The organism is Cellulomonas xiejunii (genome assembly GCF_024508315.1).
GTDB lineage: Bacteria > Actinomycetota > Actinomycetes > Actinomycetales > Cellulomonadaceae > Cellulomonas > Cellulomonas xiejunii.
This window is the reverse complement of the sequence record NZ_CP101987.1, coordinates 2,464,330-2,522,000: the sequence shown is the minus strand read 5'-3', so window position 1 is coordinate 2,522,000 and position 57,671 is coordinate 2,464,330. Positions and strand designations below refer to the sequence as shown.

Below are 57,671 nucleotides of genomic sequence, written 5' to 3'. Positions count from 1 at the left end.
GGGTCCCAAGATCGACATCCTCAAGTACAAGAACAAGACCGGCTACCGCAAGCGCCAGGGTCACCGCCAGAAGCTGACCCGCCTGAAGGTCACCGGCATCAAGTGAGCCCGCGCCGCTCACGCGGCCGTATCCCTTTTCGCAGCACCCGGAGAGCAGGTCTGTCATGGCACACAAGAAGGGCGCGAGCTCCTCGCGCAACGGTCGCGACTCGAACGCCCAGCGCCTCGGCGTGAAGCGCTTCGGCGGTCAGGTCGTCAAGGCCGGCGAGATCATCGTCCGCCAGCGCGGCACCCACTTCCACCCCGGCGACAACGTCGGCCGTGGCGGGGACGACACCCTGTTCGCGCTGACCGCCGGTTCGGTGGCGTTCGGCACGCGTCGTGGCCGCAAGGTCATCGACGTCGTCGCGTCCCTCTGAGGTCGCGACACACCCCAGCTTCACGGTCGGAGGGGCGCACCGGTCCGGTGCGCCCCTTCGGCGTATGAACGATCGAGATCTGCATCCGCAGACGAAGGAGGTCCAGCCGTGGCGACGTTCGTCGACCGTGTCGTGCTGCACGCGACCGGCGGTGACGGTGGGCACGGCTGTGCATCCATCCACCGCGAGAAGTTCAAGCCGCTCGCCGGCCCCGACGGCGGCAACGGCGGCAACGGCGGGTCGGTGATCGTCGAGGTCGATCCGCAGGTGACCACGCTGCTGCCGTTCCACCACCAGCCGCACCGGCGCGCCGCGTCGGGCACCCAGGGGATGGGCGACCACCGCAGCGGGTCGACGGCCGAGGACCTCGTGCTGCCGGTCCCGGACGGCACGGTCGTCAAGTCGCCCGACGGCACGGTCCTCGCGGACCTCGTCGGAGCGGGTTCGCGGTACGTCGTCGCGGCCGGTGGTCGCGGGGGCCTCGGCAACGCGGCGCTCGCGTCGCCGCGACGCAAGGCGCCCGGGTTCGCCCTCCTCGGTGAGCCGGGCGACGAGGCCCAGGTCGTGCTCGAGCTCAAGACCATCGCCGACGTCGCGCTGGTCGGCTTCCCCTCGGCGGGCAAGTCGAGCCTCGTCGCGGCCATCTCCGCGGCGCGGCCGAAGATCGCCGACTACCCGTTCACGACCCTCGTGCCGAACCTCGGCGTCGTCCAGGCCGGTGACTTCCGCTACACGGTGGCCGACGTGCCGGGGCTCATCCCCGGGGCGTCGCAGGGCAAGGGCCTCGGTCTGGAGTTCCTGCGGCACATCGAGCGGTGCGCGGTCGTCGTCCACGTGCTCGACTGCGCGACGCTCGAGTCGGGGCGCGACCCCGTCTCCGACCTCGACGTGATCGAGGCGGAGCTCGCCGCGTACTCCGAGGACCTCGAGGTCGCTGCGGGCGGGGTGCCGCTCGTCGAGCGTCCCCGCGTCGTCGTCCTCAACAAGATCGACGTGCCCGAGGCGCGCGAGCTGGCCGACCTGGTCCGCGCCGAGCTCGAAGCCCGCGGCCTTCCGGTCTTCGAGATCTCCGCGGCCTCCCACGAAGGGCTCCGGGCCCTGACGTTCGCCCTGGCCGAGCGTGTCGGGGCGGCGCGCCGTGCCGCCCCCGTCGCCGAGGCGACGCGCGTCGTGCTGCGCCCGCGTGCCGTCGACGACTCGGGCTTCACGGTCAAGCGCCGCGAGGGCGGCGGTCAGGTGTGGTTCTCCATCCGCGGCGAGAAGCCCGAGCGGTGGGTGCGCCAGACCGATTTCTCGAACGACGAGGCCGTCGGCTACCTCGCCGACCGGCTGGCCCGCGCGGGGGTCGAGGACGCGCTCTACAAGGCCGGCGCCGTCGCGGGCGACGAGGTGCGCATCGGACCGGACGAGAACTCGGTCGTGTTCGACTGGGAGCCCACGCTGCTGACCGGTTCGGAGCTGCTCGGTGGGCCCCGCGGCAGCGACCTGCGCCTCGAGGACCGGTCGCGGCCCACCCGCGGCCAGAAGCGTCGCGAGTACACCGAGCGCATGGACGCCAAGGCGGCCGCGCGCGCGGAGATGTGGACGGAGCGCGAGCAGGGCGTCTGGACGGACCCGGACGCCTGACGACGGCCTCCCGGGCGTGCTCACAGCACGTCCGGGAGCCGGTCGCTGCACGAAGCGGCCCACGCGGCGAGGCATCATGGGTGCCGTGAGTGCCGCCGCCCTGTCGGGACGTGACCAGCTGCCCGGCGCGAGCCGCATCGTCGTCAAGGTCGGTTCGTCGTCCCTGACGACGACCGACGGGCACCTCGACCCGCAGCGGCTGGCAGCCGTGGTCGACCTGCTCGCGGCACGTCGTGCCGCCGGCACGCAGGTGGTGCTGGTGTCCTCCGGCGCCATCGCGGCGGGCATCGGCCCGCTCGGTCTGGCCGCACGGCCGCGTGACCTCGCCACGCAGCAGGCGGCCGCGTCGGTGGGGCAGGGGCTGCTCGTCGCGCACTACACCCGGGCCTTCGCGGCGCACGGCACGACGGTCGCCCAGGTGCTGCTCACGGCGGAGGACACGTGGCGCCGCGGCCAGTACCGCAACGCGCACCGCGCGCTGACCCGGCTGCTGGACCTGGGTGTCGTGCCCATCATCAACGAGAACGACGCCGTGGCGACCGACGAGATCCGCTTCGGTGACAACGACCGGCTTGCGGCGCTCGTGTCCCACCTGGTCCACGCGGACGCGCTCGTACTGCTCACGGACGTCGACGCGCTGTACACGGGGCCGCCCTCACGCTCGGGGTCGGAACGCATCGGTGAGGTGCGCACGCTGAGCGAGATCCAGGGGATCGACGTCACGGCGCGCGGCAGCGCGGTGGGCACGGGCGGCATGGTCACCAAGCTCGAGTCGGTGGCCATCGCGACGCAGTCGGGCATCCCCGTGCTCCTCACGTCGGTCGCGCACGCCGCGGCGGGCCTGGCCGGTGCCGACGTGGGCACCTGGTTCGCGGCGACGGGACGCCGCCGCTCGATCCGCCTCCTGTGGCTGGCGCACGCCGCGCGGACGCGAGGCCGTCTCGTGCTCGACGAGGGCGCTGTGCGTGCGGTCGTCGAGCGGCGCACGTCGCTGCTGCCGGCCGGGGTCACGGCCGTCGAGGGCGTGTTCGAGGCCGGGGACCCGGTCGAGCTGGTCGACCCGGGAGGCGAGGTCGTCGCCCGTGGCCTCGTCGCGTACGGCGCCGAGGAGGTGCCGCAGCTGCTGGGGCGCAGCACGAGGGACCTGCGCGCAGCGCTGGGGCCGGGGTACGACCGTGAGCTCGTGCACCGCGACGACCTCGTCCTCGTGCGTCGACGCCGCTGAGCGCACCACCGGGTGCCACCCGCCCGAGGTGCGGACGGTCGCCGTCCCGGGGGCGTGCGCGGCTAACCTGGACGCCATGACCACGTCGCTGGAGCAGTCGACGCCCGCCGTCCTGGACGACCCCGAGGTCGCCGTCCTCGCCGTCGCACGTCGGGCGCGGGAGGCCTCGCGTGCGCTCGCGACCGCGACCCGTGCCACGAAGGACGCCGCCCTGCGCGCGCTGGCCGACGCGCTCGTCGGCGCGACCGACCGCGTCCTGGCCGCGAACGCCCAGGACCTGGAGCGCGGACGCGCCAACGGCATGTCGCCCGGGTTGCTCGACCGCCTCGCGCTGACCCCCGAGCGCGTCGCCGCGATCGCCGACGCCCTGCGTGAGCTCGCGGCGCTGCCCGACCCCGTGGGCGAGGTCGTGCGCGGTTCCACCCTGCCCAACGGGCTCCGGCTGCAGCAGCTGCGGGTGCCGATGGGCGTCGTCGGGATGATCTACGAGGCACGCCCCAACGTCACGGTGGACGCCGCCGGACTCGCGCTGAAGAGCGGCAACGCGGTGATCCTGCGCGGTGGCTCGGCGGCCGCGAGCAGCAACGAGGTCGTCGTCGAGGTCCTCGCGGACGCCCTTGTCGCCCAGGGGCTGCCGGGGGACCTGGTGCAGTCGGTGGACGCGTGGGGCAGGCCCGGCGCGGTGGCCCTGATGCACGCGCGCGGCCTGGTCGATGTGCTCGTGCCCCGCGGTGGCGCCGACCTCATCGCGACCGTCGTGCGGGAGGCAACGGTCCCGGTCATCGAGACCGGGGTCGGCAACTGCCACCTGTACGTGGACGCGAGCGCGGACCAGGCCGACGCCCTGGCCATCCTGCTCAACTCCAAGACGCAGCGCGTCGGGGTGTGCAACGCGGTGGAGACGTTGCTGGTGCACCGCCAGGTCGCCGACACGTTCCTGCCGTCCGCGCTCGCGGCGCTCACGCAGGCGGGGGTGACGGTGCATGGGGACGACGCGACGCTGCTCCGGGCACCGCAGGGGTCGAGCACCGCCCCGGCGACGGACGCGGACTGGGGGACCGAGTACCTGTCCCTCGACCTCGCGGTGCGTGTGGTCGACGGCCTGCACGCGGCGATCGAGCACGTGCGGCAGTGGTCGACAGGTCACACGGAGGCGATCGTCACGCAGGACCTGCGCGCCGCCGAGCGGTTCGTCGCCGAGGTCGACGCCGCCGCGGTGATCGTCAACGCGTCGACGCGGTTCACCGACGGCGGCCAGTTCGGCCTGGGTGCGGAGATCGGTATCTCCACGCAGAAGCTCCACGCGCGTGGTCCGATGGGCCTGGCCGAGCTCACGACGACCAAGTGGGTCGTGCACGGCGACGGCCACGTCCGCCCCTGACAGGGTGTCGTGGCGTGGTCCGGGCTCCCAGCGCTGCGTGCGACACTGTGTCGTTGCGGCACCGGAGGACCGAAGCGCGCCGCGACGACCACGCAAGAGACCTTTGAGGACCAGCCGGAGGACGATGTGCACGCCACCCTGATCGCCGCAGCCGAGACGGCCGCCGAGCACTCCGATGCGCTGCCCTTCGCGCCCGCCGTCTTCGGCGTCGGCGCCTTCGCCGGGCTCTTGGCGATGCTGCTGGTCACGTACGCCTTCCGGTCCGTCGGGACGCGCCACTGACGGTGCCGGCCACCGTCGAGGTCCCCAGCCGCCCACGCCTCGGTGTGATGGGCGGCACGTTCGACCCCGTGCACCACGGGCACCTGGTGGCGGCGAGCGAGGTCGCCGCCCGGTTCGAGCTCGACGAGGTCGTGTTCGTCCCGACGGGCAACCCCACGTTCAAGCAGCACGTCGACGTGTCGCCCGCCGAGCACCGCTACCTCATGACCGTGATCGCGACCGCGTCGAACCCCCGGTTCACCGTGAGCCGCGTCGACATCGACCGCGCGGGCCTGACCTACACGGTCGACACCCTCCGTGACCTCAAGGACGAGCGTCCGGACGCCGACCTCTTCTTCATCACCGGTGCCGACGCCATCGCGCAGATCCTGACGTGGAAGGATGCTGCCGAGCTGTTCGACATGGCGCGGTTCGTGGCGGTGACCCGTCCGGGCCACGCGCTGTCGGTGGAAGGCCTGCCCGCCGGGCGGGTCGACGTGCTGGAGGTCCCCGCCCTGGCGATCTCCTCCTCCGACGTCCGTGCGCGTGCGCGTGCAGGGGCGCCGGTGTGGTACCTCGTCCCGGACGGGGTTGTCCAGTACATCGCCAAGCACAGGTTGTATCGAGGTCGTCATGAGTGAACCCGGAGAGCGTCGTCGCCGTCGTGAGATGGAGCGTGCGGCCCAGGACGGTGGCCAGGTCCCCGATGGCCCGTCCTCCCCGCCCGCGGGGGACGACGCGGCCGCACCGAGCTCGCGTCGTGCCATGCGCAGCAGGCTGGTGACGCCACCAGTCGGCACCTCGTCGGCGGGGCCGACGGGGACACCGGCGTGGTCGTCCGGACCTGGACAGCAGCCAGCGCGACCCGGACCGGTATCCGCCGGCCCCGCGACGCCCCGGCCCGTCTCGCCGAGCCCGTCGACGCCGGCGCCCGCTGCCGGTGACGGCTCCCGCTCGCGGCGGTCGTACCGCGACTCGGCGCTGGACCCGACGTCCGCGCCGCGCGCGGCGACGCCCCGCCCGGCCCCGGCCCCGTCGGCGCAGCAGCGGGCTGCCTCAGCACCCGCGCCGCGGCCCGCACCGGCCCCGGCGCCGGCACCCACGCAGGGTGCACCCGCGTGGGGTGCGCGGGGACCCTCGTCGTCCGACGCCCGCACGACGCCACGGCCGCCGGCTGCTGCGCCCGCGCCCGCACCGGCCTGGGGCCAGCCGTCCGCGGCACCCGCGACGTCGGCCCGGCCCGTGGAGGGATCCGGTTGGGGTCGTGAGAGCGCCGCTGCGCCCGCGTCCGGCGCGCCCAGCTGGGTGGGCGGTGCGACGGCCGCTCCGGCCACACCGCCGCGCACGTCCGCCTGGGGTGCAGGGACGTCGGCACCGCCGGCGCCCACGCCCTCCGCCTGGACCCCGTCGACCCCCGCGGCAGCGCCGGCGCAGCCGCCTGCGGCGCCGTCGGTGACGTCCTTCCGGGCGGAGCCGGTCGCGGCCCCGGCGCCGGTGAGCGCGGCGCCGTCACTCTGGACGCCGGGTGGGCCGCCGGCCGCCGCGACGGCCCAGCCGGACGCGGCAGGTTCGTCGGCTCCCGCGGCGGAGCAGCCGGCCGAGGTCTGGCCGCGCCCGCCCGGCGCGACGCCGCCCGCCGACGAGAAGCCCGCTCCGCCGTGGGCCGCGGCGCGTTCCGCCGGCGCGACGCACGACGACGACCTGGACGACGAGGACGACGACGACGAGCCGTCGCGCCGCCTGCACCCCTACACCTGGTTGCACGTGCTCGTCCTGGCCGTCGTGGCGTTCGTGCTCGGCTTCCTCATCATGCTGCTCGTCATCCAGACGCGCCCCGACGGCGGGGGAGCCGAGGCGCAGTCTGCGCCCGCGATCGCCACCGTCGTCGCGGCCGTACCCGCCTGACGTCTCCGCACGCCCGCGGCGTCGCGCCATCCGGTCGACGCCGTCCCCCCGAACACGAGGAGCCCACGTGCCCGCGAGCACCCGCGCGATCGAGCTGGCCCATGCGGCCGCGCGCGCCGCATCCAACCTCAAGGCGCAGGAGATCATCGCGCTCGACGTGAGCGAGCAGCTCGTCCTGACCGACGTCTTCCTCATCGCCTCCGGCACCAACGAGCGGCAGGTCGGCGGCATCGTCGACGCCGTCGAGGAGGCGCTGCACCACCTGGGTGCCAAGCCGGTGCGCCGCGAGGGCAAGGCGCAGGGGCGCTGGGTGCTCATCGACTTCGGCGAGATCGTCGTGCACGTGCAGCACGCCGAGGACCGCGTCTACTACGCCCTCGAACGGCTCTGGAAGGACTGCCCGCTCATCGAGCTCCCCGCCGAGGAGCGGGGCGAGCAGGCGGACGCGTGACCCAGCGTCTGCTGCTCTGGCGGCACGCCCGCACCGCGTACAACTCCCAGGCGCGGCTGCAGGGCCAGATCGACATCCCGCTGGACGAGGTGGGCCACTGGCAGGCCCGGACGTCGGCGGCCCGGCTGGCGGTCCGGCACCGGCCGGCGCGCATCGTCGCGTCCGACCTGACGCGTACCGTGGAGACGGCGACGTACCTGAGCCGCGCGCTCGACGTCCCGGTCGAGCTCGACCCCCGGCTGCGTGAGCGGGCCTTCGGCGCCTGGGAGGGCCTGACCGGTCAGGAGATCGAGGTCGGCTGGCCGGGGGAGTTCACGGCGTGGCGGGCGGGCGGCGACCCGGCGGGGGTGGGTGCCGAGTCGCGCGCCGACGTGGCCGCGCGCGTGTCGGCGGCTGTGCGGGACCATGTGGCTCGCACCCCCGGGCGCGGTGACGTGGTGATCGTGTCGCACGGTGCCGCACTGGGCTCGCTCGTGGCGGAGCTGCTCGGCCAGGCCCCCGCATGGCGTGGCCTGGTCGGCATGCACAACGCCCACTGGGCGGAGATGACGACGTCGGGCCCCGACGTGGAGCCCGCCTGGCGGTTGCTCGGCTACAACATCGGACCGACCGACGCGTCGTCCGACTGGAATGCCGGGCCCGACCCGGAGCCGGCCGAGCGGGACGCGGACGACGCGACCCGAGACCCGGACTGACGACGCGTCGCACGTCACACCGCGGTCGCCGGGACGCGATTGGCGCTTCGCCGCTCGTTCGTCCTAGACTCTCGGGGCGCCCCCAGGGGCGTCGAGGTCCGCTCGCGGGCCACGGGGCTGTGGCGCAGCTGGTAGCGCACCTGCATGGCATGCAGGGGGTCAGGGGTTCGAGTCCCCTCAGCTCCACCGAAGCACGAAGGCCTCCCTCCGCACGGAGGGAGGCCTTCGTGCTTCATGTGCCGTCCGGCTGTCGTTCGCGGAGCCACCCGGCGTGGCGTCGGAGCTGCGCCTTCTCGTCACGGGCCCGCGGGGTCGCTGCCGCCAGGTCGGTGCTCACGTCGACGGCGATCCCGCCGTCCTCGAACGCGACGTGGAGATGGCTGCCGTCGATCAGCATGGCGAGGACCTTGCGGCGTGCCAGCGGGTAGGTGGCGACGCGCCGAGCGGAAGCCTGGTCGACCACCCAGACGCCGACGTGACGGCTGCCCGCGGTCGCGAGCAGGCGCTGCCCTTCCGGGCCCGAACCGAAGGCCACGCGCGTGATGCCAGGTTCTGGGACAGAGGCGATCACCTCGCCTGACGCACCCTCGACAAGCATGAGCTCGGCCATGGTCAGGAGTGCAGCCACGTCGGTGCCCGACCACGTCCCTGAGACGATGTCGGCGATGTGGCTCCCTGTCGGGCGGGACCAGACCAGCTGTGGTTGGTGGGTCAGTCCGTCCTCGTCGGTGACCCGCCAGGCTTCGGCAGCGCACCTCATCTCACGGGGGAAGTCGCACTCGCCCCTCTGCAGGTGCAGCACGCCCGTCCCGGAGAGTTCGAGGAGGGCAGCAGGGTTCCGCTTCCTCGGAGCCATCAGCGTCCTTCTCCGCGTGCCCAACGCGCACACTTCGGTGCGTGGGCCGACAGACGTGACGAGGACTGCATCGCCGGGTGCTTCAGCGACGTCGGTGATGTGGGCGAGACGCTCGGACGGGTCGGTCGCCAGCTCAGGGTCGATCGCGAGCTCACCCATGAGCTCGCCGGTGTCGGCGTCCCAGACGGCTCGCCCTTGGGCGACGACTGAACGACCTGACCGGAGCCGCCGGGCGACGACCGGATGGGGGAGGAAGCGATTGTGGCCGAGCAGTCGTCGAGCGGTGGCGGACACGAGCACGAGGCGCTCGTCCCTCAACGTCTCTGCGAGTTGCGGGCCGTGCCCTGTCACCAGGTAGGCGGCGTCCTGCGCGAGGGCCGAGCGTTCGCGTCTGGTGTCCAGCCCAGACGCGTGGTCCCAGAGCTTGAGCTTCGAGCTGTCCGCCGTCACCGCGAGAGTTCGCTCGACCGAGTGGCCCAGCGCGATCGGGCTGGCGATCGAGGACGCAGCGGGCACGATGCGAGGAACGGAGGAGCCGAACGGATCGACGAACCAGACGCGGTCGTCGACGCTGACGACCAGTTCTCCGCCCGCTCCCCATCGAAGCTCGCGGATGAATGCGCCCGTCCGAGCTACCGTCCATGCGCTCTGGATGCCGGATGGGTCCGCCACGACGACTGCGCCTGCGAGCGTGCCTACTGCGACCCAGGGTCGGCCGTTGACGACACCGGCCTCGACCTCGCCCGCGCTGACGTCCGGGACGAGCCGCCTGCGCCGGCCGCCCGCGACGTCGACGAGATCCACACCGAAGCGACCGGAGACGACGATCACGTCCCGGCCGTCGACGCTCGTGAGGTCGGCCTGCCTCACCTCACCGGTGTCGAACGACGCCACCACCTCTTGGCTCAGGAGGACGCGGAGCCGGACTCCCGTGGTGCGCGGGACGAGGGAGTCGGCGCGCTCGTCGGCGGCGTCGAGGGACAGGATCGCCAGCCGGCCGTCGACCATCGTCCGGAGTCGCGTGAACTCGCCAAGATCCGCCGCCAGCACGTCGCCCGTGGTGGCGTCGAAGAGCGTCGGTGCGCCCTTGCTCCGGGTGACGGCAGGCCGGCCACCGGGGAGTGTGACCCACCACAAGCGGTCCGAGGGCTCGACGGACGTTGTCCTCGTCGGGAAGATCACGGGTCCCCATGGCGCCCCGGTCAGCGGGTCCCAGAACCGGATCGTGGCCCAAGGATTCCTCGTCACGGCGGCCACCACCGCGCGGCCGTCCTCGAGGCGGCCGGACGCCAGGCTGGTGACCCGGCCGGCGGCCTCGATCGCGACATGCACCGTCGACGCCTGCAGGTCTGCGTGCACGACGCGCGGGTCGTGCATGCCCTCGCCCTCGACTCCGAGCTGGTGCGCGCAGATCGTCCGGAGGAAGGCCCGCCCGGGTCCGTCGAGGGCTGCGAGCGCGTCCGCCTCCATCATCGTCACCGCGACCAGTGGCGGCGGTGCCTGCCGACCGAGAAGCATCCGCAGCCCTTCCCCGCGCACCGTCAGCGGGTCGAGCGCCGCGAGGAGGCCGGGGTGCTCGACGGCGAAGCGATCCCAGTCGTCTGCCGCGCTCACGTGCTCGGCGAGATGGCTGCGCACGTACGGCGTGGGGTGAGCACCATCCGGCTCGAGCGAGCAGAGTCCCGCGACGATGCGGGCCTCGTCGGATGCGGGAGACGTCGGTGGGCGCTGGGCCGACCGACCGTCATCACCGGAGTCCACCACGCGGAAGAAGTCCACGAAGGTGCGGTGAGCGAGCCTGTAGACGGCCTCGCGCCCCTCGCTGCTCTCCATGACGTAGGGAGCGGCGTCGCGCAGCGCTGCCGCGACGTGCACGTCGGTCACGTCCTCGCCCGACAGCGCGCTGGTGACCGTCGCCCACACGTTGCCGGAGCGCGGGAACCCTCCGCCGCGCGCGTAGGCGAGGCACCTCACCAGTGCGGCGGTGCGCTCGTCATGGTGCTGCAGGCGCTCGAACGCGTGCGCGAAGAGTCCGCGGTGCCCCCGGCTGAGCACGTCGGCGAGGGCGTCGTCGTCGTGACCGAGCCCAGGCTCGGCGATGATCTCGTGCACGGCCAGCCGGGCGAACAGGAACGGTTGCTGATGTGCCGCGACCTGTCGTGCCACGGCCTCGACGCGCTCGCGGGGAAGGCTGCTGCCCGCCAGGAGGAGCCGGTCGGTCACGTACTGCTCGACGGCTCCGGGCTCGCGTTCCAGGTGCAGCCGGGTCATCGGGCCGAGCGCGTCCGCCAGGGCCTGGTCCACCGGTGCGGGGTCGTCCGGGTCCTCGTGCAGGGACTGCCGCGTCCCGACCAGCACCCGCACCCTCGGCAACGCGGCGATCTTCGCCAGGAGCGACGCGACGGTGAACGGGTCGCGGCACTCGTCGAGTGCGTCCGCGACGACGGTCAGAGGTCCGCGTCGGGCCAGTGCGCCGACCAGCCCGTCCGGCGAGTGCGCACCGGTAGCGCCCAGCAGGTGGGCGAGCTCTGCCGTGACCTCGCCGATCGTCAGACCGGACAGGTGGATCGCGGCGTCGACGGGGACGTCGGTGGGTCGCAGGTCGTCGGCAAGCGGCGCGTGCCCGGCGGCGTCCAGGGCGGCGAGCACGCTCTCGTCGGTGCTGGCCAGCACCATGCCGATCAGGGCGGACTTGCCGGCGCCCGGCTCGCCGGTCACCGCGTACATCCCCCGGCGCGCTTCGCGCAGCCACGCCGTGATCCTGCGACGTTCCGTCACCCTGCCCGTGAAGTGCCATGCCGGCGTGCCGATCTCGCTGCCCTGGGCGCGGGCGTAGAAGTGGTTGCGCAGCGCGGCCGGTGCGTCCGCCAGCACCTGGCGCAGCTCGGCGTAGACGTCGAGCGGGGCCGTGAAGGTCGGGCCCTCGGACCGGCTCGGGAAGCTCGCCGTCGGCGAGAACTGGGCGTGCACCCGCGGTGGCCACCCGAGCCGGGCGCTCAGCCGCTCGACCAGGACGTTGAGACGGACGCCGGCCGTCTCGTTGGGCCCGAAGCTGTCCAGCACGGTCTCGAGCTCCTCGGTGAACCGGCCGGCGAACGCCGCGCCGTCCCCGGTGCCGACGATGCCGAAGTTGGCCGGGGCGTCCTGGAACCCGCGGAACACGTCCCACGCACCGCGCTGAGATGCGCAGGTGTCGAGCACGACCAGCACCCACCGGTCGGAGTCGGCGGCGGCAAGGCGCCGCACGCGCTCCTGGAGCGCCTTGCGCAGCATGTCGGAGTCCATGCCGGTGAACGAGTTCAGCCGCGCGTCGCTGTCGGCGAGAGCGGCGACGTAGCTCTCGCCGTACGTCCCGTGCCCGATCCAGTAGATGACGTGCGAGACGTCGTCGCTCGCCCGCAGGAACTCCTTCCACAGGCTGCCGATCTGTTCGGTGGTGGCGCGCGGGGTCCAGTCCTCGACGTCGAACCCGTGCCGGGTGAAGCTCTTGACCACCTGCCGTCTGCACGGCTCGGCCTCGTCGACCCGCCACGCGGACACCTTCGGGTACGACGACAGGCCGACCGTGATCAGCCGGAGGCTGCTCATGCGCCGACGAGGAGGACGTCGGACACCGGCGACCACCCACCGGAACGGACCTCGACGCGGTGCAGCCCGGGGGGCAGGCCTTCGTGGCGGAAGACGACACGGCCGTCACCGAGGACGTGCCCGGCCCAGCGCGCAGGCCCGCCGGACTCGAGGTAGGTGCTCGTCACGGCGACGTCGCCGAAGCCCTCCGCTCCCGTCACCACGACTTCGAGCACCTCGCCGGGCGCCGCGACGTCGGGGATGTCCGCACCGACCGCGCCGGTGCCCAGGGGCGGCGCCGAGGACCGGCCGAGCAGCTTGTCCACGACGAACGTCCTCGCCTCCGAGGTCTTCGCCAGCGGGCCGTGGTGCTGTGGCAGGGCGAAGGCGGCCGAGCCGAGGGGCGCCGCCGCCCCGCGGTACACGGTCGCGTCGCCGCGGTGGTCGACCCCGAGCAGCGACGGCAGGAAGGTGGCGTCGCCGGATGCGAGGCGGACGCTCTGCGCGGTCGGCTGCTCGGCGCCGACGAGCGCGTGCAGCTCGTAGGGCAACGGCTGCTCGGAGCGCAGACCCAGCCGGTCCCACCGGCTCTGCGACTCCGTGGCGAGCTCGCCGTCGGCGTCGAGCGCCACCAGGTCGGCGGTGTCGAGGCTCCGCAACGTGCCGCCGTCGTCGACGCACCGGTACCGGGGAAGGAGGTCGTACAGGCCCGGGCAGGTCCGGGCGAGCGCCCGGGCGGCGGCGGGAGGGATCAGCAGCGGCGCGCCGCGACCGGCCACCAGGGTCTGCACGGCCTTGACGGCGCCGAAGTACGGCGTGCCCAGCGTGACGACCTGACGCAGGACCTCGGCCAGCCCGTGGTGCCTGGCGGCCTGCAGCGTCACGAGACCTCCCATCGAGTGCGCCACGATCGTCAAACGGACGTCGTCCGGGTCGCCGAGCCTCTCGTCCCGGACCTGCGTACGCCACCGCTCGAGGTGCGCGAAGCCCGCGGATGCGAGGCGCGGTGCCGAGACGTCGATGCCGAGGCGCCAGTCGTAGGGGAACTCGGCGACCGCTGCGGGTGCTGCCGCGCGCCCGCACAGCTGCCTCAGCAGGTCCGTGTAGGGCTCCACCCCGCGCAGGACCGGCATGAAGGCCGGCGCGCGCAGCAGGCGTGTCGGGCGCAGCCGGGTCGAGCCGGCCCGCTCCTCCTCGGTCACGTGCAGCTCCGTGGTGCGGCCGCCGAGCCAGCGCTGGGCCGCGAGCGACGGGGCGAGGCCCCAGACGACCCTGTCCTCGGCGTCGCGCAGCTCGCTGCCCATCGTGCCCGGCACCACGAGGACGGCGTCGAGGATCGTCGGCCGACTGCTCCGCGTCGCCATCGTCGCCTCCTGTGCGCCGTCCGCCGTCGTCCCGGGACGCTCAGCATGGCGCTCGACGTCGATGCCGGCCAGGGCGCGACGAGCATGTCGTGGTGCGACGAGGTGGGGGGGAACGGCTCGTCACCCGCCGTGAGGCGCCCGGTCGTCAGCGGTCGTGGCCATGAGGGCGGCGCTGATGCCCTTTCGCGCACGCTCTCCGTCATGGCGTCGCGCGATGCGCCGCCACGTGCTCGGCTGGACGTATCCACGCGCCTGCGAGCGACTCTCCTTCAGTATGCCTGCAGTGCGAGCCGAGCGCGACGAGCGGGGTGAGCGATGACGGACCGCATCTGCTCCGCGTGCGGGGCGTCGAACGCGTCGAGCGTGACCTTCTGCGCCACGTGCGGCGCCTACGTGGCCTGGGGCGGCGCGGCGACGACGCCCGCGGTGCCGACCGTGCCCGATGGAGCGAGCTCCACCTCGGCGGCAGGTGCGCCGACGCCCCCCGCACCGAAGTCCCCCGCTCCGACCACGGAGCCCGAGATCTCGGACCTCGAGCTGCTTCTCGCTCGGGAGGACCCCCCGGCCCCCCGCGCCGACCCCCACGTGAAGGCTCCTGTGGCGAGGGTCGAGACGGCCGACGTCGTCGTGGCCCCGGACGAGCCCGGCACCACGACCGTCCTGCTGAGGAACGTCTCGGAGCTCGTGGACGGCCTCGTGATCCACCCCGTCGACCCGCTGCCGTGGCTCGTCGTGACCCATGAGGAGGCGCACCTCCTGCCGGGGGAGTCCCGCACGGTCGTCGTGACGTTCGCGACCCGGCCGGGGATCCTCGCCGTCGCGCAACGGCTCGTCCTGGACCTCGTCGTGCGCTCCTGCGTCGATGCCACCAAGGCCACGCCCGTGCAGGTCGCGCTGACGGTGCCTCGCGCGGGGCCGCCGCCGACGCTGACGGCGCGACCGGCGCTCCTGCAGCTGGCGGACGCGGACGAGGGCGTAGTCACGCTGTCGTTCGACAACCGCTCGGCCAACTTCCCGCGTCACTACCGGCTGGCCGTGCACGACCCGCAGGACGTCGTCCGCGCTCGGTTCGTGCCGCCCCAGGTGGACGTCCCGCCCGGCGAGAGCGTCGACGTGAGCGTGCGGGTCACGGCGCCGGCGGCGACGCCAGGATCCGAGGTGACCCGGCAGTTCACGCTCACGGGGGTGGCCGAGGAGGGCCAGGTCAGCACGTCCGTCACGCTGGTCCAGCGCACCGCTGCACCGGCACCCCATGTGCCGGTCGTCCTGCGGATGGAGCCCGGCCGGCTGCGGTCCGAGAACGGGAAGGCCGTGCGGTTCGAGCTCGTCGTGGACAACCGCGCCGGGCACGAGGCTGCCGCGGTGACGCTCGAGGGCCGGGACCCGGCCCACCAGGTCACGCTCTCGTTCGTGGAAAGCCGGCTCGTCGTGCCCGCGGGCAGGGCCGCCCGGGTCCCCGGGCGCGCACGGACGCCGGCCCCACCGCCCGGGACCACCCGGTCCCACCCGTTCGTCGTGGTCGCGAATGACGGGACGACCGACGTGGAGGTGCCCGGCGTGCTGGAGGCGGTCGCGCGGCCTGCGCCGATCGGCACGGCACGGCTGTGGGTCGAGCCGCAGACGCTCGTGACGCAGCGGCGGCACGGCGCGTACCTGGTCCACGTCGACAACCGCCGAGGCCGCGACCCGCTCCAGGTCCAGCTGTCGGGGGCGGACGAGCTCGGCACCGCGCGCCTCGCCTTCACACCCGCGGTGATCGTGGTGCCGGGCGGGCAGGTGGGCACGGTGCGGGTCGCGGTCGACTCCGCGACCCCGCCCGCCGGGACGTCGTCCTCGCGGCGGCTGCGGATCTCGGCGTCCGACGGTCGGGAGGCGGTCGAGACGGAGGCGGTGCTCAGCCAGTCGACGCCGGACCGTCGGCCGGTCGCCAAGCGGTGGCTCGTCGTGCTCGGGGCGGTGCTCGCGGGCCTGGGGGCGCTGCTGCCGTGGCTCGGCCGGATGGTCGACCCCCAGGCGATCGTCTGGGTGGCGTCGAGCGCGTTCGAGGGTGACCGCGAGGCGATCGCGTTCACCGCCACGGTCGGCTCGACCGTCCTCGTGCTGGTGCTGGCGCTGCTCATGCTGATCGGCCTGAACGGCTCGAACGGCCGGGGGATCCGGTTCGCGGCGCTGCTCATGGTGCTCGTCGCGCTCACCGCCGGGATCCTCGGGACACCGGGGGGTGGTCTGGCCCTCGTGCTGCTCGGCGCCGTCCTCGGGTTCGTCGGTGGCGTGCTCGCCCGCTCCCGACCGTCGGGTGGACGGTGACACCGGGGTGGGCCACGCGTGGCAAACGATGCGTTTCGTGAGTGCTAGCACCCATTGACTCCTGTGTCATGACCTTGCACACTCGCCGGGCGGCTGCGGCCCGTCGGCGGGAGCCGTCGGCCCCGGCCGCCCGGAAGGCGCGGGCTGCCGGTCCCGATGTGGGGGCACGGCGGACTTCCGAGGACGTTCGACCTTTCGCACGAAGGAGTGCTTCATGTCCTCTGTCCCCACGCGCACCGCGGTCCGGACGCGCCGTCCGGTCCGCTCGCTGATCGGCGCTGTCGCCGCCAGCGCGCTCCTGGCAGGCGGTGTCGCCGTCGCGGCGCCCGCCATGGCCGCCACGATCAACAGCAACCAGACCGGCACGAGCGGCGGCTACTGGTTCTCGTTCTGGACCGACAGCCCGGGCACCGTCTCGGCCGGCATGAACGACGGCGGCAACTACACGACGAACTGGCAGAACACCGGCAACTTCGTCATCGGCAAGGGCTGGTCCAAGGGTGACAGCTCGAAGGTCGTGAACTACTCCGGTCAGTTCAACCCCTCGGGCAACGCCTACCTGACGCTGTACGGGTGGACCAACGGCCCGCTGATCGAGTACTACATCGTCGACTCGTGGGGCACCTACCGCCCCACCGGCACCCACAAGGGCACCGTCACCACCGACGGCGGCACGTACGACATCTACGAGACGACCCGCGTCAACGCCCCGTCGATCGAGGGCAACTCCTCGACGTTCAAGCAGTTCTGGTCGGTCCGGCAGTCCAAGCGCGTGGGCGGCACCATCACCGCCGGCAACCACTTCTCCGCGTGGGCGTCCAAGGGCATGCAGCTGGGCAACCACAACTACATGATCATGGCCACCGAGGGCTACCAGTCCTCCGGCAGCTCGAACATCACGATGTCGACCGGGTCGGGCGGCGGCGGCAACACGGGCGGCGGCAACACCGGTGGCGGCAACACCGGCGGTGGGAACACCGGTGGCGGCAACACCGGCTCGTGCACCGCGACGGCGACCAAGGCCGAGAGCTGGGGCGACCGGTTCAACGTCACCTACACGGTCTCCGGCAAGTCCAACTGGTCGGTGACGGTCTACCCGAGCAACGGGCAGTCGATCCAGAGCTCGTGGGGCGCCAACCGCAACGGCAACACCTTCACGCCGAACGGCTCGAACAGCTTCGGGGTGACGTACTACAAGGGCAGCAACAACGTCGACTGGACGCCCACCGGCGTCTGCTCGTAGTCCTGCCGTGCGGGGGCGTCGGGGCCACGGCCCCGGCGCCCCCGCCGTGCGCCCGCGGTCAGGTGTCCTCGCTGCTCTCGCGCCCGGCGAGGAAGGCGGTCAGCGCGGGGCCGTCCGCCTCGACCCGGTCGACGACCTCGTCGCCCGTGCACGTCCACAGGCCGACCGTGACCCGAGTGCCGTCCCGGCCGAGCACGCGCCACACCGCACCGGAGTCCTCCCACCGGCGCAGGGCGTCGGCGGCGTCCGCGGCGGTGTGCGTGGTCACGCAGACCCCACCTCGTCGAGCGGCGGCGTGAGGCGTCCGTCGGGGTCGAGGCGCTGGAGCATCGTGCGGGCGAGGTCCTCGAGGCGAGCGACCTGCTCGGGGGTCAGGGCGTCGAGGACGAGCTCGCGTGCGGTGGCGACGTGCCCCGGCGCGGTGCGCACCACGAGGTCCCAGCCCGCGTCGGTGAGGTGCGCGTTCGTGGCCCGCCGGTCGTCGGCACAGGGTGCCCGCTCGACCAGCCCGCGTCCCTCCAGGCGCCGCACGACGTGCGAGAGGCGGGGGAGCGTGGCGTTGGTGCGCCGTGCGAGGTCCGACATGCGCAGCTTCCGGTCCGCAGCCTCGGACAGCATTGCGAGGACCTGGTACTCGAAGTGCGTGAGCCCTGCGTCGTGCTGCAGCTGGGAGTCGAGCTGGGCGGGCAGGAGCTCGGCGACGGCGACGAGGCCGAGCCAGGCGCGCAGCTCGGCGGGGGTCAGCCAGCGGGTCTCGGGGGGCACGGTGCCAGCCTATCTCCACGGTTGACGCGACAACCGGAACTGGTGCGGGACGGTTCTACCGGGTTCCCCGACCGCCCACCCGTCGGGCACCCCGGCGGACAACGCCGGAAAGTCAACTACCTTTCTCCCGTGACTGAAGCGGAGATCGGGTCGGACGTCCCTCGCGGCGTCGTCAGCCATGAGGTACCGGAGCTCCTGCGCAACGACGTCCGGCTGCTCGGAGAGCTGCTCGGCCGCGTGCTGCGCGACGCCGGCGGCGAGGACCTGCTCGCCGACGTCGAACGGCTGCGTGAGCTGGCGATCGCCTCCCACAGCGAGCCGAACGGCCGCGCGCTGGCCGAGGCCGAGGCGCTCGTCGCCGGCTTCAGCCACGAGCGCGCCGAACAGGTGGCGCGCGCCTTCACGTGCTACTTCCACCTCGCCAACCTGGCCGAGGAGTACCACCGGGTGCGCGTGCTGCGCGACCGCGAGTCGCAGCTCTCGCCGCACGAGCTGGCACCGGACGACTCGTTGCCCGCCGCGTACCAGCAGCTCGTCGCCGAGGTGGGCGAGGAGACGGCCCGGGCACGCCTGCGCGACCTGGAGTTCCGTCCGGTCTTCACCGCTCACCCGACCGAGGCGCGCCGGCGCGCGGTCTCCCGGTCGATCCGGCGCGTGGCGGAGCTCGTCGCGGAGCGCGACACGCTGCACATCGGCGGCACGACCCTGGCGGAGAACGAGCGGCGGCTGCTGGCCGAGATCGACACCCTGTGGCGCACGTCGCCACTGCGGGCCGAGAAGCCGACCGTCCTCGACGAGGTCGCCACGGTGCTGTCGGTCTTCGACGCGACGCTCGCCGACGTCCTGCCGACGGTCTACCGCCGGCTCGACGACTGGCTCCTCGAGGACCAGGCGGGGACCACGGCGCCCGTCGTCGCCCCGTTCGCGCGGCTCGGCTCGTGGATCGGCGGCGACCGGGACGGCAACCCGAACGTCACCGCCGAGGTGACGCGCGCGGCCGCCGCGATGGCCTCCGAGCACGCGCTCGACGCGCTGCTGGTCTCAGCGAGCCGGACGGCCGACGGCCTCACGCTCGACGCCGTGGGCACGCCCGCCTCACCCGAGCTCAGCGCGCTGTGGCAGCGCCAGCGCTCCCTGTCCGACGCGATCACCTCCCGCATCGCCGGCTCCGCGCCCAACGAGCCCCACCGCCGTGCCCTGCTGGGGATCATCGAGCGGGTCGCCGCGACCCGGCGACGGGACGCCGACCTGGCGTACGCGAACGCCGACGAGCTCCTGACCGACCTGCGCATCGTGCAGCGCTCGCTCGAGACCGCCGGAGCGCGGCGGGCCGCCTTCGGGGACCTGCAGCGGCTCATCTGGCAGGTGCAGACGTTCGGCTTCCACCTCGCCGAGCTCGAGATCCGCCAGCACTCCCAGGTGCACGCCGCCGCGCTCGCGGACATCGAGGCGAACGGCGTCGACGGCGACCTGCAGCCCATGACCGTCGAGGTGCTCGACACCTTCCGGGCGCTCGGCACCGTCCAGCGTCGTCTCGGCGTGGCAGCCGCGCGGCGCTACATCGTGTCGTTCACGCAGTCGCCCGAGCACCTGCCGGCCGTGTACCGCCTGGCCGACCTGGCTTTCGGTGGTCCCGAGCACGCACCGGTGATCGACGCGATCCCGCTGTTCGAGACGTTCGCCGACCTGCAGAACAGCGTCGAGATCCTCGACGCCGCGCTCGAGCACCCGCGGGTGCAGGAGCGGCTGGCCGCCAACGGCCGGCGTGTCGAGGTCATGCTGGGGTACTCCGACTCCTCGAAGGACGTCGGCCCGCTGTCCGCGACGCTCGCCCTCGACGACGCCCAGCGACGCATCGCCGAGTGGGCGCGTCGCAACGACATCGTCCTCACCCTCTTCCACGGTCGCGGCGGTGCGCTGGGGCGCGGGGGCGGCCCCGCGAACCGTGCCGTCATGGCGCAGCCGCCGGGCTCCGTCGACGGTCGCTTCAAGCTCACCGAGCAGGGCGAGGTCATCTTCGCGCGCTACGGGGACGCGGACATCGCGGCACGGCACATCGAGCAGGTGACGGCGGCGACGCTGCTCGCCGACGCACCGAGCGTCGTGCGCCGCAACGACGAGGCGGCGGGCCGGTTCGCCGACCTGGCGTCCCGCCTGGACGTCGCCTCCCGCGAGCACTTCCACGAGCTCGTGCGCGCCGACGGGTTCCCGTCCTGGTTCGCCCAGGTGACGCCGCTCGAGGAGATCGGCCTGCTGCCGATCGGCTCGCGCCCGGCACGGCGCGGCCTGTCGGTGTCGTCGCTGGATGACCTGCGCGCGATCCCGTGGGTGTTCTCCTGGTCGCAGGCGCGCATCAACCTGGCCGGCTGGTACGGGTTGGGCACCGCGCTCGCGCAGGTCGGCGACGTCGAGGAGCTGCGCGCCGCGTACGCCGAGTGGCCGTTGTTCGCGACGATCATCGACAACGTCGAGATGTCGCTCGCCAAGACGGACGAGCGCATCGCCGCGCGCTACCTGGCCCTGGGTGACCGGGACGACCTCGCGAAGCTCGTCCTCGACGAGATGCGGCGCACACGCGAGTGGGTGCTCGCGACGACCGGGAGCACGGGCGTCCTGTCGCGCCGCCGCATCCTCGGCCGCGCCGTGCAGCTGCGCAGCCCGTACGTCGACGCGCTGTCCCTGCTGCAGCTGCGGGCGCTGCGCGGGCTGCGGACCGGAGGGGAGCAGGCGTCGACCGACGACCTGCAGAGGCTGCTGCTGCTCACCGTCAACGGCGTCGCCGCGGGCCTGCAGAACACCGGCTGAGGTCGGCGCCGCACGACGCCCCCGCCCCGGTACCAGAGCCCGGGGCGGGGGCGTCGCGCGTGCAGGCCGTGCCGCGGTCCCGAGCTCCGGCGCGTCAGCGCGCCGGGACCGTCCGCGTGGCTGCCCAGGCACGCAAGGCTGCGACCCGCTCCGCCATGACCACGGCGAGCGGACGCGTCGCACGCAGCTCGCGGAGCACCGTCGGCGCGTCCAGCTCCGCGCCGTGCGCGTGCGCCGCGTACGTCCCCGCCACCACCGCCTGCTCGATCTCGGCACCGGAGAACCCGTCCGACGCGGCCACGAGGGGCGCAGTCTGCGCGTCCTCCAGCGTCAGCCCGCGACGTGCGGCGTGCAGCCGCAGCAGGCCGGACCGCGCGTCCGCGTCGGGCAGGTCGACGAAGAAGAGCTCGTCGAACCGGCCCTTGCGCACGAGCTCGGGGGGCAGGGCGGAGATGTCGTTGGCGGTCGCGGCGACGAAGACGCGGGAGCCACGGTCGGCGAGCCACGTCAGCAGCGTCCCGAGCACGCGGCGCGCAGACCCGCCGTCGGACTCGCTGCTCGCGATCGCCTTCTCGATCTCGTCGACCCACAGCACGCACGGTGCCAGGGCGTCGGCCGTGGCCAGCGCGTCCCGCAGCCGGCGCTCGGACTCGCCCACGTACTTGTCGTGCACGCCGGCCAGGTCGAGGCGCAGGAGCGGCACACCGAGGATCGCTGCCGCCGCACGGGCCGCGAGCGACTTGCCGCAGCCCTGCACCCCGAGCAGCAGCACGCCGCGTGGTGCATCGAGATGGGGTGCCGAGCCGTCCATGGCAGGGCGTCGCAGCAGCAGCCACTGCACGACCCGGTCGAGGCCGACGACGTCACCGGGAGCGACGGTGGCGTACTCGTACGACAGCACACCGTCTGCCGCGAGCGCGTCGAAGCGGGCACGCTCGACGGCCGGCACGTCGCGGACGGTCAGCGCGCCGTCGTCGACGATCGCCCCGTGAGCCAGACGGGCGACGTCGGACCGTGACAGTCCCGCCAGCCGCGCCACGAGGAGCTCACGGGCGTGCGGATCGACGTGCGGCATCAGGCCCGTGACGTCGGCCCACGCGGCGACCGTGCGGTCGACGATGACGGCGCGCTCGCCGGGGGTCGGGAACGTCACCGGCACGCGCACCGCGAGGTGCTCGAGCTCGCGCGGCAGGGTCAGCGCGTGCGACACGAGCACGAGCGTGCTGCGCAGGCCCATGGGGCGCAGCGCGACGTCCTTGAGCAGGCGCACGACGACCGGGTCGTCGAACCACGGGTGCAGGTCCAGGAGCACGTAGACGGCGGGCGCCACACCGTCGACGATCGACCGCAGCAGGGCCGGCGCATCGGTGTTGTGCAGCTGCGCACCGCCCAGGTCGACGTCCATGCGCCGCAGCCCGTCCGTCACGCTCCAACGGAAGACCGGCCGCCCGGCGCGGCCCCCCGGTGGCCGTGACGCGGCGCGCAGCACCAGCTCGACGGCGTCCGCCTCGTCCTCGGTCTCCAGCACGACGATCGGGGTGCGGGCGGCGACGAGCGCCGCGACGTCGTCGCGGGTGGGATCGGGGTGCACGCGGCCACGCTAGCGGTGCGTGCGGTCCACCCGGGGTGGCGTGGGGGCCCGACGCGCGAGTTCCACCCGCTCGCCTCAGCGGGGCAGCGACATGACCGCGGGCACGGGTGCGCCGGCGGCGAGCAGGTCCAGCACGACGCGCTCGTGGGGGACCACGGGGTCGGGCAGGTCGTGCAGCGGGAACCAGCCCATCGCGGAGGCGCGGTCGGCCTCCCGGAGCGTGGGCTCGCCGCCCCACTGCGTCACCTCGAAGAAGACGTCGACGCGCTGCTCGACCTGCGGTCCGCCCCGTTCGAACCGGTGGATCGCGGTCAGGGGACGCAGCGCGTCCGTGGGCACGACGACCCCCGCCTCCTCCGCCGCCTCGCGCACGGCGGCCTCGTGCACGGACTCGCCCGGGTCGACGTGGCCGGCGAGCACGGACCAGGAGCCGTCCATGTAGCCGGTGCCCGCGCGGCGCTGCAGGAGGACCTCGTCGTCGCCCTCGCCGACCCGGCGCAGGACGACGTACGCGGCGGCGACGAGCAGCGTGCGCTCGCCGAGGTGGTCGTCCGGCGCGTAGCCGTCGGGGTGCGGGGGCATGCGCGCGAGTCTGGCACGCGGGTGCGACGGCGGTGGCTCAGCCGCCGCCGGCGTGGTCCGTGTGCAGGAGCTCCCAGACGTGGCCGTCCGGGTCGGAGACGGCGCGCGCGTACATCGTCCCGTCGTCCTGGGGCGGCCGGAACTCGGAGCCGCCACGGGCGAGCGCAGCCGTGACGAGCGCGTCGACCTCGGCGTGCGACGACGTGGTCAGGCAGAGCAGGACCTGCGTGCTCGTGCGGGCGTCGGCGACCGGCAGGGGCGTGAAGTCGGCGAACCGGTCCCGGTCCATGAGCATGACGCAGACCGTGTCCGACACGACGACGCAGACGATCTGCTCGTCGCTGAACATCTCGTTCACCGCCAGCCCCAGCCCGGTGTAGAACGAGCGCGACGCCGCGAGGTCGTGGACCGGGAGGGTGAGGAAGATGATGCGGTCCACGGGCGCTCCTGCCGGGTGCGGGGTGCGGTGACACCGGTGACGACCCGCGCCGACGTCACGGGTCATCGGGGGGTGTGCCGTGTCGGTGGTCGCGGCTAACGTCGTGGTGTGACGACGACCACACCCGCACCCGCGTCCGGGGCCGCGCCGGGCGACGCACCCGGTGACCTGACCGCCGACGAGTTCGCCGAGCGGCTCGCCCCCATGCGGCGCGAGATCCTCGCGCACTGCTACCGCATGACGGGCTCGGTGCACGACGCCGAGGACATGCTCCAGGAGACGTTCCTGCGGGCCTGGCGTGCGATGCGCGGCTTCGAGAACCGCTCGTCGCTGCGCACCTGGGTGTTCCGCATCGCGACCAACACGTGCCTGACGCACCTCGAGGGCCGGCGCCGGCGGCCGCTGCCGACGGGGCTCGGCGCACCGGCCGCCGACCCGCGGGACCAGCCGCGCGAGGACCTCGGCACGCCGTGGCTGGAGCCCCTGCCGGACGCGCTGGTGTGGGCGCAGCCGCCCGCGGACCCCGCCGAGACGACCGTGCACCGCGACTCGGTGCGTCTCGCGTTCGTCGCGGCGCTGCAGCACCTGACGGCCCAGCAGCGGGCGGTCCTGCTGCTGCGCGACGTCCTCGCGTGGTCGGCGGCGGAGGTCGCGGACGCGCTCGACCTGTCGGTCGCCGCCGTGAACTCCACGCTGCAACGAGCACGCGCGCACATGGCCAACGTGCACCACCTGACGCCGATGGAGCCGACGGACCCGCGCCACCGGGCGCTGGTCGAGCGGTACGTCGAGGCGTTCGAGGCGTACGACGTCGCCGCCATCGTGGACCTGCTCGCCGCCGACGTGGTCTGGGAGATGCCGCCGTTCCCCGGCTGGTACACGGGCCCGCAGGCGGTGGGCGAGCTCATCGGCACGTGGTGCCCGGCCCAGCGGCCGGGGGACATGCGCATGGTGCCGACGGCGGCGAACGGGCTGCCGGCGTTTGCGATGTACATGCGCGACGCGCAGGGACGCCACGCGGCGTTCCAGGTGCAGCAGGTCACCGTGACGCAGGACGGGGTCAGGCACGTGACCGTGTGGTTCGGTGCCCGGCTGTTCGCGCGGTTCGGGCTGCCGGCCCACCTGGACTGACCGGGCGCGGCCCGCGACCAGGGGCCGGGAAGCAGCGAGCCCGGAGCTCGACGGTCCCGATGCGTCAGGGACCGCCGAGCTCCGGGCTCGACGCGTGCGGGCGGACGTCAGGCGGCGGAGCTGCCAGCGCCGGACCGGCTGCGGCCGCGGCCACCGCGCCGACGGCGGGGCGCGCCCGCGGTGTCGGACGGCGCCGATCCTGCGTCGCGCCCGGCCGACGGACCGGTGCCGCGCTGGGGCGTGGTGGTCGCGCGCGGGTCGTGGCCGCGCACGGCGTCGGGCCCGCCCGAGGTCCAGACGACGGCGGGACCTGCGGGCCGCGACGCGGCGCGCGTGCCCGGGCGGCGCCGTGCGGCACCGTCGGGCTGGGATGCGGCACGGGGGCTGCCGGCCTCCTGCGGGGAGCGGCCGCGGCCGGGTGCCGCCTGGCCACGCGCGGACGAGGAGCGGCCGCGCGTCGCCGACTGCCCACGGCCCGCGCCCTGCTGGCCACCGCCGGACCGCCCGCGGCCCGCGGAGGTGGAGCGGTCGTCCGACGTCGCGGGCGCAGCCACGTACGTCGTCGGGGCGGGCGTGCCGCCGTTGTCGGCGCCGACCGTCCCGGGTGCGTCGGCGAACTGACGCACGAGCGCGTCACCGGGGCGCACCGAGACGGGCGTCACGCTGATGCCCGCGGCACGCGTCATGGCGCGCACGTCGGCGCGCTGCTCGGGCAGCTGGAGCGTCAGGACCGTGCCGGACGCGCCGGCACGGGCCGTGCGGCCCGAGCGGTGCAGGTACGCCTTGTGCTCGGCCGGCGGGTCGACGTGCACGACGAGCTCGACCTCGTCGACGTGGATGCCGCGCGCCGCGATGTCGGTGGCGACGAGCACCCGGGCCTCACCGGAGGAGAAGGCGGCGAGGTTGCGCTCGCGCGCGCCCTGGCCGAGGTTGCCGTGCAGGTCGACGGCCGGGATGCCCGCCAGCGTGAGCTGACGCGCGAGCTTCTTGGCGTGGTGCTTGGTGCGCATGAACAGCACGCGGCGGCCGGAGCCGGCCGCGAGCATCTCGACGACGGCCTTCTTGGCCGTCGCGTCGGCGACCTCGAGCACGTGGTGCGTGCTGGCGACCACGGTCTGGGCGGCCGGGTCGACGGCGTGCTCGACCGGCGTCGTCAGGTAGCGCTCGACGAGCGTGCCGACGCCGTTGTCCAGCGTCGCCGAGAACAGCAGGCGCTGGCCGCGCTTCGGCGTGCGGTCCATGAGGCGGCGGACCACCGGCAGGAAGCCGAGGTCGGCCATGTGGTCGGCCTCGTCGAGCACGGTGATCTCGATGCCGTCGAGCGTCACCAGGTTCTGGCGCAGCAGGTCCTCGAGCCGGCCGGGGCACGCGACGAGCACGTCGACGCCGCGGTCGAGGGCCGTGACCTGGCGCGACTGCGCGACGCCACCGAAGATCACGGCGGTGCGCAGGCCTGCGGTCTTGGCCAGCGGGGCGAACACGGCCTCGATCTGGGTCGCGAGCTCACGCGTGGGGCACAGCACCAGGGCGCGGGGGCGGCGAGCACGGCGAGGAGTGCCGGACGCGGCGAGGCGCGTCACGACGGGCAGGGCGAAAGCGAGGGTCTTGCCCGAGCCGGTGCGGCCGCGGCCGAGCACGTCGGCGCCGCGCAGCGTGTCCGGCAGCGTTGCGGTCTGGATCGGGAACGGGGTGGTGATCTGCTGGTCCGCGAGCGCGCGGACCAGCGCCTCGGGCACGCCGAGGTCGGTGAAGGTCGTCACAGGATGGTGCCTCTCGGGCTGTTGAAGTCGGTGTCCGCCGCACGATTCCCGGGGGGACTCCACGACGCGGGCGCGCGGTCGATCGCGCTGCCTCTCGGGACCACTGTCTCACACCCGGGGCCCGGCGCTCGGTGAGGCGCGCGTCGTCGCAGGTCAGCGGCCTGTGATCGCACTGTCCGGCGGTTCGTCCACCAGGGTGAGCCGCGTGGTCGTGGCCGCAGGCGTCCACCCCACGGCAGGTCCCGACCCCGGAGCCGGTCGCGGCGCAGACGCTCGCCGTCGCGCCGTGGTACCGCGGGCTGCGCGAGAGGGTCGGTACGGTGTGCGCAGGCGGCCGCCGGGGTCGTCGGGGCACGGACGGGTGGCCATGAGCGACACGGGTAACGGCGACTTCGAGTTCGAGCGGCGGTTCCTCGCGCGTGACGTCCCGGCCGAGCTGCTCGACGCGGAGCCGGCGCTGATCGTCCAGAGCTACTACCTGGCCGACGAGGGGTACGCGCTGCGGGTGCGTGCGCAGGCGTCCGCGGTCGCGGGCGTCGACGTCGGGCTCGACGAGGTCTCCCTCCTCGAGAGGTACGCCGACCGGGTCGACTTCTGCGCCGTCACCGTCAAGGGGCCGATGAACGGCGGGACGCGGTACGAGGCGGAGCGGGAGATCGACCCCCAGGTGGGCGTGCAGATGGTGCGTCGTGGCGGCGCCCGGGTCGCGAAGGTCCGGTACTCCGTGTGGCTCGGGGAGGACGGGTGGGTCGTCGACGTCTTCGCCGGTGCGAACGCGCCGCTGGTCGTCGCCGAGGTGGAGCGCGGCGGGCCCGTCACGGACCTCGCCATCCCGGACTTCTGCGTCACCGAGGTGACCGCGGACCCGCGGTTCGCCAACGACGGGCTCGCGCACGCGCCGTTCGCCACCTGGGCCGACGCCTGGCGTGCCGAGCTCGCCCAGCGGGGGCCGACGTTCCTGCCCGGCTTCGGGCACGACCACCGGATGACGGGGTTCTAGCCGCGGGACGCCCCGCCCCGCCCGGACGGCTCCGCCGTCACTCTGCGCCGTGCCCCTGGGGGACGCGCTCGTCGGCGCGCACGGGCCCCGGAGGCGTGCCGTCCCCGAACGGCCGCCCGCCCAGCGCCTGCCTGCCGTGCGGCGTCAACCACGCCCCGACCCGAGGGCCGCGCGGGACGATGCCCGACGGGTTGATGTCGCGGTGGACCTCGTAGTAGTGGCGCTTGATGTCGACGAAGTCGACCGTGTCACCGAAACCGGGGGTCTGGAAGAGGTCGCGCGCGTAGGCCCACAGCGCGGGCAGGTCGGTGAGCCGGTCGCGGTTGCACTTGAAGTGCCCGTGGTAGACGACGTCGAACCGCACGAGCGTGGTGAACAGGCGCACGTCGGCCTCGGTGATCGTGTCACCGACGAGGTAGCGCCGACTCGTCAGCCGCTCCTCGAGGCGGTCGAGTGCGGTGAAGAGCCGCGTGAACGCGCGGTCGTAGCTCTCCTGCGACCCCGCGAACCCGCACCGGTAGACCCCGTTGTTGACGTCGCGGTAGATCTCGTCGGCGACCTCGTCGATCTCGTCGCGCAGCGCGTCCGGGTACAGGTCGGGGGCGCCGGGCCGGTGGTACGCGGTCCACTGCGTCGACAGGTCGAGCGTCATCTGCGCGAAGTCGTTGGTGACGACGGCGCCCGACGCCACGTCGACGATCGCGGGCACCGTGATCCCGCGGGCGTACTGCGGGTCCCGTCGCAGGTACGCGTCGCGCAGGCGCTCGATCCCCAGCACCGGGTCGACCGCGCCGGGATCGAGGTCGAACGTCCACGAGCGCTCGTCGTGCGTGGGCCCGCAGACACCCATCGACAGCGCGTCCTCCAGCCCGAGGAGGCGCCGCACGACGATCGCGCGGCTGGCCCACGGGCACGCGCGCGACACGACCAGCCGGTAGCGGCCGGGCTCGACCGGCCAGCCGTCACGGCCGTCCGCCGTGATGCGCGTCGTCAGGTAGCGGGTGTCACGCTCGAAGCCCGCGCCCGGCGTGCTGTAGACACCCGGTCGCTCGTGCGCGCTCGTGCCGTCGGGGATCGGGTCTCCGGGGGAGGACTGGGCCATCGTCGGATGATGCCCTCTGGTGGGCGTCCGTGCAGGCCCCGGCACACGAATGCCCGCCCACGGCGACCGTTCGGTCCGGGAATGCACCGCTTCGCGGTACGCGCCCGTCAGCAACTTGCCTACAGTGGCGAGCCGACGGGTGCACCCGTCCGACGGCCGGGGAGGTCTGGTTTGCACGTGGTGGAGCACATCGGTGGCGCGCGGCTGCGCGTGACGTCCGTGAGCGTGGCGCTCGTGGTCGCACTCCTGGCGGGGTGCAGCTGGGGCGCGGCGACGCCCGCGCCGACCGGTTCGAGCGCGGCGACGGCGACACCGTCACCCACCCCGGTGAGCGCCACCCCGGCCAGCGGTACGCCCACGTCCCTGGTCGCCGGGGACGACGCGCACGCGGCCCTGGCGACGTCGGCCGCGCTGCTCGAGGCGGCCCCCGTCGTGGTCGTCGCCCCGGCCGGCGACGCCGGCGCCGTGCTCACGGCCGCGTCGGCGGCGGTGGCGACCGGCGCGCCCGTGCTCCTCGTGGCCGACGGCGTCGACCTCGCGCCCGAGCTCGCGCGGCTCGGTGCGCGTCACGCGCTCGTCGTGGGTGACGTGGCCACCGGAGACCTGCCGGACGACGTCGGGACGGTCGCGCTGCCCGCCGGTGCCCGTGCCGACGCCCTCGCGGCGGCCACCGGCCACCGCTTCGGCGACCTCGTCCCGGTGTCGGCCGGGGACGAGAGCGCCGCGATCCGGGCGCTCGTGGGGCCGCGTCCGGCGGTCCTGGTGACCGCGGACGAGGCAGCCGCGGACGACGCGGCAGCGCCGTCGCCCAGCGCCACGCCGACCGGAACGTCCACTTCCACGGACGCGGGACCGGGCGCTCTGCCGCCCACCGCACCGGTCGTCGCGACGGGGGTGCTCGCGCTCGCGGACGGCGCCGTACCGCCCGCGGCCGCCGCCACGGTCCGCGCGCTGGGCGTCCAGGTCCTCGACGTGCCGGGCGGTGACCCCCGCGCGTCGTCGGCCACCGTGCAGGGGATCGCGACCGCCGCGCCGTCGGCCGTCGTCGCGTTCGGGGAGACGTTCGGCACGCCCGAGATGCTGGCGGCCCGTACGGCCACCGCTCGCGCCGGCGCCGAGCTGCCCGGCGGCGGGCAGCTCGTGTTCCCGACCGTGCCCGGCCAGCCCGGCAAGAAGTACGTCGCCCTGTACGGGACACCCGGCTCGGGTGCGCTCGGGGTCCTCGGGGAGCAGGACGTGCCTGCGACCCTCGCGCGCGCCGAGCAGCACGCCGCGCCGTACCGAGGGCTGACCGGTGACACCGTCGTGCCCGCGGTCGAGATCATCGCGTCGATCGCGTCCGCCGGCGCGGAGCCCGACGGCACCTACTCCCGGAAGCGGTCGGTCGAGGACCTGCGGCCGCTGGTCGAGGCCGCGGGGGCGGCCGGGCAGTACGTCGTGCTCGACCTGCAGCCGGGCCGCCAGGACTTCGTCACGCAGGCCCAGGGGTACGAGGAGCTGCTCGCGCTGCCGCACGTCGGCCTGGCGCTCGACCCCGAGTGGCGGCTGGCGCCCGACCAGGTGCACCTGCGCCAGATCGGGAGCGTCGGCATCGACGAGGTCAACGCGACCGCCGCCTGGCTCGCGCAGCTGACGCGTGAGCGGGCCCTGCCGCAGAAGATGTTCGTCCTGCACCAGTTCTCGCTGCGGATGATCTCCGAGCGTGAGCGTCTCGCCACGTCGCACGACGAGCTGGCGCTGCTCATCCACGTCGACGGCCAGGGCTCCCAGCCCGCGAAGGCCGGCACCTGGGCTGCGCTGCGCCACGGCGCCCCCGCCGTGTCCTGGGGCTGGAAGAACTTCTACGACGAGGACGTGCCCATGCTCGACCCCGTCCAGACGTACCAGGTCCAGCCCGTGCCGGACCTCGTCACCTACCAGTGACGCAGCCCGCGACGCCGGGGGGGCCGCGCGTTAGCGTGGGCGCGTGACCCAGACCCCCGCGGCCGGCGTGCGTGTCGGCGTCCAGCTCCAGCCCCAGCACGCCGACTACGGCCAGATCCGCGACGCGGTGCGCCGCGCCGAGGACCTCGGAGTCGACGTGGTCTTCAACTGGGACCACTTCTTCCCCCTGTTCGGCGACCCGGACGGCAAGCACTTCGAGTGCTGGACGATGCTCGGGGCGTGGGCGGAGCAGACGGAGCGCGTCGAGATCGGCGCGCTGGTCACCTGCAACTCGTACCGGAATCCCGACCTGCTGGCCGACATGGCCCGCACGGTCGACCACATCAGCGGCGGGCGGCTGATCCTGGGGATCGGCGCCGGGTGGTTCGAGCGGGACTACACGGAGTACGGGTACGAGTTCGGCACGGCCGGGTCGCGGATCGCGGACCTCGCGCAGGCGATGCCGCGGATCCGCGCGCGGTGGGCGGCGATGAACCCCGCACCGACGCGGGACATCCCGGTGATGATCGGTGGCGGGGGTGAGCGCAAGACGCTGCGCGTCGTGGCCGAGCACGCCGACATCTGGCACTCGTTCGGTGACGTCGACACGCTGCGGCGCAAGAGCGCGATCCTCGACGAGCACGGCGCCGCGGTGGGACGGGACACCGCCACGCTGGTGACGCGGTCCGTCGCGGTCGACGGGTCCGACCCCGACGAGGTCGGCGACGAGCTGCTCGCGGCCGGTGTGCGGTTGTTCACGTGCAGCGCCGGCGGACCCGACTACGACCTGTCGCGTGCGGCGGCCTGGGTGCGCTGGCGCGACGAGCGCGCCTGAGCGCCCTGGCACGCTGGAAGGCGGGGATGCTCCGCGCCCTGCAGGTGGGTGCGCCGCGCCGCCACGGCCCCATGGCTCGGACGCGAGCCCGGGCGCGTCTAGGCTCGGACCAGGATGGCTGAACCGACGAGCGAGCTGCCGGCCCGGCGCCGGCTCGAGCGCGCCCTCGACCACGCCCGCGAGCGGGTCGGGCGTGGCGCTGGCCGCGCCCTGCGGGCGGTCCGGGCGTGGCGGCCGCGCCACGGGTGGGCCGCAGCAGTCGGCCTCGTCGTCGCCGGGGTGCTCGCGTCGCTCGTGTTCGGCGTGACGACCGCGTCGGTGCAGGCCTCGCTGGGGCCCCACGTCACCCGGTACGACGTCACCACGGACTCGACCGTCACCATCGACTTCGGGCCGCTCGGCACGCTCCAGATCGACTCGCCGCTGCCGGCCACCCTGGGGATCCGCGCGACCGTGCAGGAGATCCCCGCGAGCGTCACCGAGCTCGGGCAGGCGCGCACGCTGCAGGCGCTGAGCGAGGACCTCAACGCGTACGTCTCGTTCTTCTCCGGCCCCGCGGCCGCCGTCCAGGACGTGGCCAACGCCCTGGTCGCCGACGCGCTCCTCCGCTCCGCGGTCGCGTTCCTGGTGCTGCTGGCCGCCTGGCTGCTGCTGCGGTGGCTGCTCGGGCCCGACCGGCGCCATGAGCTCGGGGACCGCGTCGCCGCGCGGTCGCGGCCGTTGGTGGCAGGAGCGCTCGCGGTGGTCGTCGGTGCCACCGTCCTGACATCCAGCGTCGCGCCCCGCGACCGGCCGGCGTCGCAACCGGTCGCCTCCGCGGTGTTCGCCGGGACCCCGCTGGACGGTGCTCGGGTGACGGGCCGGCTGGGCGGTGTCATCGACACGTACGGTGCGTACGCGCTGGACGCGTGGCGGGCCAACGAGGACTTCTACCGGAGCGCCGACGACGCGCTCGCCGTCGCGTGGGCGGACTGGGAGGCCGACGAGGAGCGTCTGGCGGACGAGGCCGCGAAGGAGGCGGCCGCGCCTGCAGCGACCCCCGGCGCGACGCCGGACGGAGCGGCGGGCGAGGACGTGCCGCTCGACGCCGGCGCCGCGGGCACCGACGGCCCGGACGGCGGCCTGGACATGCCGGGCGCCGAGACCGACCCCGACGGGACGGCGGACGTGCCCGCCCAGGACTCCGCCGACGCCGCCGACGCCGCGGCCGCCGACGCCGCGGCCGCCGACGACGCCGGCCCGTCGCCGACGGCGAGCGCGTCCCCCACGGCGGAGCCCGACCCGCCCGTGGAGCCGATCGTGCTCGTCGTGGCCTCCGACCTGCACTGCAACGTGGGGATGGCACCCCTCATCGGGACGCTCGCGCGGCTCTCCGGGGCCGATGCGGTGCTCGACGCCGGTGACACGACGATGAACGGCACCTCGGTCGAGCAGTACTGCGTCACGTCGTTCGCACGTGCTGTCCCGCCCGGCGTGGCCCTGGTGACGGCGCCGGGCAACCACGACTCGCGCGAGACCACCGACCACTACGCCCGCGCGGGCGCGATCGTCCTCGACGGTGGCGTCGTGGAGGTCGCCGGGCTGCGGATCCTCGGGGACCGGGACCCGAACGAGACGCGGGTCGGCGCCGGGGGCACCGCCTCCGCGGCCGACGAGACGCCGACCGAGGCGGGCAGGCGGCTCGCGGACGTCGCGTGCGACGACGGCGAGGTCGACCTGCTGCTGATCCACTCCCCGTCGGTCGGGGACGCGGCCCTCGACGACGGCTGCGTGGCCGCGCAGGTCTCGGGTCACTACCACCGGCGCATCGGGCCCGAGCAGGTCGGTCGCGGCGTGCGGTACGTGTCGTCGAGCACCGCCGGCGCGACGCTCAACCAGCCCACCGTCGGCCCCCTGAAGGGCGTCGCCGAGCTGACCGTCCTGCGCTTCGACCCCGAGTCGCGGCGGTTCCTCGACTACCAGGTCGTCCGCGTCGCACCCGACGCGAGCGTGAGCGTCGGACGTCCGCAGCCCTGGCCGGTGGTCGTCGAGGAGCGGGACGCCGAGGACGTCGTCGGCTTCGGCCCTGTCCTGCAGGACGACCCGACGGCGCCGGAGGACGGCGCGACGCCGGAGGGGTGAGGTCGCACGCAGCCGCGGATGAATTGGTCCGCAGGGGTTGTGCGTACGCCGTACGGATGGTGGCCTGGACCGGTGCGGCCCCGCGGGTCCATGGCTGTGTCCGCGTGGGTCGTGCACGGGGGGAGTGCGCGTGCGACGTGTCGCGGTCGTGGCTGTCACGGCAGGACTGCTGTTGGCCGGTGCCGTGCCCGCGTGGGCCGGACCGGGTGAGGACGTGCTGCGCCCCGGTGAGCAGCTCGCACCGGGCGACGGGCTGCTGGCACCGGGTGGTGGGCACGTGCTCGTCGTCCAGCCCGACGGCTCGCTCGGCCTGTACGCGCTGGACGACGTCGTGCGCTGGTCGTCGGGACGGGGCGTGGCGGGCGCGACGCTCACCGCGGACGCGACCGGGGACGTGCGGCTCGTGGCCCCCGACGGCGCCGTGCTGTGGAGCACCGCGACGGCAGGCTCCCAGGGGACGCTGCGGCTGCGGGACGACGGCGAGATGGTGGTGGAGAGCCCCGACGGCAGCGTCGTGTGGGGCAGCGGCACGGCGGTGGTGCCCTCCACGCTCGTCGGCCCCGACCGGCTCGACCCCGGCGACGTCCTGTCGTCACCCGACGGGCGGCACACCCTGTTCGTCGACCCGGATGCGGGCGTGCAGCTGAGCGGCCCCGACGGCGTCGCGCGGTGGACGCCCGTGTCCGAGCCCGCGCCCACGTCCGAGTCGGAGTCCGAGTCGGAGTCTGAGTCCGAGTCGGAGTCTGAGTCCGAGTCGGAGTCGGAGTCGGAGTCGGGGTCGAACTCCGCCGCGCCGCAAGGTGGGGTGCGAGCGACGGCGCTCGAGCTCCGCGAGAACGGGAACCTCGTGGCCCTCGACGAGGGTGGCGAGGTCGTGTGGCGCAGCCGCACCGCGGGGATCGGCCCGGCCTCCCTCGCGCTGCAGGACGACGGCAACCTCGTGCTGCTCGATGCTGCCGGCACGCCCGTGTGGAGCTCGGACACACCGATCGGCCCGTCCGCCATGGACGTCGGTGGGGAGCTCTCGGTGGGCGCGTCGCTGGGCTCGCCCTCCGGCCACCTCGCGCTTCGGATCGCCGCCGGGGCTCTCGTCGCCACCTGGGACGACGAACCGGTCTGGTCGTCCTCGACGGACACCGGGACGACCTTCCGGCTGCAGGAGGACGGTGACCTCGTGCTGCTCGACGCCGCAGGCACACCCGTCTGGACGAGCGGCACGGCGGGGAACCCCGGTGCGCGCCTGGTGATGGAGGAGACCGCCGTCTTGCTCGTCTCCGCGGAGGGCGAGGTGCTGTGGCAGGTGGGCGTCCCCGAGGAGCTGGTCGTGGAGAGTGTGCCGCCGACCGTCCCCACGGGTGTGCAGCCGACCGACTGCGCGCTGGTCGACGGACCTGTCGCTGAGGGCGACATCGTGCGCACCCGCAGCGGGATCCGCGTGCACCCGTGCCTCGCCGCGACCGTCGACGCCCTCGTGGCCGCGGCGACGGCCGACGGGGTCGAGCTGGGCGGCGGCGGGTGGCGCAGCCCCGAGCAGCAGATCGCGCTCCGCCGCGCGCACTGCGGCCCGACGGACGCCGACGTGTACGAGAAGGCGGCGTCCGCGTGCTCGCCGAGCACCGCGCGGCCGGGCAGCTCCCGCCACGAGCGCGGGCTCGCGATCGACTTCACCTCGGGGGGCCGCTCGTTGACCTACGGGTCCGCGGCGTACGCGTGGCTGAAGGAGCACGCCGGGGAGTACGGGCTGAAGAACCTGCCGGGGGAGGCCTGGCACTGGAGCGTCGACGGCTCCTGACCCCTCTACGCTGGTTTCGTGTCACAGAGTGCTGCCCCCCTGTCCGCGGTGACCCAGGACTACCTCAAGGTCATCTGGGGCGCGCAGGAGTGGTCCGACGTGCCGGTCACGACCAAGCTGCTCGCGAGCAGGCTGGGTGTCGGGGCCTCGACGGTCTCGGAGACCGTCAAGCGTCTCGCCGACGCCGGGCTGGTGTCCCACCGGCCCTACGGTGCGGTGGAGCTCACCGCGGCTGGTCGTGCGCACGCGGTCGCGATGGTCCGTCGGCACCGCCTCATCGAGACCTACCTCGTCGAGAAGCTGGGCTACGGCTGGGACGAGGTGCACGACGAGGCCGAGGTCCTGGAGCACGCGGTGAGCGACCGGTTCGTCGAGCGCGTCGCCGACCTGCTGGGGCACCCCGACCGTGACCCGCACGGCGACCCGATCCCTGCGGCCGACGGCACGGTCCACCTGCCCGACGCGCGCGTCATGTGGGAGGTCGAGCCAGGGGAGTACCGCGTCGCGCGGATCTCCGACGCGGACCCCGAGCTGCTGCGGTACCTCGAGGGGGTCGGGCTCGTGCTCGACGCCCCGGTGACGCTCGACGAGCGGCGCGCGGTCACCGGAGTCGTCAGCGTGCTCCCCGCCGGGCGGCCCGACCGGGTGGAGCTGGGGGAGGTCGCGGCGAGCGCGATCTGGCTCGCCGCCCGCGACTGAGGTCAGCGGCGCCGGCGGGTGCCGAAGATCGTGCGCGTGATCTCCCGCCCGAGCTGCGTGCCGGCCGAGCGCAGGAAGGCGTCGAGCGGGGCACTGCCCGTGCTGGACCGGCTCGAGCGAGCCCGACCGGTGGCGCCAGCCCGCTGCTGGTCGCGCTGCTGACGGGAGGCCTCCTTCTGCGCCTGCTCGGCAGCCTGTGCCGCGGCGCGGTCCGACTCCGCACGCGCCATGCGGGCACCCAGGAGCTCGTGCGCGGACTCCCGGTCGACGGGTTGCGCGTAGCGAGCAGCCACCGGGGACGTCGCGATCGCGGCGTGGACGGTGGCCGGCGCGGCCGGGGCCATCGAGGCCTGGGGCGCGTACAGCCGCGTCCACGCGACGGGTGTCGGCGCGCCCTCCTCGCTCAGGACGGTGACGACGGCCTCACCCGTGCCGAGCTGCTGCAGCACCTGCTCGAGGTCGTACTGCGACGACGGGTACGTGCGCGCCGCCGCGCGCAGCGCCTTCGCGTCGTCCGGCGTGAAGGCGCGCAGCGCGTGCTGCACGCGGCTGCCGAGCTGGCCCAGGACGTCGGCCGGCAGGTCCTTGGGGCTCTGCGTCACGAAGACGATGCCCACGCCCTTGGAGCGGATGAGCCGCACCGTGCGCACGACCTCGGCCAGGAAGTCCTTCGACGCGTCCGCGAACAGCAGGTGCGCCTCGTCGAAGAAGAAGACGAGCCGCGGCTTCTGCGGGTCGCCCACCTCGGGGAGCACCTCGAACAGCTCGGCAAGGAGCCACATGAGGAACGTCGAGAAGAGCGCCGGACGATCCTGCACGCCCGGCAGCTCCAACGCCGAGACGATGCCGCGGCCGTCGGGCGCCGTGCGCAGCAGGTCCGCCACGTCGAAGGCCGGCTCGCCGAAGAACGCGTCGGCACCCTGCCCCTGCAGCGCGACAATCTGACGCAGGATCACGCCGGCCGTCGCCGAGGACAGCCCGCCGATGCCCCGCAGCTCGGCCTTGCCCGCGTCGCTCGTCAGCCACTGCAGCGCCGTGCGCAGGTCGGCCAGGTCGAGCAGTGCCAGACCCTGCTGGTCCGCCCAGTGGAAGACCAGGCCGAGGCTCGACTCCTGCGTCGCGTTCAGGCCCAGGACCTTGGCCAGCAGCAGCGGGCCGAAGTCGGTGACAGTCGTGCGCATCGCCACGCCGTCGCCCACGCCACCGAGCGCGTAGAGCTCGACCGGGAAGGCCGCGGGCGTCCACTGCTGCCCGGCGGACGCGGTCCGGGCCGTGAGCTTGTCGGACGGCACCCCCGGCTCCGCCAGCCCGGTCAGGTCGCCCTTGACGTCGGCGACGAACACCGGGACCCCGGCCGTGCTCAGGCTCTCGGCCATGAGCTGCAGCGTGCGGGTCTTGCCGGTGCCCGTGGCGCCCGCGACCAGCGCGTGCCGGTTGAGCATGCCCAGCGGCAGCGCGACCACGGCCTGCGGCGTGGGCGTGCCGTCCTCGAGGAGGACGCCGAGCGGCAGCACCGGGCCCTCGAAGGTGTAGCCGTCCGCGATCTCGCGCGCGTGCGCCGACAGGTCGCTGCCTGCGACGTCCGGGGCGGCGGCGCGGTCGGGCGTGGGGGTGGGCGCCGGCGTCTCGGGGGTGGGGGCGGGCGCCACCGCGTCGGCCGCGGGCACCGGGGACGGCGCGCCGTCCCCCGCGCGTGCAGCGGCCAGCGCCGCGGCGGCGGCGACGGCCTCCGCCTCGGCCGCCGCTGCTCGTGCCGCCGCGGCGTCGGCCGCGGCGCGGGCGGCACGTGCCTCGAGCTCGGCGAGACGCGCGGCCTGCGGTGTCTGCTCGGTGCTGTCCGCCATGAGGCGATCCTAGGGACCCGGCCCCGCCACCGGGGCGTGGGAGTCTGCGGCGTCGGTACGATTCACCGGTGAGCGATCAGTCCCCGACCCCGGCCCCCGACGACGTCCCGTTCCGCTACACCGCTGCCCTCGCGCAGGAGATCGAGCTCCGCTGGCAGGACGAGTGGGAGAAGCGCGGCACGTTCTTCACGCCCAACCCGGTCGGCCCGCTCACGGACGGCCGCGGTCGCCACGCCGACCCGGCGGCCCGCCCGTTCTTCGTCATGGACATGTTCCCGTACCCGTCGGGCGCGGGGCTGCACATCGGCCACCCCCTGGGCTACATCGCGACGGACGTCGTCGGGCGCTTCCGGCGGATGTGCGGCGACAACGTGCTGCACGCCCTGGCGTTCGACGCGTTCGGTCTGCCCGCCGAGCAGTTCGCCGTGCAGACCGGCCAGCACCCGCGGGTGACGACCGAGGCGAACATCGCGATCATGCAGCGCCAGCTGCGCCGTCTGGGTCTCGCGCACGACCCGCGCCGGTCGTTCGCGACCATCGACCCCGACTACGTGCGCTGGACGCAGTGGATCTTCCTGCAGATCTTCGAGTCCTGGTACGACGAGGACGCGGTCCGTCCGGACGGCGGCACCGGCCGCGCACGTCCCGTGGCCGAGCTCGTCGAGGAGTACGCCGCCGGTACCCGGCCGCTTCCGACCGACGTCGAGGGCGTCACCGAGGGCGCGACGTGGGCCGACCTGGACGAGGGCACGCGCCGCCGCGTCGTCGACACGCGCCGCCTGGCGTACCTGTCGGAGACCCCCGTCAACTGGGCCCCGGGTCTGGGGACCGTCCTGGCCAACGAGGAGGTCACGTCCGACGGACGCTCCGAGCGCGGCAACATGCCGGTGTTCCAGCGCAGCCTGCGGCAGTGGAACATGCGCATCACGGCGTACGCGGACCGCCTGACCGACGACCTCGAGCGCATCGACTGGCCCGAGAAGGTCAAGTCGATGCAGCGGCACTGGATCGGACGCTCGACGGGCGCCCGCGTCCGGTTCGCGGTGCAGGGCGGCGAGCAGGTCGAGGTCTTCACGACCCGGCCCGACACGCTGTTCGGTGCCACGTTCCTCGTCGTGTCGCCCGAGCACCCGCTGCTGGACGAGGTCCCCGCGCAGTGGCCTGACGGCACGTCGAGCGCCTGGACGGGCGGGCACGTCTCACCGACGGACGCCGTGGCCGACTACCGCCGCCAGGCGGCGGCCAAGACCGCCGTGGAGCGTCAGCAGGACGCGGGACGCAAGACCGGTGTCTTCACGGGCCACCTGGCCGCCAACCCGGTGAACGGCGACCTGCTGCCGGTCTTCACGGCGGACTACGTGCTCATGGGCTACGGCACGGGCGCGATCATGGCGGTCCCGGGCGGTGACGAGCGCGACTTCCAGTTCGCCGAGGCCTTCGGGCTGCCGGTCGTCTACACGGTCGACGCACCCGAGGGGACGCCCCCGGGCGCACGGACGGGCAGCGGCACGGTCATCAACTCGGCCAACGCGGAGATCAGCCTGGACGGCCTGGAGGTCGACGAGGCGAAGGACCGCATCGTCGCGTGGCTGGAGGGCAAGGGCCTTGGCGAGCGGACGGTCACGTACCGGCTGCGGGACTGGCTCTTCAGCCGGCAGCGCTACTGGGGCGAGCCGTTCCCGATCGTCTACGACGAGCACGACACGCCGATCGCCCTGCCGCTGTCGGCCCTGCCGGTCGAGCTGCCCGAGGTTCCGGACTTCTCCCCGCGCACCTACGCGCCGGACGACGCGGAGTCCGAGCCCGAGCCCCCGCTGGGCCGCAACACCGACTGGCTGTACGTCGAGCTCGACCTGGGCGACGGGCCCAAGCGCTACCGCAGGGACGCCAACACGATGCCCAACTGGGCAGGTTCGTGCTGGTACTACCTGAGGTACCTGGACCCGCACTCGGACGACGTGCTCGTCGACCCCGCCCTCGAGGAGTACTGGATGGGCCCGGGGCACGGCGCGCAGCCGGAGGGCTCCACCGGTGGCGTCGACCTGTACGTCGGCGGCGTCGAGCACGCCGTCCTGCACCTGCTCTACGCCCGGTTCTGGCACAAGGTGCTCTACGACCTGGGCCACGTCCGCAGTGCCGAGCCGTTCCACAAGCTGTTCAACCAGGGCTACATCCAGGCGTACGCGTACACCGACGAGCGCGGCGTGTACGTGCCCGCGTCCGAGGTCGTGGAGGACGAGAGCTCGCCGACCGGCTTCCGGTGGGACGGGCAGCCCGTCAACCGCGAGTACGGCAAGATCGGCAAGTCGCTGAAGAACGCCGTGTCGCCGGACGAGATGTACGAGGCGTACGGCGCCGACACGCTGCGCGTCTACGAGATGTCGATGGGTCCGCTGGACCTGTCGCGTCCGTGGGAGACGCGCGCCGTCGTGGGGGCCCAGCGGTTCCTGCAGCGCCTGTGGCGCAACGTGGTCGACGAGACCACCGGTGAGGTGGTCGTCTCCGACGACGACCCGCCGGTCGAGACGCTGCGCGTCCTGCACCGCACGATCGCCGACGTGCGTGAGGACATGGCGGCGATGCGGATCAACACCGCGATCGCCAAGCTCATCGTCCTCAACAACCACCTGACGACGCTCGAGCGCGCGCCGCGGTCGGTCGTCGAGGCCCTCGTCGTCATGACCGCGCCGGTCGCACCGCACGTCACCGAGGAGCTGTGGGCCCGGCTCGGTCACGACGAGTCGGTCGTGCACGCCACCTACCCGCAGGCCGACCCGCAGTACCTGGTGGAGGACACCGTGACGTGCGTGTTCCAGGTCCAGGGCAAGGTGCGGGGCCGCGCCGAGGTCGCGCCGTCCGTCGGTGACGACGAGCTGCGCGAGCTCGCGCTCGCCGACGAGGGCGTGCAGCGCGCGCTCGCGGGCCGGGACGTGCGCACGGTCGTCGTGCGCGCACCGAAGCTCGTCAACGTGGTGCCGGTCTGAGCCCGGGGTCGGTGCCGCCCCACCCCCGGGTCGCGGTCGTCACGGACTCGACGGCCGCGCTGCCGCCGGGTCTGGCGCAGGACGTCGGTCTGCACGTCGTGCCCCTCGACGTCAGCATCGACGGCGCGTGGTACGCCGAGGGGGTCGACGTGAGCCCGGAGCAGCTGCTGCACGCCCTCGAACGGGGAGCGAAGGTCACGACGTCGCAGCCGCCGCCCTCGGCGTTCGCGGCGGCCTACGAGCGGGCCGCGGCAGCCGGTGCGCACGAGATCGTGTCGGTCCACCTGTCCGGGGACATGTCCGGGACCGTGCGCTCGGCGCGCACCGCCTCGACCGTCAGCCCGGTGCCGGTCCGCGTCGTGGACTCGCGGACCGCCGCGCTCGGGCTCGGCTTCGCGGCCCTCGCCGCTGCCCAGCACGCCCGGACACCGCTCGACGACGGGCCGCAGGAGCCGCCCGACGACGGTCTCGGCGGGGCTGTCCGCCGGTGGGTGACCCGCACGGTGCACCGCGCCGGGCCCGCGCCGGTGTGGCCCGACGCCGCGCAGGTCGCGCAGGTCGCCGGGGCGGCTGCCGAGAGCGCCCGGGTGTGGTTCCTCGTCGACTCGCTCGAGCACCTGCGCCGGGGTGGGCGCCTGGGCGCGGGCGCCGCGGCGCTCGGCACCGTCCTGGGACTGCGTCCGATCCTGTCGGTGCAGGACGGTCGGCTGGTCGTGTGCGAGAAGGTCCGCACGCGCAAGGCAGCGCGCGACCGGCTGGAGCAGCTGGCTCTCGCCGAGCTCGCGGGGCGACCCGCCGCGCGCCTCGCCGTGCACCACGTCGGACCGGCCGACGCCGCCGAGGAGGTCGCCGCCCACCTGGCGCTCGCCGTGGGCGTCCGGACGGCCGACGTGCTCGTCGCCGACGCGGGCGCGGTTCTCGCGGCGCACGTCGGGCCCGGTCTGCTCGCGGTCGTCGTCGCGGACGTCTAGCTGTACTGACCGGTCAGGTCGGTCACGAGCGGCGTCGCGCCGCGCACGTGAGGTCGACGGCGAGCCGACCACAGCCCCCTCGAGGACGTGCGTCGTCCACCGGACCGACCGCCCGTCGACCGCCGGTGCCGTCGGCCTCCTAGCGTGCCGAGGGTGCCCCTCGACCGCTCCCGTGTCCCGCCGGACGTCGCGCGTCGGCTGGCCGTGCTCGCCGCCCACCTGGAGGACGTCCGGGATGCACGGCCCGGGGGCGAGTCGTCGACACCCGCGTCCGCCGCGGTCACGGGCTGGGTTCCCCGTCCTCCCGCACCCGGCGACCGGTCCGCCGGGGCCCCGCCGGTCGCGCGCGCCCGTGGTCCCGTGGCACCGGCGCACGACGAGCCGACCGGTGACGCACCCGTGCCGCACCCGCCGGTGCACCCGCCGCTGGCCGAGCCCGACGCGGACCCGTGGCACCCGAGCGTGACCTCGGCACTGGCCGTCGCCGCCGCGTCACGACCCCCGGTGCCGGCGGCGGTCGTCCGCTGGGCGCCGGGCTGGCGGACGGCCGGCGCCGCCGTCCTCGTGCTCGCACTCGTCATGGGAGGGATCGTGCTGCGCGCGGCTGCCGCGCCACGCGGTGAGCCGGTCGCCGTCCCGACGCCCGCGGTGGTCGGCCCCGACGCGGGGGCGCGGGAGCCGGTCGACGTGCCGGACCAGGTCGTCGTCCACGTGGTCGGCGCGGTCGCGCAGCCCGCCGTGGTGCGGCTCGCCCTCGGCGCGAGGGTCGCCGAGGCGATCGCCGCAGCGGGCGGGAGCACCCCCGAGGCGGACCTGGCGACGGTGAACCTGGCCCGCGTCCTGGCCGACGGCGAGCAGCTCGTCGTGCCGGTGGTCGGTGCCGCGGTGGTCGCGGCGGTGCCTGACGCGTCGGACGGGCTCGTCGACCTCAACGCGGCGTCGGCAGCCGAGCTCGAGGAGCTGCCGGGGGTCGGCCCGGTGCTCGCCGGGCGCATCGTGGAGCACCGCACCGCGCAGCCGTTCACGACGGTCGACGAGCTGGACGACGTGGCGGGCATCGGCCCGGCCCTGCTCGCCGACCTCCGGACACGGGTGCGGGTGTGACGGGCGGCCCCGCGGCTGCGTCCGTGGCGGTCGACCTGCGGCTCGTCCCCCCGGCGCTCGCCGCCTGGGGCGCAGCGCTGCTGGTCGTGCTCGCCCCGCAGGTCGCGGCCCGGGCGGCACGTCCGGCGGGGTTCCTGGTCGCCGTGGCCGGGATCGTCGTGCTGGGCGCGGCCGTGCGGGTGGTCGCGACCGGCTGCGGGCGAGCCGTGGAGCGGGGCGGCCACGACGTGCCGCGGCGGCGGCACGTGCTGCCGGCGGCCGCGATGAGTCTCGCGACGGCGGCCGTGGTCCTGGTCTCGGGTGCCGCGGCGCAGGAGGCCCGGGCGCCTGGGCTCCTCCTCACGGCGGTGGACGGTGAGCGCTCGGTCGAGGTCGTCGGTCGGGTGTCCGTCGGGCCGCAGCAGGTGCGCGGTGACGAGCGTTCGGTGGTGCGGTTCACGGTCATGGCGTCCGCCGTCCGGGTGGACGGGACATGGCACCGCCTGCGGCTGCCGGTGGACGTCACGGGACCGCAGGGTGCGCCTCTCGACGCGGCCGTCCACCTGCGTGGGGTCCCGACCGCGTCGGCGCCGGACGAGCGTGCAGCGCTCCGCGTGCGGCTGCGGGAGGAACCCGTGGTCACCGGACCACCGCGGGCGATGCACACGTGGGCCGGACAGGTCCGCGACGGCGCGCGGACCGTTGCGGGACCCCTGCCGCCGGACGTCCGCGGGCTGCTCCCTGCGGTGACCGTCGGGGACACCGACGCGGTGCCGGCCGACCTGGTCGTCGCGATGCGCGCCGCCGGGCTGGCTCACGTCACCGCCGTGTCCGGTGCGCACTTCGCGATCCTGGGCGCCCTGGTGCTGGCCGTCACAGCGGCCGCGGGGGCGCCGCTGCCGGTGCGTGCCGCCGCGGCGGCGGCAGCAGGAGCCGGGCTCCTGCTGGTGGTCGGACCCGAACCCAGCGTGGTCCGGGCCGCCGTGATGGGCGGCGTCGGCCTCGTCGGCCTGCTCGCGGGGCGGCGCGCGGCCGGACCGGCAGCGTTGTCCGGCGCGGTCGTCGCGCTGCTCGTCACCGACCCGTGGCTGTCGCTCGACGTCGGCTTCGTGCTCTCGGTCGCCGCGACCGCGGGTCTCGTCGTGCTGGGTGGACCGCTCGTGGAGGTGTGGGCCGCACGGTGCGGCCGGGACCTCGCCGCACTGCTGGCGGCGCCGGTCGCGGCCCAGGTCGGGTGCCTGCCCGTGACGCTCGCGCTGTGGCCCACGCTCGGACCGTGGTCCGTCGCCGCGAACATCGCGGTCGTGCCCGCGGTGGCGCCCGCGACCGTGCTGGGGCTGCTCGCCGCGCTGCTCGCGGCACCGTGGCCGGCAGCGGCCGACGTGGCCGCGGCGGGTGCCGGAGCCGCGTGCTGGTGGATCGCGGGGGTGGCCCGTGGTGCGGCCGGGATGCCGGGTGCCGCGCTCGCGTGGTGGCCGGGAGTGGGGGGAGCGGTGGCGGCCGTGCTCGTCGTCGTGGGGGTGGCGGTGCTCGCGCTGCGTCGGGCGCCGTCGACGTGAGTCCCGGGACGCCGGCCGGGCGCGGTGATGTGGGTGAGGCGTGGCAGGCTGGTCCACGTGGCAGCCCGCACCCCAGCACGACCGTCCCGCAGCGCCTCAGGATCCGCGCGCGGCCGCGCGGGCGGTGCGTCCGCCGGAGTCCCGTGGACGCAGGCCGCCCCCGCGCCAGTCGTCCTGGTGAGTGGCCCGGAGCACGTGCTGGCCGAGCGCGCGTGCGACCGCATCGTCGAGCTGGCGCGCGCCAACGACCCGGACGTCGAGGTCACGCGGGTCGACGCCGCGACGTACGCGGCGGGCGAGCTCGCCGTCCTGACGAGCCCGTCGCTGTTCGCCGAGGCCAAGGTCGTCGTCGTCGAGGGCGTGGAGCGCGCCGGGGACGCATTGCTCGTCGACGCCGAGGCGTACCTCGCCGCACCGGTGCCCGACGTGGTGGTGGTGCTGCGGCACGGCGGTGGGCAGCGCGGCAAGCGCCTGCTCGACGCGGCGAAGCGGGAGCAGATCCCGACCATCGGGTGCGAGTCGGTGCGGACCGACGCCGACAAGGCGGCGTTCGTGGCGGAGGAGCTCAAGCGGGCCGGGCGGCGCGCGGACCCGCGCGGCGTGCGCGCGCTCGTGGACGCCGTGGGCTCCGACCTGCGGGAGCTCGCCGCCGCGTGCGCACAGCTCGTCGCCGACACCACCGGGCTGATCGGGGAGGAGGCCGTGCAGCGCTATCACGGGGGCCGCGTCGAGGCCACCGGCTTCCAGGTCGCCGACGCAGCCGTCGCGGGCGACGCGGGCCGTGCGGTGGCGCTGCTCCGGCACGCCCTGGCGACGGGGCTCGACCCGGTGCCCGTCGTCGCAGCCGTCGCCGCGCGTCTGCGCACACTCGCGAAGGTCGGGGCGGTACGTGGCCGCGGTGCGGCGGCGGCCCGTGAGCTCGGCATGGCTCCGTGGCAGGTGGACCGTGCCACGCAGGACCTGCGCCGGTGGACGCCGGAGGGTCTCGCGGTCGCGATCGCGGCCGTGGCCCAGGCGGACGCCGAGGTCAAGGGCGAGGGTCGTGACCCGCGGTTCGCCGTGGAGCGGGCGGTGCTGCGGGTCGCGGGAGCAGCGGACCGCTAGCCGGCGCCGGACGCCCGACGTCCGGACCGGCGATCACGCAGCGGCGGCGATCAGGGCGGGCCTGCCCAGCGCGTAGCCCTGGAGCAGGTCGAACCGCAGCGCCACGCACCGTTCCTGCAGCCGCTCGTCGGCGACCCGCTCGGCGACCAGCTGCGCGCCGCAGGCTCGCGCTTCGTGCAGCCCTGCGCCACCGAGCCGATCGAGGTCCCGGCAGTCCACCTTCACGAAGTCGGCGTGGCACAGCATCGCGCGCTGCGCGGGTGACGCCGTCCAGTCGTCGAGCGCGACGCGGTAGCCGCGGTCCCGCAGCCGGGCCAGCCCTGCCATCGTGGCCGCGTCGGCGGGCACGGACTCGACCACCTCGAGGACGAGGCGGTGGTCCGCAGGAGGCAGTGGGTGCTCACCTGTCAGGAACGCGCGCGTCACGTTGACGAACACGAGCCCCGTACCGCACGGCGTCCTGCGGCCGTAGAGCGTGCGCAGCACCGCCGCCGATGCGGCGTCCTGCCGGGCGGCCGACCAGCGGTCCACGCCGGCGGTGCGACCGGACCGTGAGCGGTACAGGTACTCGTGGCCCAGGACGTCACCGTCGGGGCGACGGATGGGCTGGCGCGCGACCGGGCGGTGCGTCTCGGATCGGTGGGGTGTCACACCATGGGAGAGCGTGGTGCTGACGGTTCATGACGCTGGTCTCGCAGACATCACCCGATCAGCCCACGACGAGCGGGAAAGGGTCGCGCGTCGGTGGGGGGGATCCGGTGCTCAGTTGCCGACGAGGCGGGCACCGGCCCGGTCCAGCACGCCGGCACGCTCGATGAGGTTGCCCTGGAACAGCGTGAACCCGAGGTCGCGTGCGTGCCGCAGCGCGTCGGGTGACTCGACGTACTCGGCGACGAGCATCGCGCCGAACGAGCGCGCGACACGGACGACCGGGTGTCCTTCCACGTCGAGGTCGCGCACGTCCACCTTGACGAAGTCGACGTGCGGGAGCAGGCGGCGCTGCTCGGGTCGGTCCGTGAAGGCGGGCAGGGCGATCCGGAAGCCCTGCTCCCGCAGGCGGCGCAAGCCCGTCAACGCGGCGGCGTCGACCTCGGCATGGGTGCTGACCTCGACCACCAGGCGGTCGGGCCGGGCGGGCAGCGGAAGCTCTCCCAGGAGGTGCGCGCGCGGGCACCGGATGAACAGCAGGCGGCCGTGCGCGACGTGCTCGAGGTCCGCGCGGCCGAACGTCGCGCGCAGGACGTGGTCCGTGGCGCGCTCGTGCTCGGTCCGGCCCCAGGTGCGGGCGATCTCCGGGTGGTGCCCGGGGGACCGGTAGGAGAACTGGTAGGCGAACGGACGTCCGTGGGCGGAGTAGATGCCCTGGCGTGCCACGAGCACCGGCTCGTGCGCGATGTGCTGCGCCCAGGCGCGTCTCAGGGCACGCGGGATCGCGGCGTCGACCGCTGCGCCGAGCTGCGCCAGGGTCGCGTCAGCACCATCCGATGTCATGGCCCCTATGACACCACAAGTCCGGACATGTGATCATCTGGTCGCAGGGTGGAATCTGGGCGTACACGTTCGGGTGGTTGGGGTGTTCGCGCGGATCGCGGTGATGTGTCACCCTGTCGACGACGTGTCCCGACCCTGGCGGGCCGTCGGTATGACGTCCCCAGGGAGCAGGAAGCCCCTTGACAGGAGAACGCCATGAAGCACCTCGCCAGCGCGATCGCCGCTCTCGCCATCGTCGGCTCGCTCGTTGTCGGCGCCCCTGCAGTGACCGCCTCGGTGTCCCTCAACGGGCCCGGCGGTTGCTGCAAGGACTACATCTGAGAGGCCGTTGACGGGTGCGCCGTGCGACGTCCGTCGCACGGCGCACCCGCCGCGACGCGGGAAGAACGGCGTTCCCGCACGCGGCCGTCGCGGCGTCGCGACGTGCCGTGCGCGACAGGGGGATGGTAATCACGGCCGTCATACGTACAATGACATCTCATGACGACAATCGGTGACCGTGTGCGCGAGGCGCGGTTGGCGGCAGGGCTCTCCCAGACGGCCCTGGCCGGCAGTGCGTTCTCGCCCAGCTACATCTCCCTCATCGAGGCAGGCCACCGTGAACCCACGGACGCGGCCCTCGGGGTGCTCGCCGAACGGCTGGGCACCACCCTCGAGTTCCTCAAGCACGGCGAGGACGGGCCCAACGAGGCCCGCACCCGGCTCGAGCTCGACTACGCGCGGCTCGACCTGGCCAGCGGCGACGCGGGCGGCGCGGCACACCGCATCACGGCGCTCGACCTGTCGGTCGTGACACCGGTGCTGCGGGTGGAGGCGTTGACGACGCTGGCCCGCGCCCACGAGCTCCTGGGTGAGCTCGAGACGGCCATCACGCTGCTCGAGCCGCTGCTCACCGAGACGCAGCAGCGCCCTGACCACCTGCGCGCGGCCGTGCTCACCACGGCGCTCGTCGGGTGCTACCTGGAGGCGGGCGACCTGCACCGGGCGGTGGAGGTCGGTGAGCGGACGCTGGCCGACCTGGACAGCGCCGACCTCGTCGGGACCGACGAGCACCTGCGTCTCGCCTCGACCGTGCTGTGGGCGTACGTCGAGCGCGGCGACCTGCTCTACGCCACCCACCGCGCGGCGGAGCTGGTCCGTCTGGCGGAGTCGCTCGGCACGCCGCGCGGCCGGGGGAGCGTGTACTGGAACGCCGCGCTCGTCGCCGAGCAGCGCCGCGACTACGAGCTCGCGCAGCGGTACACCGAGCGGGCCCTCGCCCTGCTGTCGGAAGGGGAGCCCGACCGTGACCTGCCGCGGCTGCGGGTGAACTACGCGTGGTTGCTGCTGCGTTCCGAGCCGGCCGACCCGCGTGCGGCGCTGGCGCAGATCGACAAGGCGGAGCCCGGGCTGCAGGTCGTCGGGTCGGCACTCGACGTCGCACGCCTGCAGGTCGAGCGCTCGCGTGCGCACCTCCTGCTCGGTGACGAGGCGGCGGCCGAGGCGGACGCGCGGGCTGCGCTGGCCGGTCTCGGTGACGCCCCTCGACTGGAGGCTGCTGCGGCGCACATCGCGCTGGGGGACGTGCTCGACGCGCGCGGTGACCACGACGGCGCGGCGAAGGCGTTCCAGTGGGGCGCGGACATGCTCGGCATGATGGCGGCGACCCGGCACTCGGCGGGCGTCTGGCGCGACCTGGGCGACCGGTACCTGCGCCGCGGTGACGTCGACGCGGCCGCCCGGGCGTTCGACCGTGCGCTGCGCGAGGCGGGCTTCCAGCCGTCGGTCCCGACGGGTGCCCCGCGGCAGACGTGGTCGCTCGGCGGCTGATCTGCCACAGACGTCGGAAGGGCGGTACCCCGCGGGGTACCGCCCTTTCGACGTGTGGTGTGCTGGACCTCGCAGTCCGGCACGCGCAGGTGGAAGCTGCGCGGGCGCCTCAGAGGCTGTTGACGGCCTTCGACAGCGCCGACTTGCGGTTGGCGGCCTGGTTGGCGTGGATCACGCCCTTGGACACCGCCTTGTCGAGCTTGCGGGCTGCGACGACGAGCGCTGTGCTCGCCGCCTCCTTGTCGCCACCGGCGACTGCCTCGCGGACGCGACGCACGTACGTCTTGAGCTCCGACTTCACTGCCTTGTTGCGCAGCCGGGCCTTCTCGTTCGTGCCGATGCGCTTGATCTGGGACTTGATGTTCGCCACGTGTGGACTCTCTTGGGTAGGTCGCCGAAGCGATCTGACAGGTCGTAGAGGGCATGCGCAGCGCCAGGACTGGGGCGTGGGGACACCCGCGGGAAAGGCCTGCGCCCGCGCCCGCCGACCCAGGCGGGCACGCAGTTCGACATGTTACCAGCCGTGCACCTGGCCGGCGGCGCGCACCACGGCGGCGTACCGGTCCGGGTCCAGGGCGGCGCCTTCGCGCCGGACCTCGACGGCGGGCAACCGCAGCAGGCGGTCCAGGCGCACCTCGCTCGGCCGTCCCTGCCGGTCCCACGCGCCGGCACCGACGTCGAGCCACAGTCGCCCGCGCCGTGCCTCGTCGGCCGCGTCACGGTCGTGGTCCTTGCTCGTGAGCATCAGGCCGACGACGGTGCCGCCCTCGACGGCGACGACGAGGACGGGTCGGTCCTTGCCGCGCGCCGGGTCGTCCTCGTACGGGACCCACGTCCAGACGACCTCGCCCGGGTCGGGCCGGCCGTCCGCCCGAGGCGCGTACGTGGGGCGCAGCTCACCGCCGGTCACGGTTGACGCCGCGCGCTCCCGACGTGACAGGCCGTCGGTCGTGGTCGCACCGGGCCGCGACCTCGGCAGGAGTCGGCGGGCCGCGCCCCGCAGGGCGGTGCGCCAGCGTCGTTCGGTCACGGTGGCCGAGCCTAGCCTCGGCCCGGCACCCCGGAGCGGCGCTCGCCCCACGTAACGCGGCGTTGACACAGGCCGACTAGATTCGCGCCATGGCGGACCTCTTCGACGACTACCCGGCGGGGCCTGCGTGGGACGAGATGATCGGTCCCGAGGGCGAGGTGCGCTCGGCGTACCGGCACGTGCACTCCGCGCTCGCCGAGCTCTCCGCGGGTGAGCTGCGCGCTCGCGCCGACACCCTGGCGCGCTCGTACCTGAAGCAGGGGGTGACCTTCGACTTCGCGGGCGAGGAACGGCCGTTCCCGCTGGACGTCGTCCCGCGCGTCATGGCGGGCGAGGAGTGGGACCACGTCGCTCCCGGCGTCGCGCAGCGTGTCCGGGCGCTCGAGGCGTTCCTGGCCGACGTCTACGGCCCGCAGAAGGCGATCGCGGACGGTGTGGTGCCACGGTCGGTGGTGGTCTCGTCCCACCACTTCCACCGCGCGGCTCGTGGCATCGAACCGCCCAACGGCGTGCGCGTGCACGTCTCGGGGATCGACCTGGTACGCGACTCCCTCGGCGGCTGGCGCGTGCTGGAGGACAACGTGCGCGTCCCGTCGGGCGTCAGCTACGTCCTGTCCAACCGGCGCGCGATGGCCCAGACGTTCCCCGAGCTCTTCGCCGCGCTGCGGATCCGTCCTGTCGTGGACTACTCCCGGCGGCTGCTCGCGGCGCTCACCGCGGCAGCACCGCACGGCGTCGACGACCCGACCGTCGTCGTCCTGACCCCGGGCGTCTTCAACTCCGCGTACTTCGAGCACACCCTCCTGGCCCGCACGATGGGCGTCGAGCTCGTCGAGGGTCGCGACCTGTACGTCTCGGGCGGCCGGGTGTGGATGCGCACGACGCAGGGGCGCCGCCGGGTCGACGTGATCTACCGGCGCGTGGACGACGAGTACATCGATCCCGTGACGTTCCGCTCCGACTCGTTCCTCGGGTGCCCGGGGCTCATGACGTGTGCCCGGCTCGGCAACGTGACCATCGCGAACGCGGTCGGCAACGGTGTCGCCGACGACAAGCTGCTCTACACCTACCTGCCCGACCTCATCCGCTACCACCTGGGCGAGGAGCCGATCCTGCCCAACGTCGACACGTGGCGTCTGGAGGACCCGGGGGCGCTCGAGGAGGTCCTCGACCGGTTGGACGAGCTGGTCGTCAAGCCCGTCGACGGGTCCGGGGGCAAGGGCCTGGTGGTCGGGCCACGGGCTTCGCGCGCCGAGCTCGACGTGTTGCGCGGCAGGCTGCAGGAGGACCCCCGAGGGTGGATCGCGCAGCCGGTCGTCCAGCTGTCGACCGTGCCGACGCTCGTCGAGGACGGCCTGCGTCCACGCCACGTCGACCTGCGACCGTTCGCGGTCAACGACGGCGACTCCGTCTACGTCCTGCCCGGCGGTCTGACGCGGGTGGCGCTCCCGGAGGGCCAGCTCGTCGTCAACTCCTCGCAGGGTGGTGGGTCCAAGGACACCTGGGTGCTCGGAGGGCGCGTCCCGCGTCGCGCGCAGGACCAGCGCCAGTCGCTGCCGCAGGCCGTGCCCAAGGACGCGTCGGTGCCGATCGACTCGAACCCGTCGGACGCGCGGGCGCAGGTCATGCAGCAACAGCAGCAGCGGACGACGGGAGCCACGACGTGCTGAGCCGGATCGCGGAGTCGCTGTTCTGGATCGGTCGGTACGTCGAGCGCGCCGACGACACGGCCCGCCTGCTCGACGTGCACGTGCAGATCCTGCTCGAGGACCCCTGGGCGGAGGAGGACCTCGCGTGCCGGTCCCTGCTCTCCGTCATGGACCGTCCCGCACCGCCCGCCGAGCTCGACGTCGGGCGCGAGCACGTTCTCGACGTCCTCGGCTACGACAGGTTCTCCCCGTCCTCGATCGCGGGGGCGCTCGTCGCGGCGCGGGAGAACGCGCGGCGGGCACGCGAGATCGTCTCGACCGAGCTGTGGGAGTGCCTGAACACCAGCTGGAACCAGCTGCCGTCGCAGATGCGTCCGGCACGTCCGCACGACTACTTCACGTGGGTGCGTGAGCGGGCGGCGATCGTCACCGGGATCGTGGAGTCGACGACGTCGCGCGACGACACGTGGCACTTCATGGTCCTGGGGCGCTCCATCGAACGGGCCGACATGACGGCGCGGCTGCTGACGACCCGCGCGCTGGCCGGGTCCGCCGGACCGAGCTGGGCGACGCTCCTGCGCTCGTGCGGGGCGCACGAGGCCTTCCTGCGGACCTACCGCGGCAACACGTCGGACGAGCGCGCGGCGGGGTTCCTGCTGCTCGACCGGCTCTTCCCCCGGTCGATCGTGTACTCGCTGAACCAGGCCGAGGCGTCGCTGTCCGCGCTCGAGCCGGTCGCCGACCGGACCACCATCGACGACGCGCGGCGCCACATCGGGCTCGTGCGGACCAACCTGGAGTACCGCCCGCTGCTGGAGATCGTCGACGCGCTCCCGCGCGAGATGGAGCTCGTGCAGCGGGCCTGCTCGGCGGCCTCCGACGCGATCCGCGCACGGTACTTCCCGTCGGGTGCGGAGCTGACGTGGGTGGGGGAGGCGCTGTGAGCAGGTTGAGGATCGTCCACACGTCCATGTTCCGGTACGCCGACCCGGTGGTGGCGTCGTACAACGAGGCACGCATGACGCCGCTGTCCCAGGCGGGGCAGACCGTCCTGGAGTCGCGGCTCGACGTGCACCCGCAGACGTGGACGCACGACTACCGCGACTACTGGGGCACGCAGGTCACGGCGTTCGAGGTGCTGGCCCCGCACCAGTCCCTCCTGCTGACGGCGGAGCACGTCGTCGAGGTCGTCGAGCGGCCCGCGCCCACGTCGTCGACCGGCTGGGACGTGCTGCACGGCCCCGAGGTCCGTGACCGGCTGGCCGAGCACCTCGCGGACACCAGGACGACCGAGGTCCCCGACGACGTCGTGGAGATCGCGCGCCGCGCGGCCGACGGCCTCGAGCCGGCCGCTGCCGCCGAGGCGGTCTGCCTCGCGCTGCGCGACGAGCTGGAGTACATCCCCGGGGTCACCACCGTCCACACCCCGGCCGCCGAGGCGTGGACCAAGCGCACCGGTGTCTGCCAGGACATGGCGCACCTCGCCCTGGGGGCGCTGCGCTCGGTCGGCATCCCCGCGCGCTACGTGTCCGGGTACCTCCACCCCGACACGTCCGGTGAGATCGGCGCGACCGTCACGGGCGAGTCGCACGCGTGGGTCGAGTGGTGGACGGGGGAGTGGACGGGGTACGACCCGACCAACCGCGTGCGTGCCGGGGAGCACCACGTGGTGCTCGGCCGCGGACGCTGCTACGACGACGTCCCACCCCTGCGCGGCATCTACGCGGGGCCGCAGACGCAGGACCTCGTCGTGCAGGTGCGGATCACGCGCGAGGCCTGAGCCGTGCCGTGAGGGTGAACGAGGCGGGGAGTCGCTCGGGCCGGTCCGACAGGCGCCACTCACCGGTCTCCTGGTCGTACGTCATCAGACCGGCGAGCGACTCCCACGGCACGCTGTCGTGCTCGTGCAGCCCGGTGATCTCCATGCCGGCGTCGAGCACGGCCGTGACGATCTCGCCGAGGCCGTGGTTCCACTCGACCGACAGGGGTGCTGCGACACCCTCGCCGCCGGTGTACGTGAACGTGTCGTTCCATTCCAGCGGCTCGGGCTGCTCGAAGTACGACAGCTCCAGGGCGGGCGTCGCGGTGCCGGGACCGCTGATCCAGGACTGCTGCGACCGGTCGGGGTGCTCCTCGCCGACCACCATCCCCAGGGACGCCAGCAGGACGGGGTGCGCGTCGCGGACGAACAGCCGCCCGCCCGGCCGCAGCAGACCCGCGACGGTCTGCGCCCAGCGCTCGATGCTGGGCAGCCAGCACAGCGCACCGATGCCGGTGTACACGAGGTCGAACCGCGCCGGTCCCAGTACGTCGACCGCGCTGTAGACGTCCGACACGACGTACTCGACATCGGTCCCCGCGCGGGTCGCCAGGTCCTGCGCGGCCGCGATCGCGTCGCCCGACAGGTCGAGGCCGGTGACCTTCGCCCCCAGCCGCGCGAGGCTGAGGGTGTCGGTGCCGAGGTGGCACTGCAGGTGCACGGCGTCCAGACCCTCGATCTCGCCGAGGAGCGGCAGGTCGAACCGCACGACGCCCGACAGCGCCGTCGGGTCGGCGACGAGCTCGTGGGTCCCGTACCCGTTCGCGAGGTGCACCGGCACCCGGGCGTCCCAGTTGGCGCGGTTGACCGCGAGGTAGTCGTCCATGTGCCGGACGGTAGCGCCGCGGCGGCCCGCCACGCACGGGATATCTGCGCGTACGAGCAGATCAGGGGGTCAGGGAACCTCCGAGGGTCGCGCGCACCGCGGTTCGGTCGCCCGCCACGGCGAGGTGCGGGTCGTCGGCCGTCGTGCGTCCCCACAGCAGCAGGGCGAGCGAGGCCGCCGGACCGGTGACCTCGGCGACGGGCGCCGTGGGCGCGTCGTCCGCGGCGTGCACGGTCCACGTGCGGGCCGCGTCCGTCGCGACGAGCCCGACCCGCACGGGCGACGCCACCGACCGGCCCAGCCGCACCTGGCGGGGATGCATCACGTGCACGACCTCGTCGACCGTGTCCGCCCACAGCGCCGCGGGGACGTCCAGCGGCAGCCCTCCGGCGGTGCGCAGGTCCCACAGGTGCACGAGCGTCTCGTGGACCTGTCGCCGGTGCCAGAAGCGCACGACGCCGCTGTCGTCGAGCGTCCACGCGGGTGCGTCCGGATCGAGGGTCTCGAGGGTGGCGCGCAGCTCGGCGGCCTGCGTCGCGTAGAGCGCGTGGAGGTCGAACGGCCCCCGCCCCAACGGGGTCTCCGGGCGGCGGCGGGCCTGGCCGGCGGCCCAGTGGTGGATCCGGGCGAGGTGCACGACGAGGTCGCGCACGCGCCAGCGACCGCACGCGGCGACGCGCGCCTGAGGGTCGACCTCGTCGACCGACGCGAGGAACGCCTCCTGCAGCGCGGCGAGGGTCCGCAGATCCGGGGTCGTGAGATCGACGGCCACCGGTGCGCCGCCCACGTCGTGCGTCATGGGACCATGGTGGGGTCCGCCACCGACACCCGACAGGGTGGCGTCGGCCTCCGGGCGTCGGGATCCTGCCGACCGCGCCGGACGCCCGCGGGCGCCGGCGGCGTCCAGCGCCACCGTCGCCCGACCGTCGACCGACCCGTCCAGAAGCCGGAGAACGCCGAGTTGCCGATCCCGTCCGCCACCGCCGCCGAGGCGATCCGTCCCTCGGCGACCGCTCCCGAGCTGCTGCGCAACTTCTGCATCATCGCGCACATCGACCACGGCAAGTCGACGCTCGCCGACCGGATGCTGCAGCTGACGGGCGTCGTGGACGCGCGCGCCATGCGTGCGCAGTACCTCGACCGGATGGACATCGAGCGCGAGCGCGGCATCACGATCAAGTCGCAGGCCGTGCGCATGCCGTGGGGCGTCGCGGACGCCTCCGGGACCGTGCAGCCGTACGCGTTGAACATGATCGACACGCCGGGCCACGTCGACTTCACCTACGAGGTGTCGCGCTCGCTCGCCGCGTGCGAGGGTGCCGTGCTGCTCGTCGACGCCGCGCAGGGGATCGAGGCGCAGACGCTCGCGAACTTGTACCTCGCGATGGAGAACGACCTCCAGATCATCCCCGTGCTCAACAAGATCGACCTGCCGGCCGCGCAGCCCGAGAAGTACGCCGAGGAGCTGGCGAACCTCGTCGGTGGCGACCCGGCCGACGTCCTGAAGGTCTCGGGCAAGACCGGCGTGGGCGTCGAGGCGCTCCTCGACCGGATCGTCGAGCTCGTGCCCCCGCCCGTCGGTGACGCGGGCGCGCCGGCGCGCGCCATGATCTTCGACTCGGTGTACGACACGTACCGCGGCGTCGTGACCTACGTGCGCGTGATCGACGGCCGGCTCGACCCGCGCGAGAAGATCGTCATGATGTCGACGCGCGCGACGCACGAGCTCCTCGAGATCGGCGTCACGTCGCCCGAGCCGGTGCCGACCAAGGGCCTCGGCGTCGGTGAGGTCGGGTACCTCATCACCGGGGTGAAGGACGTCCGGCAGTCGAAGGTCGGTGACACGGTCACCAACTACGCCAAGCCCGCGGCCGAGGCGCTGGGCGGCTACTCCGAGCCCAAGCCGATGGTCTTCTCGGGCCTGTACCCGATCGACGGCTCGGACTACCCGGTGCTGCGCGAGGCTCTCGACAAGCTCAAGCTCAACGACGCGGCCCTCAACTACGAGCCCGAGACGTCCGTCGCGCTGGGCTTCGGGTTCCGCGTCGGGTTCCTCGGTCTGCTGCACCTCGAGATCGTGCGCGAGCGCCTCGAGCGCGAGTTCGACCTCGACCTCATCTCGACGGCGCCGAACGTCATCTACGACGTCACGCTCGAGGACCACACCGAGATCGTCGTCACGAACCCGAGCGAGTTCCCCGCGGGCAAGATCCGCGAGGTGCGCGAGCCGATGGTCAAGGCGACGATCCTCACGCCGAGCGAGTTCGTCGGGACGATCATGGAGCTGTGCCAGGGGCGGCGCGGCGACCTGCAGGGCATGGACTACCTCTCCGAGGAGCGCGTCGAGATGCGCTACGTCCTGCCGATGGCGGAGATCGTCTTCGACTTCTTCGACCACCTCAAGTCCAAGACGCGCGGGTACGCCAGCCTCGACTACGAGCCCGCGGGTGACCAGGCGGCCGACCTCGTCAAGGTCGACATCCTGCTGCAGGGCGAGCAGGTCGACGCCTTCAGCGCCATCGTCCACAAGGACAAGGCCTACGCCTACGGGGTCTCGATGACCGCGAAGCTCAAGGAGCTCATCCCGCGGCAGCAGTTCGAGGTGCCGATCCAGGCGGCCATCGGCTCGCGGATCATCGCGCGCGAGACGATCCGGGCCATGCGCAAGGACGTCCTGGCCAAGTGCTACGGCGGCGACATCTCCCGCAAGCGCAAGCTCCTCGAGAAGCAGAAGGAGGGCAAGAAGCGCATGAAGACGATCGGTCGGGTCGACGTGCCGCAGGAGGCCTTCATCGCGGCGCTCTCGTCGGACGCCGCGGGCAGCAGCAAGGACGCGAAGGACGCGAAGAAGAAGTGACGCGGCCGCACCCGCTCGCGGGCGGCCTGCCGTGAGTCCCGCACTGCCCGACGGCGACCCCGCGCCGCCCGACGGCGCACTGCCTGCCTCAGCCGCCACCGGTGCGGACGCACGCCGCTTCGGCGTCTACCTCCACGTGCCGTTCTGCGCGGTGCGGTGCGGGTACTGCGACTTCAACACGTACACGGCCACCGAGCTCGGGGGCGGTGCGAGCCTGGCGCAGTACGCCGCCACGGCCTCGGAGGAGATCGCGCTCGCGGACCGCGTGCTGCAGGGGGCGGGCGTCCCCCGACGCCCTGTGGCGACGGTGTTCGTCGGCGGGGGGACGCCGACGCTGCTGCCGGTGGACGATCTCGTGCGCCTCCTCGACGGGGTGCGTACGACGTGGGGGCTGATGCCGGGCGCCGAGGTGACGACCGAGGCGAACCCCGACTCGGTGACCCCGCAGGGGCTCGCCCGGCTCGCGGCGGCGGGTTTCACGCGGGTGTCGTTCGGGATGCAGTCGGCGGTGCCCCACGTGCTGCGCACGCTCGAGCGGACGCACGACCCGGCGCGCGTCCCCGACGTCGTGCGCTGGGCGCGCGACGCCGGTCTGCGGGTGTCGCTCGATCTCATCTACGGCACGCCGGGGGAGTCGCTCGACGACTGGCGGCGCTCGGTGGAGGTCGCGCTGGCGACCGGCGTCGACCACGTCAGCGCCTACGCGCTCGTCGTCGAACCGGGCACGCGGATGGCCGTGCAGGTCCGGCGCGGCGAGCTGACCCTGCCGGACGACGACGACCAGGCCGCCAAGTACGAGC

The 57,671-nt window shown here is 74.1% G+C and carries 48 protein-coding genes and 1 tRNA gene (2 of these 49 only partly in view); 33 read left to right on the top strand and 16 right to left on the bottom strand.

Going from position 1 to position 57,671, the window contains the following annotated elements; all coding sequences use genetic code 11:
- From rplU to NP048_RS11450, 11 genes are all read left to right on the top strand, one after another.
- On the top strand, positions 1-106 hold the 3' portion of the coding sequence (gene rplU, locus NP048_RS11500; RefSeq protein ID WP_227576003.1) for a 50S ribosomal protein L21. Its footprint begins 203 nt before the window's first position; only the last 106 of its 309 coding nucleotides appear in the window; its start codon lies off the left edge, out of view; the stop codon is at positions 104-106.
- A 58-nt stretch (positions 107-164) separates the two neighbouring features.
- Positions 165-419: a 50S ribosomal protein L27 gene (gene rpmA, locus NP048_RS11495; RefSeq protein WP_227575738.1), complete on the top strand. Its 255-nt coding sequence runs from the start codon at positions 165-167 to the stop codon at positions 417-419.
- Between the two features lie 108 nt (positions 420-527).
- Positions 528-2,045, top strand: coding sequence for a GTPase ObgE (gene obgE / locus NP048_RS11490; RefSeq protein WP_227575737.1), 1,518 nt, complete (start codon positions 528-530; stop codon positions 2,043-2,045).
- Between the two features lie 76 nt (positions 2,046-2,121).
- A complete protein-coding gene (proB, locus tag NP048_RS11485) occupies positions 2,122-3,270 on the top strand; it encodes a glutamate 5-kinase (RefSeq protein ID WP_227575736.1) in 1,149 nt (382 codons plus the stop codon).
- A gap of 76 nt (positions 3,271-3,346) precedes the next feature.
- Positions 3,347-4,651, top strand: a complete 1,305-nt coding sequence (locus NP048_RS11480) for a glutamate-5-semialdehyde dehydrogenase (protein WP_227575735.1) — start codon at positions 3,347-3,349, stop codon at positions 4,649-4,651.
- A 126-nt stretch (positions 4,652-4,777) separates the two neighbouring features.
- Positions 4,778-4,933 carry a hypothetical protein gene (locus NP048_RS11475; RefSeq protein ID WP_227575734.1) on the top strand — a complete coding sequence of 52 codons (156 nt, stop codon included), beginning with the start codon at positions 4,778-4,780 and terminating at the stop codon, positions 4,931-4,933.
- 2 nt (positions 4,934-4,935) lie between these two features.
- Positions 4,936-5,553 carry a nicotinate-nucleotide adenylyltransferase gene (gene nadD / locus NP048_RS11470; RefSeq protein WP_227575733.1) on the top strand — a complete coding sequence of 206 codons (618 nt, stop codon included), beginning with the start codon at positions 4,936-4,938 and terminating at the stop codon, positions 5,551-5,553.
- 811 nt (positions 5,554-6,364) lie between these two features.
- Positions 6,365-6,817, top strand: coding sequence for a hypothetical protein (locus NP048_RS11465; RefSeq protein WP_227575732.1), 453 nt, complete (start codon positions 6,365-6,367; stop codon positions 6,815-6,817).
- Positions 6,818-6,884: 67 nt separating this feature from the next.
- Entirely contained in the window at positions 6,885-7,268 is a 384-nt protein-coding gene (gene rsfS / locus NP048_RS11460; RefSeq protein WP_227575731.1) for a ribosome silencing factor, read from the top strand.
- A complete protein-coding gene (locus NP048_RS11455; protein ID WP_227575730.1) occupies positions 7,265-7,963 on the top strand; it encodes a histidine phosphatase family protein in 699 nt (232 codons plus the stop codon). Before rsfS ends, NP048_RS11455 begins: the two co-directional genes overlap by 4 nt.
- A 113-nt stretch (positions 7,964-8,076) precedes the next feature.
- Positions 8,077-8,149 (top strand) — tRNA-Ala (locus NP048_RS11450).
- 46 nt (positions 8,150-8,195) lie between these two features.
- Here the strand turns inward: NP048_RS11450 and NP048_RS11445 are convergent.
- On the bottom strand, positions 8,196-12,407 hold the full coding sequence (locus tag NP048_RS11445; protein ID WP_227575729.1) for a hypothetical protein: 4,212 nt from the start codon (positions 12,405-12,407) through the stop codon (positions 8,196-8,198).
- Positions 12,404-13,750: an esterase/lipase family protein gene (locus NP048_RS11440; RefSeq protein ID WP_227575728.1), complete on the bottom strand. Its 1,347-nt coding sequence runs from the start codon at positions 13,748-13,750 to the stop codon at positions 12,404-12,406. Before NP048_RS11440 ends, NP048_RS11445 begins: the two co-directional genes overlap by 4 nt.
- Positions 13,751-14,065: 315 nt before the next feature.
- Here NP048_RS11440 and NP048_RS11435 point away from each other — a divergent pair, with 315 nt between their 5' ends.
- Complete coding sequence (locus NP048_RS11435) at positions 14,066-16,057, top strand: hypothetical protein (protein ID WP_227575727.1); 1,992 nt, start codon at positions 14,066-14,068, stop codon at positions 16,055-16,057.
- A 214-nt stretch (positions 16,058-16,271) separates the two neighbouring features.
- Positions 16,272-17,300 (top strand): glycoside hydrolase family 11 protein, encoded by a 1,029-nt coding sequence (locus tag NP048_RS19315; RefSeq protein WP_284439700.1) that lies wholly within the window; start codon positions 16,272-16,274, stop codon positions 17,298-17,300.
- A gap of 58 nt (positions 17,301-17,358) precedes the next feature.
- Here NP048_RS19315 and NP048_RS11425 read toward each other — a convergent pair whose 3' ends face one another.
- Positions 17,359-17,568 carry a hypothetical protein gene (locus tag NP048_RS11425; protein ID WP_227575726.1) on the bottom strand — a complete coding sequence of 70 codons (210 nt, stop codon included), beginning with the start codon at positions 17,566-17,568 and terminating at the stop codon, positions 17,359-17,361.
- Positions 17,565-18,065 (bottom strand): MarR family winged helix-turn-helix transcriptional regulator, encoded by a 501-nt coding sequence (locus NP048_RS11420; protein ID WP_227575725.1) that lies wholly within the window; start codon positions 18,063-18,065, stop codon positions 17,565-17,567. The genes NP048_RS11425 and NP048_RS11420 overlap by 4 nt, the downstream gene beginning before the upstream one ends.
- A gap of 129 nt (positions 18,066-18,194) precedes the next feature.
- Here NP048_RS11420 and NP048_RS11415 point away from each other — a divergent pair, with 129 nt between their 5' ends.
- The gene (locus NP048_RS11415) at positions 18,195-20,870 is read left to right on the top strand and encodes a phosphoenolpyruvate carboxylase (RefSeq protein ID WP_227575724.1); all 2,676 of its coding nucleotides are present in this window, start codon (positions 18,195-18,197) and stop codon (positions 20,868-20,870) included.
- 94 nt (positions 20,871-20,964) lie between these two features.
- Here the strand turns inward: NP048_RS11415 and NP048_RS11410 are convergent, their stop codons facing one another.
- From NP048_RS11410 to NP048_RS11400, 3 genes are all read right to left on the bottom strand, one after another.
- Positions 20,965-22,461 carry an AAA family ATPase gene (locus NP048_RS11410; protein ID WP_227575723.1) on the bottom strand — a complete coding sequence of 499 codons (1,497 nt, stop codon included), beginning with the start codon at positions 22,459-22,461 and terminating at the stop codon, positions 20,965-20,967.
- A 75-nt stretch (positions 22,462-22,536) separates the two neighbouring features.
- Entirely contained in the window at positions 22,537-23,043 is a 507-nt protein-coding gene (locus NP048_RS11405) for an NUDIX domain-containing protein (protein ID WP_227575722.1), read from the bottom strand.
- A 37-nt stretch (positions 23,044-23,080) separates the two neighbouring features.
- Positions 23,081-23,482 (bottom strand): VOC family protein, encoded by a 402-nt coding sequence (locus tag NP048_RS11400; protein ID WP_227575721.1) that lies wholly within the window; start codon positions 23,480-23,482, stop codon positions 23,081-23,083.
- A gap of 108 nt (positions 23,483-23,590) precedes the next feature.
- On the opposite strand from NP048_RS11400, the gene NP048_RS11395 reads away from it, so the two are divergent.
- Positions 23,591-24,613, top strand: a complete 1,023-nt coding sequence (locus NP048_RS11395) for a sigma-70 family RNA polymerase sigma factor (protein WP_256769266.1) — start codon at positions 23,591-23,593, stop codon at positions 24,611-24,613.
- 107 nt (positions 24,614-24,720) lie between these two features.
- Here the strand turns inward: NP048_RS11395 and NP048_RS11390 are convergent, their stop codons facing one another.
- Positions 24,721-26,373 carry a DEAD/DEAH box helicase gene (locus tag NP048_RS11390; protein WP_227575720.1) on the bottom strand — a complete coding sequence of 551 codons (1,653 nt, stop codon included), beginning with the start codon at positions 26,371-26,373 and terminating at the stop codon, positions 24,721-24,723.
- A gap of 367 nt (positions 26,374-26,740) precedes the next feature.
- Between NP048_RS11390 and NP048_RS11385 the strand changes: the two genes are divergently transcribed.
- Entirely contained in the window at positions 26,741-27,373 is a 633-nt protein-coding gene (locus NP048_RS11385; protein ID WP_227575719.1) for a CYTH domain-containing protein, read from the top strand.
- A gap of 37 nt (positions 27,374-27,410) precedes the next feature.
- On the opposite strand, the gene NP048_RS11380 is transcribed toward NP048_RS11385, so the two are convergent.
- Positions 27,411-28,475, bottom strand: a complete 1,065-nt coding sequence (locus NP048_RS11380; RefSeq protein ID WP_227575718.1) for a glutathione S-transferase family protein — start codon at positions 28,473-28,475, stop codon at positions 27,411-27,413.
- Between the two features lie 177 nt (positions 28,476-28,652).
- Between NP048_RS11380 and NP048_RS11375 the strand changes: the two genes are divergently transcribed.
- The 5 genes from NP048_RS11375 to NP048_RS11355 all read left to right on the top strand — a co-directional run bounded on the left by NP048_RS11375 (position 28,653) and on the right by NP048_RS11355 (position 35,845).
- Positions 28,653-30,398, top strand: a complete 1,746-nt coding sequence (locus tag NP048_RS11375; protein WP_227575717.1) for a hypothetical protein — start codon at positions 28,653-28,655, stop codon at positions 30,396-30,398.
- 43 nt (positions 30,399-30,441) lie between these two features.
- The gene (locus NP048_RS11370) at positions 30,442-31,233 is read left to right on the top strand and encodes an LLM class F420-dependent oxidoreductase (protein ID WP_227575716.1); all 792 of its coding nucleotides are present in this window, start codon (positions 30,442-30,444) and stop codon (positions 31,231-31,233) included.
- Between the two features lie 114 nt (positions 31,234-31,347).
- Entirely contained in the window at positions 31,348-33,354 is a 2,007-nt protein-coding gene (locus NP048_RS11365) for a metallophosphoesterase family protein (protein ID WP_227575715.1), read from the top strand.
- 130 nt (positions 33,355-33,484) lie between these two features.
- On the top strand, positions 33,485-35,146 hold the full coding sequence (locus tag NP048_RS11360) for a D-alanyl-D-alanine carboxypeptidase family protein (protein ID WP_227575714.1): 1,662 nt from the start codon (positions 33,485-33,487) through the stop codon (positions 35,144-35,146).
- A gap of 18 nt (positions 35,147-35,164) precedes the next feature.
- A complete protein-coding gene (locus tag NP048_RS11355) occupies positions 35,165-35,845 on the top strand; it encodes a metal-dependent transcriptional regulator (RefSeq protein ID WP_227575713.1) in 681 nt (226 codons plus the stop codon).
- A 2-nt stretch (positions 35,846-35,847) separates the two neighbouring features.
- Here the strand turns inward: NP048_RS11355 and NP048_RS11350 are convergent, their stop codons facing one another.
- On the bottom strand, positions 35,848-37,689 hold the full coding sequence (locus NP048_RS11350; protein ID WP_227575712.1) for a helicase HerA-like domain-containing protein: 1,842 nt from the start codon (positions 37,687-37,689) through the stop codon (positions 35,848-35,850).
- A 68-nt stretch (positions 37,690-37,757) separates the two neighbouring features.
- Between NP048_RS11350 and leuS the strand changes: the two genes are divergently transcribed.
- The 5 genes from leuS to holA all read left to right on the top strand — a co-directional run bounded on the left by leuS (position 37,758) and on the right by holA (position 45,390).
- On the top strand, positions 37,758-40,673 hold the full coding sequence (gene leuS / locus NP048_RS11345; protein ID WP_227575711.1) for a leucine--tRNA ligase: 2,916 nt from the start codon (positions 37,758-37,760) through the stop codon (positions 40,671-40,673).
- A gap of 11 nt (positions 40,674-40,684) precedes the next feature.
- Positions 40,685-41,644, top strand: coding sequence for a DegV family protein (locus NP048_RS11340; protein WP_227575710.1), 960 nt, complete (start codon positions 40,685-40,687; stop codon positions 41,642-41,644).
- Positions 41,645-41,797: 153 nt separating this feature from the next.
- Positions 41,798-42,748, top strand: a complete 951-nt coding sequence (locus NP048_RS11335; RefSeq protein WP_227575709.1) for a ComEA family DNA-binding protein — start codon at positions 41,798-41,800, stop codon at positions 42,746-42,748.
- A complete protein-coding gene (locus NP048_RS11330) occupies positions 42,745-44,286 on the top strand; it encodes a ComEC/Rec2 family competence protein (protein ID WP_256769265.1) in 1,542 nt (513 codons plus the stop codon). The genes NP048_RS11335 and NP048_RS11330 overlap by 4 nt, the downstream gene beginning before the upstream one ends.
- Positions 44,287-44,463: 177 nt before the next feature.
- Positions 44,464-45,390 (top strand): DNA polymerase III subunit delta, encoded by a 927-nt coding sequence (gene holA, locus NP048_RS11325; RefSeq protein ID WP_348519179.1) that lies wholly within the window; start codon positions 44,464-44,466, stop codon positions 45,388-45,390.
- 33 nt (positions 45,391-45,423) lie between these two features.
- Here the strand turns inward: holA and NP048_RS11320 are convergent, their stop codons facing one another.
- Both NP048_RS11320 and NP048_RS11315 read right to left on the bottom strand, forming a co-directional pair.
- On the bottom strand, positions 45,424-46,041 hold the full coding sequence (locus tag NP048_RS11320; protein ID WP_227575707.1) for an EAL domain-containing protein: 618 nt from the start codon (positions 46,039-46,041) through the stop codon (positions 45,424-45,426).
- Positions 46,042-46,152: 111 nt separating this feature from the next.
- Complete coding sequence (locus NP048_RS11315; RefSeq protein WP_227575706.1) at positions 46,153-46,881, bottom strand: EAL domain-containing protein; 729 nt, start codon at positions 46,879-46,881, stop codon at positions 46,153-46,155.
- A 195-nt stretch (positions 46,882-47,076) separates the two neighbouring features.
- Here NP048_RS11315 and NP048_RS11310 point away from each other — a divergent pair, with 195 nt between their 5' ends.
- Positions 47,077-47,202, top strand: a complete 126-nt coding sequence (locus NP048_RS11310; RefSeq protein ID WP_255619472.1) for a hypothetical protein — start codon at positions 47,077-47,079, stop codon at positions 47,200-47,202.
- Between the two features lie 159 nt (positions 47,203-47,361).
- Entirely contained in the window at positions 47,362-48,690 is a 1,329-nt protein-coding gene (locus tag NP048_RS11305) for a helix-turn-helix domain-containing protein (RefSeq protein ID WP_227575705.1), read from the top strand.
- Between the two features lie 109 nt (positions 48,691-48,799).
- Here NP048_RS11305 and rpsT read toward each other — a convergent pair whose 3' ends face one another.
- Positions 48,800-49,060, bottom strand: a complete 261-nt coding sequence (gene rpsT, locus NP048_RS11300) for a 30S ribosomal protein S20 (RefSeq protein ID WP_227575704.1) — start codon at positions 49,058-49,060, stop codon at positions 48,800-48,802.
- Between the two features lie 144 nt (positions 49,061-49,204).
- Positions 49,205-49,720, bottom strand: a complete 516-nt coding sequence (locus NP048_RS11295) for a type II toxin-antitoxin system PemK/MazF family toxin (RefSeq protein WP_227575703.1) — start codon at positions 49,718-49,720, stop codon at positions 49,205-49,207.
- A gap of 89 nt (positions 49,721-49,809) precedes the next feature.
- Here NP048_RS11295 and NP048_RS11290 point away from each other — a divergent pair, with 89 nt between their 5' ends.
- From NP048_RS11290 to NP048_RS11280, 3 genes are read left to right on the top strand one after another with little or no spacing between them, the layout of a single operon-like run.
- Positions 49,810-51,390, top strand: coding sequence for a circularly permuted type 2 ATP-grasp protein (locus tag NP048_RS11290; RefSeq protein WP_227575702.1), 1,581 nt, complete (start codon positions 49,810-49,812; stop codon positions 51,388-51,390).
- Entirely contained in the window at positions 51,384-52,313 is a 930-nt protein-coding gene (locus NP048_RS11285) for an alpha-E domain-containing protein (protein WP_227575701.1), read from the top strand. The genes NP048_RS11290 and NP048_RS11285 overlap by 7 nt, the downstream gene beginning before the upstream one ends.
- The gene (locus tag NP048_RS11280) at positions 52,310-53,149 is read left to right on the top strand and encodes a transglutaminase family protein (protein WP_227575700.1); all 840 of its coding nucleotides are present in this window, start codon (positions 52,310-52,312) and stop codon (positions 53,147-53,149) included. Before NP048_RS11285 ends, NP048_RS11280 begins: the two co-directional genes overlap by 4 nt.
- Here NP048_RS11280 and NP048_RS11275 read toward each other — a convergent pair.
- Together NP048_RS11275 and NP048_RS11270 are read right to left on the bottom strand one after the other, a co-directional pair.
- Positions 53,133-54,014 (bottom strand): class I SAM-dependent methyltransferase, encoded by an 882-nt coding sequence (locus NP048_RS11275; RefSeq protein ID WP_227575699.1) that lies wholly within the window; start codon positions 54,012-54,014, stop codon positions 53,133-53,135. The genes NP048_RS11280 and NP048_RS11275 overlap by 17 nt on opposite strands.
- A 61-nt stretch (positions 54,015-54,075) precedes the next feature.
- Positions 54,076-54,813, bottom strand: a complete 738-nt coding sequence (locus NP048_RS11270; RefSeq protein ID WP_227575698.1) for a maleylpyruvate isomerase family mycothiol-dependent enzyme — start codon at positions 54,811-54,813, stop codon at positions 54,076-54,078.
- A gap of 162 nt (positions 54,814-54,975) precedes the next feature.
- Here NP048_RS11270 and lepA point away from each other — a divergent pair, with 162 nt between their 5' ends.
- Together lepA and hemW are read left to right on the top strand one after the other, a co-directional pair.
- Entirely contained in the window at positions 54,976-56,871 is a 1,896-nt protein-coding gene (lepA, locus tag NP048_RS11265) for a translation elongation factor 4 (protein WP_284439699.1), read from the top strand.
- A 31-nt stretch (positions 56,872-56,902) separates the two neighbouring features.
- Positions 56,903-57,671, top strand: the 5' portion of a protein-coding gene (gene hemW, locus NP048_RS11260) for a radical SAM family heme chaperone HemW (protein WP_227575697.1). Its footprint extends 470 nt past the window's final position; only the first 769 of its 1,239 coding nucleotides appear in the window; it begins with the start codon at positions 56,903-56,905; the stop codon falls past the right edge of the window.

Bases quoted from the DNA above. Each gene is read 5' to 3' on its own strand.
- NP048_RS19315 (WP_284439700.1), top strand. From the start codon at position 16,272: ATGTCCTCTGTCCCCACGCGCACCGCGGTCCGGACGCGCCGTCCGGTC.
- NP048_RS11310 (WP_255619472.1), top strand. From the start codon at position 47,077: ATGAAGCACCTCGCCAGCGCGATCGCCGCTCTCGCCATCGTCGGCTCG.
- NP048_RS11480 (WP_227575735.1), top strand. From the start codon at position 3,347: ATGACCACGTCGCTGGAGCAGTCGACGCCCGCCGTCCTGGACGACCCC.
- NP048_RS11365 (WP_227575715.1), top strand. From the start codon at position 31,348: ATGGCTGAACCGACGAGCGAGCTGCCGGCCCGGCGCCGGCTCGAGCGC.
- NP048_RS11305 (WP_227575705.1), top strand. From the start codon at position 47,362: ATGACGACAATCGGTGACCGTGTGCGCGAGGCGCGGTTGGCGGCAGGG.
- proB (WP_227575736.1), top strand. From the start codon at position 2,122: ATGGGTGCCGTGAGTGCCGCCGCCCTGTCGGGACGTGACCAGCTGCCC.
- rpmA (WP_227575738.1), top strand. From the start codon at position 165: ATGGCACACAAGAAGGGCGCGAGCTCCTCGCGCAACGGTCGCGACTCG.
- NP048_RS11440 (WP_227575728.1), bottom strand. From the start codon at position 13,750: ATGGCGACGCGGAGCAGTCGGCCGACGATCCTCGACGCCGTCCTCGTG.
- NP048_RS11405 (WP_227575722.1), bottom strand. From the start codon at position 23,043: ATGCCCCCGCACCCCGACGGCTACGCGCCGGACGACCACCTCGGCGAG.
- NP048_RS11380 (WP_227575718.1), bottom strand. From the start codon at position 28,475: ATGGCCCAGTCCTCCCCCGGAGACCCGATCCCCGACGGCACGAGCGCG.
- NP048_RS11270 (WP_227575698.1), bottom strand. From the start codon at position 54,813: ATGACGCACGACGTGGGCGGCGCACCGGTGGCCGTCGATCTCACGACC.
- NP048_RS11315 (WP_227575706.1), bottom strand. From the start codon at position 46,881: ATGACATCGGATGGTGCTGACGCGACCCTGGCGCAGCTCGGCGCAGCG.
- NP048_RS11290 (WP_227575702.1), top strand. From the start codon at position 49,810: ATGGCGGACCTCTTCGACGACTACCCGGCGGGGCCTGCGTGGGACGAG.
- NP048_RS11385 (WP_227575719.1), top strand. From the start codon at position 26,741: ATGAGCGACACGGGTAACGGCGACTTCGAGTTCGAGCGGCGGTTCCTC.
- NP048_RS11435 (WP_227575727.1), top strand. From the start codon at position 14,066: ATGACGGACCGCATCTGCTCCGCGTGCGGGGCGTCGAACGCGTCGAGC.
- NP048_RS11445 (WP_227575729.1), bottom strand. From the start codon at position 12,407: ATGAGCAGCCTCCGGCTGATCACGGTCGGCCTGTCGTCGTACCCGAAG.
- NP048_RS11275 (WP_227575699.1), bottom strand. From the start codon at position 54,014: ATGGACGACTACCTCGCGGTCAACCGCGCCAACTGGGACGCCCGGGTG.
- NP048_RS11350 (WP_227575712.1), bottom strand. From the start codon at position 37,689: ATGGCGGACAGCACCGAGCAGACACCGCAGGCCGCGCGTCTCGCCGAG.